Here is a 57,671-nt window from a genome sequence, read left to right as displayed (position 1 = left end):
GGCCCTGCGAGGACGTGTCCAGCACCAGGAAATGCGCCTTCGGGTCGATCCACACCCACATCGAGCCCTGCTTGGTGAAGGCCATGGGCAGCAGGTCGAGCTTGGCTTCTTCCTTCAGCTCCTTCGATTCCTTCTTGCCGGGCTTGCGGCCGGTCTCCTGCTCGATGCGGGCAGCCTTGTCCTTCACCTTGCGCGCCAGCACCGAGCCGGGCAGCACCTTGGTCTCCACCATGAAGCGCAGCACCCAGTGCCCGCCGACCGATTCGGCCATGGGGCCGTGCGCCTCGCCGCGCGGCGGCACCCAGCCGATGGACTTTTCCTGCGTGGCGCCGCATTCGGCGAAGGGCAGCTTGGCGAGCGCCTCGTCCACCTGCGTCAGTTCCGCCTGCCATTCGGGGGCAATGCGGTACACGATCATGTTCTTGAACACGGATTCAAACCCTTTTCAGCGATATCGACTTCAACGGCCGCCATTGTCGGCGCTGGCGGGCGGCGGCCACGCCGTGCTACGCCCGGTTACCGGCTTCCGCCGCCCGCGCATGCATCGAAATCAATAGCACCCGGCGCCCACCCCACGGGCGCCGGGGGGCAATGGGGCTCCCCTCCAGGCTTGGGTCGAGGCCGGTCCGCCATGTCGCGCTACCGGACCTTGGCACAACTTTACACAGCCACACCATCCCGGCACGCCGGCGATACATGCGGAGCAGACACTGGCTTCCAGGCGCCGGAAACCACATCCCACCACCGGCGCTGGAACGCTCCCCCCAGTCGAAGACCACCGCGAAAGGACCATCACCATGGCAACCACCATCTTCCAACGACGCATCGCATCCACCTCGCTGGCCACGGCCCTGCTGGCCGCCCTGGCGGCGCCCGCCTTCGCCCAGCCTGCGCCGCCCGCCGCCCCGGCGCCCATGACCGCACCGACCGCCGCCGCGCCGGCCGACGCCGCCAAGCCCGCGCCCCGCGCGCAGGAGCGGCGTGCCCCGTCGCCCGAGGAGCGCAAGGACCGCATGGCCCGGCGCGCCGCCGCGCTCAAGCAGAAGCTGCAGCTCACGGCCGCGCAGGAATCGGCCTGGACGAGCTACACCGCCGCCATGCAGCCGCCCGCCGCCGGTCCCGACCGCCCGGCACCCGGCAGCCTGGACAAGCTGACCACCCCCGAGCGCATCGACCGCATGAAGGCCCTGCGCGCCCAGCACGCGGCCGAAGCCGACCGCCGCGGCGATGCCACCAAGGCGTTCTACGCCACGCTGACGCCCGCCCAGCAGAAGGTGTTCGACACCGAAACCGCCCGCCACCACATGGGCGGCCCGATGGACGGCAGGGGCCACGGCCCCGACGGACGGGGCGACCCACGCCACGGCCCCCGCCATGGCAAGCCGACGACGGGCGCACCCACCGCCCCCGGCGCGCCCACCGCCACCCCCGCGCCGCAGTAAGCGGTGCACACGCAGGCCGCCCGTGCAGGGCGGTCTGCGCGCTTGCGACTCCCACCTACATCCGGCTTTCCGGTGCGGCACTACAGTGGGTTACACATTTATGTAACTTCTTGTACACCGCACCATGCCCATCTCCCTTTGCCGCCTGCCGGTCCTGCGTCTCGCCCCCGTCCTGGCAGTGCTGGCCCTGACCGTTCCGCTGCATGCCGCGGCGCAGACGGCCGCAACCACCGACGCCGTCCACCTTCCCTCCGTCTATGTGCAAGGCAACTGGGGCGAACACGGCACCGACGCCGCCACGCTCGGCGCCACCCTGCCGTGGACGACATGGCGCACCGATCTCTGGGGCAGCGAAGTGCGCGGCCATTGGGACGTGTATGCCAGCCGCTGGTCGTTCGACGGTGAACCCGGCCGCTACAGCCATTCCTACCTGCTGGGCGTCACACCCACGTTGCGCCTGCGGCCAGACCAGGGCCGCTCGGCCTGGTTCTTCGAAGGCGGCATCGGCGCCACGGTGGCGAACAAGCGCTTCGTCACCGAGCGCAAGGAATTCAGCACCCGCTTCAATTTCGCCTCGCACATCGGCGTGGGCGTGAACTTCGGCGAACAGCGGCGGCACGAGGTGTCGTTGCGCGTGCAGCACCTGTCCAACGCCGGCATCAAGCACCCCAACCCGGGCGAGAACCTGGTGCAGCTGCGCTACGGCTACCACTTCTGACAGGGCGCCGGCGGCCGCGAGGCCGCCACCGCCCCCCCTTCGAAAGGCTCCGCAAGGAGCCTTTTTTTCGTTCCGGCCTGTCATGGCCGTGCGCGCTGGTGGACGACTTGTGGACAAACCTGGGGATGCCGGAGGAACAACCAGGCACTTATCCACAGCGGATGGCGATCGGCCGAAGTTGTTGTGTTTTGGCGCGCCCGCAGTCCGGGGTCGCAGCCACAGGGTTGGCGGCGGCGCAACTGCCTGTCGCCATTGGATAAAAGCGGTTTGTCCACAAAAAACGGCCGCCTCTACTACTACTGCTATGTATTGATAAAGCCTTTAGAAGAACAACCGAAAAGCCAGGCCGCGCCGGATTCGAGGGTCGGGTGAACGGCACGGGCCGCCTCGCCTGCGCGGCCAGACTGGTGACGTGGCGCCCGTCCCACAGGCGGGCAAGGCCCGCTGAAGCTATTTTTTTGATAGCGTCAGGTGCACGCAGATCAAGCGCTAGAGCCTGAAAATGCTTAGAAAACAGGGTGCGGAGGCGAACGAGCAGCGCCGCGATGACCCTAGCGGTGGCGCCAGGGCGGGGCGGGCCGAGGCCATGGGCGACGCCCGCAGGCGGCCCAAAACGCCGGCAAGAGGCTCCTGCGCATGCGACACCCGCTCGATCCGCCCAAAACCGCCGCGCTCGGGCGGAAAAGCGGACAAGGCTGGGGACAGTTTTCGAACAACCGGGCGGTTATCCACAGAAACGTCGAACGCTTGCGCGTTATCCCCGTTTGCGGTACGCCGGCAAGGCCTGCCCGCCCACAGCGTTGTGGCGCGCCCAACTCCCAGTGGCGGTTGGACAAAACCGGGTTATCCACAGAAGCGGCCGGCCCCTACTACTACCACTATGGATTTATAGAAAGAAAAGAAGCAATACCAGGGAAAAGTCCGGCAGACCCGGGCGGCGGCGCAGCGCTGCGCGCGCACAGTGGCGCCGCAAGGGGTTCGAGGATCGCAAAGGGCCCGCCCAAGGCCCTCCAGAGGCCCCACAAGGGCGTCAAAGGCCGAGGTCAGGGTGGAGGAGCCGATCCAGCGCATCGGCCGCCAGGGGCCGGCTGAAGAAGTAGCCCTGGTAGAACCGGCAGCCGGCCTGGGCCAGGCGGTCGCGCTGCGCGCGCGTTTCCACGCCTTCCGCGATCACCTGCAGGCCCAGGCTGCGCGAGAGCGCGATGATGGTGTCCACGATGGCCGCATCGTTCGGATCGGTCAGCAGGTCGGCCACGAAGCTGCGGTCGATCTTCAACTGGTCCAGCGGCATGCGCTTGAGGTAGCTCAGAGACGAATAGCCGGTGCCGAAGTCGTCCAGCGAGAAGCGCACCCCGTAGCTGCGCAGCGCCGACATGGTGGCGATGGTGGTTTCCATGTCTTCCACCAGCAGGGTCTCGGTGAGCTCCAGCTTCAGCTGGGCGGAGGGCGCGCCGGTGATCGCCAGCACCCGGGCCACGTCGTCCACGAAGCCGGCGTGGCGGAACTGGCGCGAACTCACGTTCACCGCCATGGTCAGGTGCGCCAGGTCGGGCTCGTCCCGCCAGCTCGCCAGCATCTTGCAGGCGGTGTGCAGCACCCACCGGCCCAGCGGCAGGATCAGTCCGGTCTCCTCCGCCAGCGGAATGAATTCATGGGGCGGCACCATGCCGCGCGCGGGCTGCCCCCAGCGCAGCAGCGCCTCCACGCCCACCACGTGGCCGTGGTGGTCCACCTGGGGCTGGTAGTGCAGCAGGAATTCCTCCTGCGCGAGCGCGGTGCGCAGGTCGGCCTCCAGCGCGGCGCGGGCGCTGACCACGGCCTGCATGCCCGGGTCGAAGAAACGCAGCGTGTTGCGCCCGGCCGTCTTGGCCTGGTACATCGCCAGATCGGCCTGCTTGAGCAACTCGCCCACGCTGGTGTGCGCGGCGGTGAAGGGGGCGATGCCGATGCTCGGCGTGCTGCTGTACTGGTAGCCCGCCAGCGGATAGGGCGCGGCCAGCACCGACAGCACCTTCTCGCCCACCTGGCGTGCGTGGCGCGCCAGCTCATCGGGGTCGGCGCTCAGCTCTTCCACCATCACCACGAACTCGTCGCCGCCCAGGCGCGCCACCGTGTCCACGCTACGCACACAGGTGGTGAGCCGCTGCGCGACCTGCTGCAGCAGCAGATCGCCCTTGTCATGCCCCAGCGAGTCGTTCAGCGTCTTGAAGTTGTCCAGGTCGATGAACAGCACCGCCCCGGCCGTGTGCCGGCGCTGCGCGGTCGCCAGGGCCTGGCCGATGCGGTCCATCAGCAGCATGCGGTTGGGCAGGCCGGTGAGCGGGTCGTAGAACGCCAGGCGCTGGATCTCGCGCTCGGTGGCCTTGCGCTGGCGGATGTCGCTGTTGATGGCCAGCACCGATTCGGGCGCGCCCTGCTCGTCGCGCACCAGCGTCCAGCGGCCCTCCACCTCCAGCGCGGTGCCGCTGCGGTCGTACTGCACGATCTCGCCCGTCCACTCGCCCTCCTGCAGCGTCGCCTGCGTGGCGCGGCGGAATTCCTGCGTGTCCTGGTAGAGCAGGGACTCGATGGAGCGGCCCAGCGCCTCCTGCTGGGTCCAGCCGTACATCCGCTCGGCGCCCTGGTTCCAGAACATGATGCGGTGGTTCAAATCGCGCACGATGATTGCGTCGCGCGCCTTGTCAAGCAGCGACGCCTGCTGGCGGATGCGCACGTCGGAGCTCTGCCGCTCGATCTCGGCCGCCGCGCGCGCCGCGAAGATCTGCAGCGTGTGCAGCGCGAAGTCGGCCCGCGTGAGCGGCTCGCGGAAGGTGACGAACACCAGCCCGGCCACCTGGCCGGCGCTGTCGGTCAGCTGGTAGCCCACGTAGCTCTGCGCGCCTAGCGCGGCGAACGCCGGCACCGCCGCGTAGCGCTGCGCGGCCTGCGCCGGCACGATGTGGTGGCGCTGCGTGAGCAGCGGCTCGCACGGCGAGCCGGCGAGCGGGTATTCGAACACCGGCTGCACGGCCCCGTCCTGCACCAGCGCCAGCGTGCGCGCGCGCGGCGGCTCGCCCGGGGCCGCCGGCAGCAGGCGGGACACGCAGGCGACCTGCGCGCCCAGCACGTCGGCCATGTTGTGCGCCAGCTGCTGGAAGAACTGCTCGCCGGTGCCGGCCGACACGGCCGACGCCACCTTGAGCACCATGGCCTGCAGATGCTGCTGCTCGCTGCGCGCGCGCAGGCTGGTGATGCCGAAGGCCACGTCGTTGGCCAGCGACTCCAGCAGCTGCGTCTCCTCCGCGCCCAGGTAGAGCACTTCCGGGGCGTAGAGGTACAGCACGCCGAAGGTGCGCTGCGCGTCGCTGAGCGGCAGGCACACCACGGCATGGAAGCCGTGCGCCTGCATGCGGTCGAACCAGCCGGTGAAGATGGGCGCCTTGCGCACGTCGCGCACGATCACCGTGCGGCCGCTGCGGATGCACACGCCCGCCGGGCCGAAGCCGCCCGGCGTCTCGCCGTTCCAGCTCAGGTCCAGCTGCTCGACGAACTGGTCGTTGTGGCCGGCGTGAGTCACGATCTCGATCGACTGGGCGGCATCGTCGCGCGCCATGCCCACCCACCCCATGCGGTAGCCGCCGATGTCCACCGCCACGCGGCAGACGGCCTGCAGCAGCTCCGATTCGGCGGTGGCGCGCACCAGGGTTTCGTTGACGGCGCTCAGCAGCCGCTGGGCCCGGCCCACCCGGGCGAGCTCGCGTTCGGCGAGCAGCCGCGCCGTGATGTCGTTGCCGAGCACCTGGCGGGCCGGCCGGCCGGCAAAGTGCGTGCCGCCCGCATACACCTCCATGTCGATCGGCGTGCCGTCGCGGCGCACGTGGCGGCGGTGCGCGGCGAAGGTGCGGGCGTCGGGCGCGATGCCGCGCAGCAGGGCCGCCATTTCCTCCCGCTGTGCCGGCTCGGCTAGATCCAGCATGGTCATCGACAGCAGTTCGGCCTCGGCGTAGCCGTAGTGCCGCACCATGGCGTGGTTGGCGGCGAGGATGCGCAGCGTGCCGCATTCGTACACCCACATCGGCTGCGGGTGGTCGGCGAAGAGCGCGCGGTACTGCTGTTCGGACGCGCGCAGCCGGGCCTCCACGTCGCGCAGCTGCAGCGTGCCGGCCAGCGAATCGGCGAGCGTCTGCAGCAGCTCGGCATGGCGCGCCGTGAACGCGCCGTCGCGAAGGGCCAGCACCTGCAGGCGGCCCGGCACCATCCCGCCCGCCCGCAACGGCACGGCCAGGAAGCGCGCGCCACTGGCGGCCTCGGCCGCCAGTGGCAACGTATCGCCCAGCGCCGGCCCGAGGCCGGGCGCGCTGCCCCGGGCGCGCACACAGGCGCGCAGGCGCTCGCCATCGCGCAGGTCGACCACGGCGGCATCGGCCTGCGCCAGCTCTTTCGCGGCGTCCGCCGTGATCTGCAGCACCTCGGAGGTGGACAGCTCCAGCGACGCGATCCGCTGCTGCACCCGCACCAGCTCCGCATGGGCGCGGGTTTCCTGCTGCGCCTGCAGCGCAGCCTGCCGCTGCGCGCTGACGTCGGACATGCCGCCCACCATGCGCACGGCGCGCTGCTCGTCGCCCTCGCGGATGACGAAGCCCCGGTCGGTGACCCAGGCATAGCTGCCGTCGAAGCGGCGAAACCGGTATTCGTCGGCCCAGGCGTTGCCGCTGCCGGCCTGCACCGCATGGATGCGCTCCAGCACCCCCGGCGCGTCGTCCGGATGCAGCCGGTCCGTCCAGGAGGTGCTGTCGGGCGCCAGCAGGTGGCGCGGCACGCCGAACAGGGTCTCGATGCCCTCGTTCCACCACACCGCATCGGTCAGCAGGTCCCAGTCCCACACCGTGTCGGTGGTGGCCCGCGCCACCAGGCGAAAACGCTCGTCGCTGGCGGCGCGGGCGGCCTCGGCGGCGTGGCTGTCGCTCACGTCGATGAAGGTGCCCTGCACCTGGGCGATGCCGCCCCGCGCGTCGCGCACCGCATGGGCCACCAGCCGCACGCGGTAGCTTCGCCCGTTGGGCATGGTCACGGGCAGCTGCAGGTCGATGGGCGTGCCGTCGCGGGCGCACGCCTCGAAGGCGGATCGCACCGTGGGCCGCGCTTCCTCCGGGTAGATGGCGAGGCTGGCTTCCAGCGGCGCCCGCGCCATAGGCAGCTCGTAGGCGGCCGCCAGCTCGGCCGACCAGGACAGCACCTGGCTGCCCACGTCCACCTGCCAGCCGCCCACCCGGGCCACCTGGCCCACGTTGCGCAGCACCTCGCCCTGCCGGTGCAGCTGCGCCAGCAGCCGCTCGCGTTCCCGCACGTGGCGGGCCTCGGCGTGGTGGGCGCGGCGCAGCTCCAGCAGCAGCGCCAGCTGGTCGGCCACCGCCCGCAGCGACTCGCGCTGCGGGGCCTGCAGGCCCCGCTCCAGCGTGTCCATCACCACCAGCGCGCCCACCACGCCCGCGGCATCGTCGGACCAGAGGGGCGCGCAGGCCACGGCGCGCACCTGCCAGGGCGCCCGGGCGATGGCGTGGCCCGCCAGGCGCGGATCGGCGCGCGCGTTCTTCACCACGGCAATGCCCGCGGACGGCGGATCGCCGTGGTCCGAGGCGCCGCAGGCCAGTTGCCAGAGCGCCGCCGGGCCTTCCAGCGCCGTGCGCGGCAGGCCGTGGGCGGACTTGCACCATTCGCTGCCGTCTTCGCGCCGCTCGCCCGGCGCCGGTGGCCGGTGGAAGACGATGGCCGCCATCGGCATGCCGCACAGGCGTGCCGCCAGCCGGGCCAGCTGGTCGAAGGCGGGGTCGTCGAGCGTGTCCGGAATGCCGTGATCGACCGGCCGCTCGGGCCACGCAGGCTGCGTGGAAACGGGCGGCATGCGCATGGTCAGCGACTCGGCGAGACGGCGCCAGTCCCGGCCGGCGTCATGCGGGGCGGCGGAACGAGCGGGGAGACGGACAGAAAACCAGGCTGGAGCAGGGTGCGCATGACGAAAAATACAATCGGTTACTCCATGCTACACCGCTGCCCGGTGCGGGCGGGTCCGTCCAAACCCAGAACTTGCAACGTTTTTTTACAAAATGCTGTAGGCTGCCACCGCAAGCCGTCACCGGGAAGGGCCGCCGCGTCGCGCGCGCACGGCGGTGGCCAGGCCCTGCAGCACCGGCACGGTCTGCGCCATGCTGATGCAGGCGTCGGTCACCGACACGCCGGGCGCCAGCGGCTGGCCGGGCACGATGTCTTGGCGGCCTTCCTGCAGGTGGCTTTCGATCATCAGGCCGGTGATGCGCGCATCGCCCGCCGCGATCTGCGCGGCCACTTCCGCCGCCACGTCGATCTGGCGGCGGTGCTGCTTGCTGCTGTTGGCATGCGACACGTCGATCATCACCTGCTCGCGCAGGCCGGCGGCCTGCAGCAGGGCGCAGGCCGCCTGCACGTCGGCCGCGCCATAGTTGGGCTGCTTGCCGCCGCGCAGGATGACGTGGCAGTCGTTGTTGCCGCGCGTCTCGAAGATCGCCGCCTGGCCCATCTTGGTCATGCCCATGAAGGCATGCGGCGCCTGCGCCGCGAGGATGGCGTCGCTCGCCACCTTCACGCCGCCATCGGTGCCGTTCTTGAAGCCCACCGGGCACGACAGGCCGCTGGCCAGCTGCCGGTGGCTCTGGCTCTCCGTGGTGCGCGCGCCGATGGCGCCCCAGCTCACCAGGTCGCTGATGAACTGCGGCGAGAGGAGGTCGAGGAATTCGGTGCCCACCGGCAGGCCCAGCGCCAGCACGTCCAGCAGCAGGGCGCGGGCCATCTCCAGCCCTTCGTTGATGGCGAAGCTGCCGTCCATGCGCGGGTCGTTGATGTAGCCCTTCCAGCCCACCGTGGTGCGGGGCTTCTCGAAATAGACGCGCATCACGACCAGCAGGTCGGCCTGCAGCGCATCGGCCTGCACCTTGAGCTGGCGTGCGTAGTCCATGGCCTGGCCATGGTCGTGGATGGAGCAGGGTCCGACCACCACGATCAGCCGGTCGTCCTCGCCGTGCAGCACGCGTGAAATGGCGGCGCGGCTGGACTCCACCAACGCCAGCGCGGCGTCGGGCGTGGGCAGCCATTCCTGCAGCAGCGCGGGCGTGAGCAGCGGGCGCACGGCGCCGATGCGCGTGTCGTCGATGCGGGTCGTGTCGTGGGTGGAGAGGGGCGTGGCGGTGCGGTGGGCGTGGGTCGTCATAGCCCACGATTGTCGCGTGCCGGGCGCGCGCGGCGCCTTGCCGTGGGTCAGGGCCGGCGGAAGGCGGTGGGCTGGCGCGACCAGTAGCCCGAGGTGATGCGGTCCAGCCGCACCGTGCCGCCGCTGGAGGGCGCATGCACGAAGCGGCCCTCGCCCACGTAGATGCCGGCATGGGTGGGCCGGCCCGCGCCGAACACCACCAGGTCGCCGGTGCGCAGCTCGTCCGCGTCCACCCTCTCGCCGAAGTCGCTCAGTTGCGCCACCGTGCGCGGCGGCGCCACGCCGGCGCGGCGGGTGTACACGTAGCCGATCAGCCCGCTGCAGTCGAAGCCGCCCTCGGGCGTGTTGCCGCCGTAGCGGTAGGGCGTGCCGACCAGGCCCAGCGCGTGGATGGCGATGTCGCTCGACTGCTCAGGCGTGAGGCGCGAATAGGTGATGGTGCGCGGCGTGCGCCGCGCCGGCGCGGAGCCGCAGCCCGCCAGCAGCAGCGCGGGCGGCACGGCCAGCAACAGCAGGCCGGCGCGAAGAAGGGCGACACGGCGGGAGGCGGCGACGGCGGCGTCATGCATGGTCCGCGAGGGTAACGGATGCGCCGCGCCCCGGCCGCCGCAGGGGCACTGGCGCAGCGGGTGGCTGCGCCAGCGCGGGCTTTCTCACACCATCCCGCGCCGGCTCACACCGTGGCGGACGAGGTGCTGGCCTGGCCCTGCCGCGCGATCAGCCGGTTCGCGGCGCTCACCACCGCCTGGATCGACGATGTGACGATGTTGTGGTGCAGGCCGACGCCGAAGGTCGCGCCGGGCTGGCCGTCCAAGCCCGCTTCGACCAGTGCCAGCGCCTGGGCGTTCGCGCCGGCGCCGGTGGCGCGCTCTTCATAGCCGTGCACGCGCAGCGGCAGGCCGAGCGCATCCACCGCCGCGTCGATCGGGCCGTTGCCCTGGCCCTGCAGCGTTTGCCGCGTGCCATCGATGGTCACGTCGATCTCGATGCTCTGGCCGTCGCCCGCCAACCGGTGGGCGTGGTAATGCATGGCGCCCGGCGCCTGCTCGGGCGTGCGCAGATACGTGGCCTGGAACAGGTCCCAGAGCGCCGCGCCGGTCATCTCGCCGTCGCTGGTGTCGGTGTGGCGCTGCACCACCGCGCTGAACTCCACCTGCATGCGGCGCGGCATCACCACGCCGCGCTCGCGCTCCAGCAGGAAGGCGATGCCGCCCTTGCCCGACTGGCTGTTCACGCGGATCACGCTGTCGTAGGTGCGGCCCAGGTCGGCCGGGTCGATGGGCAGGTAGGGCACCTGCCAGAGTTCCTGCTGCTCCTGCGCGGCGAAGCCCTTCTTGATCGCATCCTGGTGCGAGCCGGAGAACGAGGTGAACACCAGGTCGCCCGCGTAGGGGTGGCGGGGGTGGATCGGCAGGGCCGTGCATTCCTCGGCCACGCGGGCGATGGCGTTGATGTCGGAGAAGTCCAGGCCCGGGTGGATGCCCTGCGTGTAGAGGTTGAGCGCCACCGTCACCACGTCGAGGTTGCCGCAGCGCTCGCCGTTGCCGAAGAGGCAGCCTTCCACGCGCTGCGCACCGGCCATCATGGCCAGCTCGGCGGCGGCCACGCCGGTGCCTCGGTCGTTGTGCGGGTGCACCGAGAGGATGACGTGCTCGCGCGGGCTCAGGTGCCGGTGCATCCACTCGATCTGGTCGGCGAACACGTTGGGCGTGGCGTTTTCCACCGTGGTCGGCAGGTTGATGATGATCTGGCGCCCCGGGCCCGTGCCCCAGGCGGCGATGGCGGTCTGGCAGGCCTGCAGCGACACCTCGAGTTCGGTGGCGCTGAAGCACTCGGGCGAATACTGCAGCGTCCACTGCGTGCCGGGCTGCGCGTCGGTCAGGCGCTTGAGGTGCGAGACGTGCTCGGTAATGAAGGCCATCACCTGCGGCACGTCCATGCCGAAGACCACGCGGCGCCAGACCGGCGCCGTGGCGTTGTAGAGATGCACGATGGCGCGCGGCGCGCCCTTGACGGCTTCGACCGTGCGCTCGATGAGGTCGGCGCGCGACTGCGTCATCACCATCAGCGTCACGTCGTCCGGCACCAGGTTCTCGTCGATCAGGCGGCGCACGAAGTCGTAGTCGGTCTGCGACGCGGCGGGAAAGCCCACCTCGATCTCCTTGAAGCCGATGCGCACCAGCTCGTTGAAGAGCTTCATCTTGCGCTCGCCATTCATCGGCTCGAAGAGCGCCTGGTTGCCGTCACGCAGGTCGGTCGAAAGCCAGATCGGCGCGCGGGTGAGGGTGTTGGACGGCCAGGTGCGGTCGTTCAACGCGATGGGGGCAAAGGCCTGGTACTTGGTGGAAGGCTGGGCGATCATGGAAGGCTCCGCGAAACGGGCGCCGGCGGCGTTGGGTGCCGCAAGGCGCAGGGTGGAAAACGGGAAGACAGAACAATGGCCGACCGTCTCCCTGCAGCCCTTCACGTTCGGTGAAGGCTGGTTCGCGGGCCGGGGTCAGGGGAGAAGTCGGTGTTGCGCTGGAATCAGGCAACGAAAGCGGCGAACGCAGGCAGACCCCGGCCGAGCACTAGTAGGCTTAGCGTTGGTTGGGGGCGGCGCAGGGTGCGTTGCATGGGAAAGATCGTAGCACAGGGGGCTGAAGTGCGAGCAACAGGGGGTGGTCAGGCCGTCGCCCCGTGCGCGGAGAACGTCTGCCCCATGCGGCGATAGACCACGCACCAGACGAAGAGGTACAGCACCACCCCCGCCGCGGCCGCGGCCAGCGCCGGGCTCTCGGGCGCCTGGAAGGCGAAGCGCCAGGCCCAGTACAGCTCGGCAAACCCCATGAAGACCAGCGTGCCCAGGCCCGCCCACAGGCCCTCGGCGCGCCAGGCGGCCAGGGCCACGCTGGCATGGCAGGCCAGCGCCATCACGCTCAGCACGAAATGCGCCATCAGCGCCATGGCGGGCGTGACGAAGCGGCGCGGCGGCGCCTGCGGCAGCGGCGGGCGCGACGGCCGGTGGGACAGCTGCGTCGCCATGGCGGCGAAGGCGTGGGCGGGACGTGTCGGCGCGGCAGCGGTAGTGGCAGCGGGCGCAGCAGGGCCCTCCAGCGCCAGCGCCGTGAGCGGCGGCAGCACCACGATGCGCGGCGCGGCGTCGGCCACGGCCTGCGCTGCGGCAGGCTCGGCGGCGGATTCGTGAGGCTGGACGCGCGCTGCAGGCTCCTGCGTCGCCGGCCCGGCGACGCGCGCGGCCCTCTCATCGCGCAAGGCCTGGGCGGCGCGCAGCGCGGCCAGGCTGGGTGCGGCCATCAGCCACAGTTCCCACCAGGCGTCCTCGACGCGGGCCGGATCGGCGTCATCGCCCGCCGGCGGCGTGCTGCGCCGGGCGTAGAGGGATATCCACAGCCGGGGCGTGCCGTGCGGCGGGGCGGCGCCGGCTTCACCGCCTGCCACCGCCTGCGCCAGCGGCACGGCCCAGGCCAGCAGATCGTCGCCCTGGCAGGCTTGCGGCGCGGCATGGTCGGGCTGCTGCTCGGGCGTGCCGTGGCGCTGGCCCAGGTGCTGCGCCAGCACGCGGCGGCCTTCCCGCAGCATGCGCTCGCGTTCGGGCGCCAGAAAGTTGTAGGTGGCCTGGTGCGCCGCACCCAGCGTGGTGCGCAGCACGCGGCGCACCGCGGTGGTCGCGCAGCGGTCGGCTTCCTCGCGGTCCTGCGCGGCGGCTGGCGCGGCGCAGGGCGGCGCGGCGTCTTCTTCCGCCGCCTGGCCTGCCGCCAGGGCATGCAGGCGCCGCTCGGCGCTGGCGGCCAGCGTCACGGCCAGCGTGGCGATCTGGTCCACGCCGGCCAGCCCCTGCAGCAGATCGACCAGCGGCGCGTGGAAGAACGGCCGGGGCGGCCAGCACTGCTCGCGCGGGGCGCTGTGCCACAGCAGCCGGCCCTGCGCGTCCAGCAGGGCGGCCTGCTGGCCGTCGTAGTGCGCCCGCCAGGCGATCGCTCCGTCGCGGTCCATCCAGGCGAGCTGCCCGTCGTTGGTGTGGAAGACCACCAGCGCCGTATCGGGCGCGGGCTGCGGCAGCCAGCCGTCGGCGCGGGTCAGCGGTTCCAGCAGGCCCGCGGGCGCGGGCACAAAGCGGCCGTCGGCATGCAGCAGGCCCCACGCGCCCGGGCCGGCGCCCTGCGTCGCCAGGCCCATGCCGCGCTCGCTTTCTTCCAGCAGCGGCTGCGACGCGCGGCGCACCACGGCCAGGCAGCCGGCGGCGCGAAAGGTGCTGCCGTAGCTCCAGTGGGTGCCGGCGTGCGGATCGTGCTGGCCCGCATCGTCCGGCCCGGGCGCGCCGGCCGCCTGGCGATAGCGCGTGCCTTCGTCGTCGCTGCGGTCGGCCGCCAGGCCGCAAACCACCTGACGCGACAGATGCACGCCGCCGCGCAGCACGACCCGGCCCTGCGTGTCCAGAAAGCCGTGGCCCTGCGTCCAGGCGTCGGCTTCGGCGAAGAACGCCAGGCCCTCTTCGCCGAAGGCCTCCAGGCGCGGATAGCGGGGCTGCAGCACCCAGTGGCCCGTGGCGTCGATCAGGCCCCAGGCGTGGCCGTCGGCCGAAGCGGGCACGACGCGCTGCTCTTCGAAGTCGCGCCCGGCCCGCAGCCGCGGCGCGATGGCCCACTGCCCTTGGTCGTTCACATAGCCCGTGGCGCCCTGGTACGTCGCGCGTGCCAGGCCCGGCGCGCCGAAGGCGCCCAGGTCTTCGAAGGCGGCGTCGCAGGCGAAGCCGCCGTTCTGGCGCAACACGCGCCAGGCGCCGTCATCGGTCTGCACGGCCGCCAGGCCCGCGCGCATGGGCCGGGCGCCGGCGAAGCGCGGCGCCACCACCACGCGGGCGGCGGTGTCCAGGTATCCCCAGCAGCCCTGCGCGTCGCAGAACCGGGCGATGCCGTCACGCGAGAAGCTGCGGGCGTCGCGCAGGGTCGGCGTCACACGCCAGGCCCCTTCGCCGTCCAGGTAGCCCCAGCGCCCGTCGCCGGCCTGGGCGGCGGCGATCCAGCCGCCCGAGGCGCTGGGCACGAAGCGCAGCACCTCGCACAGCCCGCCGGGCGGCTCGATGGCCCGATCGTCCTGCACGATGAGCAGTGCATGCGCCTGGTCGTCGGCCTGCAGCGGTATGCGCGCGAGCCGGGGTGGCGCATGCGGTTGGTCATTCATGTAGCTCGTGTTCCTCTGCGGGAATCCTAGTCACGGGCTTGCCGCGGGGCGGTAACCATTTGCACCCCGGGCCGGGTGTGGCGCGCGCCCGACGGCCGCGCGCGGCTTGCAGGGCGCGGACTGTGCGGCTCGCTCACGGGGACGGGTTCATGGGGGGCGGACACCGGCGCGCAGGCGTGCCGATGCGTCAGGTAGCAGGCGGCCCGGCGCACAGATTGCAGCAATTTCAAGGCAAAACAGGGCCCCGGCGCTTGTTACTGCAGCGCCATGCGCTATGAAAATAATAGCTGGCGACCGACCCTGGCGGACAGGCGGGTTCAGGCCGGTCAGGCCGGCAGCGGGCTGGTGGCATACCCGGCCAGCAGCGCGCCCACCTTGGGGCGGGCGCAGCGCTGCAGGGTGCTCAGCAGGGCGTGGCAGGGCTCGCGCACCTGCCAGCGGTGGCGCAGGTCGTGCTGCATGCGGGCCAGCAGGGCGGCGGCCATCTCGGCGTCGGCCAGTGCCCGGTGGGCGCGGCCGGCACGCGGCAGGCCCAGGTGGTCCACGATGGAGCCGAGCTTGTGGCTGGGCGATTCCGGGTAGAGCCGGCGCGACAGCAGCACGGTGCAGGCAAAGGCATGCGGCGCGGGCAGGTCGGCGCGTGCCAGCTCGGCGCTCCAGAACCTGCTGTCGAACGACGCGTTGTGCGCCACCATGGGCGCCTGCCCCACGAAGCGCGCCGCATCGCGCATCACGCCCTCGGCGTCGGGGGCCGCGGCCACCATGGCGTTGGTGATGCCGGTCAGTTGGGTGATGAAGGACGGGATCCACACCCCCGTGCGCATCAGGCTCTGGAAGCGGTCCACCACCTGGCCGCCCTCCAGCAGCACGATGGCGATCTCGGTGGCGCGCGCGCCCTGGGCGGGCGTCATGCCGGTGGTTTCGAAGTCGATGACGGCGATGAGGGGAGACTGCGACATGGTGCGGGATTGTCCTCGCCCCGCTGCCGCACCGCCGCCGCACGCGTCAAAGACCCCGCCCCACCGGCGCCTGGAGGACGCGCCGATGGGGCGGGGTCTTGCGTGCATGATCAATCGGGGTGGAGCCCGCAGGCGCGGCGCCGGTGGCAGTTGCGATGCCCGTCGCGCGCCTATCGGGGACCTACCTTAGCCCGCTCCGCGTCCCCCACCGCCGGTAGACGGGCCGCCGCCGCCCTGGCGCGACTGCACCTGGTTGCCGCTGCCGATGTGCGCATCGCGGTCATGACGGCTCTCGGGCGTGCGGCGCGCTTCGTTCTTCTGCGTCGCGTCCTGGTCGCCCTGGCGGTTGTGATCGTTTTCGACCTTGCCTGCTCCGGGTTCCTGCTTGTCGTGGTCGGCCATGCATGTCTCCTTGGAAGTGAAAGCGATGAAGCAATGAACGGGCGCATGGGCGCCCTCGCGGCGGGCGTCAGCCCAGCGACAGTTCCTTGTGCTCGCCCATGCCGGTGGGCGGCTTGCCGGTGATGGCGGCGGTGGCCATCTTGAACAGCTGCAGCATCTTGTTTTCCTTCACGTCCCAGTACTCGGCGTGGTCGATGTGCACGGCCATCAGGGCCAGGTTGGGGTCGGTCACGCCTTCGGGGAACCAGGCCTTGGCCATGGGCGACCACAGCGCTTCCTTCTTGGCCATGTCTTCGATGAAGCCGGCCTTGCCCGAGAGCGACACATAGCTGTCCTCGCCGGGGTCGGCGTAGTTCACGTTGACCTGGTTGTCCCGCTGTACGCGGCTGTAGATCTCTCCATCCTTCGGGATGAAGAAGTACAGCTGCGACTGCTCGTCGATGTCCTTGTTCTGCGTCGTCAGCGGGTGCGCATGCAGCTGGCCGTTGTCATGGCGGTGCGTGAACATGCCGAAGCGAATGTCCTTGATCAGCTTCCACAGCGTGGCGTGGGGCGTGTCCTTGTTGTCGCTCATGTGCGCAGTCTCCCGTGAGTGGATGAATGAATGAATCGTGTGGATCGATGGGCACCTGAGCGTTGACTCATCGAGCGCATCGGTTCATTCAATGTAGGCCGCACGCCGCGGCTCGGGGGTCGGTGGGCGGCCCCGCAGGCTGTGGGGCGCGTCCGACAGGTTCCATGCGCGGGCCGTGGCTCAAGCTTTTTTCAGGAACTCGGATTTCAGCAGCAGGCTACCCAGGTCGGTCCTGCAGTCCACGTTGTGGCCGTCGGCGCCATCCACCAGGCGGATGCCCTTGATCTTGGTGCCCTTCTTCACCGTGGCGCCCGCGCCCTTGACCTTCAGGTCCTTCACCAGGATCACCGCGTCGCCATCGGCCAGCGGGTTGCCGTTCGCGTCGCGCACCGTGCGCTCGCCATCGCCTGCCGCATCGTCGGCCAGCGCCGTGCCACCGGCCTGCGGCCATTCATGCGCGCAGTCCGGGCAGAGGTAGAGGTCGTCGTCGGGATAGGTGTTTTCCAGTCCGCATCGGGGGCAGGCGGGGGTGGTGTGGGGCATGGTTGTCGAAGCCTTCGCGGTCGCAAAAAGCGGGGGAGTATGCGCCTGCCGCGCCGCTCCCCGGGCTCCGTCAGGCCGACACCCGCCGCTCCAGCGTGAAGGGCGGCAGCCCCTTGAGCAGCCGCTGGCCGTACGCGGTGCGCACCAGCCGCTTGTCGTAGCAGTAGACGTGGGCGCGGTCTTCCTCGGTGCGAATCGCGCGGCCCACCCATTGCGCCAGGCGGATGGCGGTGGCCGGCACCACCAGTTCGCTGAACGGGTCGCGGCCGGCGGCGCGCAGCCATTCGGCGCGCGCCTCGCCCACCGGGTCGTCGGGCGGGGCGAAAGGCAGCTTGGTGATGAAGAGCGACTCGCACAGCGCGCCCGGCAGGTCCAGCCCTTCGCCGAACGACTGCATGCCGAAGATGATGGACGGCTCGCCGTTGGCCACGCGCTCGCGGTGCCGGGCCAGCAGCTGCGGCCGGGGCAGGGCGGTCTGCACCAGCACGCTGGCGCGCATGGCGGTGGGCAGCGCGTCGACGGCCTGGCGCATCTGGTCGCGCGAGGTGAACAGCACCAGCGCGCCGGCTTCGACCATGGCCAGGTCGCTCAGCAGCGCATCGACCATCTCGGCCGTGAAGGCCTGCGCCTCGCGGGGGTCGGCCGTGGTCTCGGTGGCTACCAGCGTGCCCTGCAGCGCGTAGTCGAAGGGGCTGGGCACTTCCAGCGTGGTCACGGCCTCGTCGCCGAAGAGGCCGGCTTCGCGCAGGAAAAAGTCGAACTGCCCGCAGCTGGTGAGCGTGGCCGAGGTCAACACCGCGCCGCGCACCGCCGACCAGAGGTTGTGGCGCAGCGTGTTGCCCGGCAGCACCGGGCTGGCATGCGCCTTGACGACGATGTAGTCGCCATCGACCTGCAGCGTGAACCACTTGGCCGCGGGCACGGCGCCCTCGGGGGCGTCCTGCAGCAGCAGCTGGGCGGTCTCGTGCACCGCTTCCAGCCGGGGGGCCAGCGCGCCCAGCTGCGCATACAGCGTGGACAGGCGCCGCGCTTCGTCGGGCTTGTCGCGGATCTCGGCGCGCAGGGCCTTGGAGATGGCGCGCAGCGCGTCCAGAAAGCCTTCCGCGTGGTGCGCGGCCTGGGCCAGCGGCTCGACCAACTCGGGCGGCAGCGCGCCGCCCGCCACCCGTGCGCGGGTCGGAACGCCGGGCGCCGGCGTGCGGGCACGGCCGCCCCAGGCCGGGCGCGGGGCGCGCAGCTCGTCGCCGTAGACCTCCATGGCCAGCCGGGCTGCGTCCTGCAGCGCGGCGCGCATGCGCGCGGCATGGGCCGGCACGTCGGCGATCTCTTCCACCTCGACCAGCGCGCCGATGCGCAGGGCACGGCTGGCGAGCTTGTCGATCCAGTTCAGGCGGCTCAGGTCGGCTTCGCAGGCGAACTGCTGCAGCGCGGTGGCGGGCAGGTGGTGGGCCTCGTCCAGCACCAGCAGGCAGTTGTCCAGCTCGGGCAGCAGCCGCGCGCCGATGGACGACAGCAGCAGGTCGTGGTTGGCGACGATGACCTGCGCCGCGACCAGCGCCTTGCGCCGGTCGTAGTAGGTGCATTGGCTGAACACCGGGCAGTGCTTGCCGGTGCAGGAGCTGGACTCGGCCGCCACCGGGCTCCAGACCTCGGGCTCGGGCGGCGCCTGCAGCGTGTCGCGGTCGCCGTCCCATTCGCTGGTGGAAAGCGCATCGGCCATGCTGGCGTAGAACTGCATGCGCGCCTCCGACTCCTGGCGCGGGCGGCGGGCGTTGGCCTCGGCCTCCTCTTCGGCGAAGAGGTCGTCGTCCTGCCCATCGGCGCCGTCGCCGCCCGCCGCGCCGCCACCGGCCAGGCGCTCCAGCTTGAGCTTGCACACGTAGCGGCCACGCCCCTTGGCCAGAGCGAAGCGAAAGGGTTGCTCCATGCGCTCGGCCAGCGCGGGCAGGTCCTTGTTGACCAGCTGTTCCTGCAGCGCCACGGTGGCGGTGGAGATCAGCACCCGCGTGCCGCGCTCCAGCGCCATGGCGATGGCGGGCACGCTGTAGGCGAGCGACTTGCCCACGCCCGTGCCCGCCTGCACCACCGCAATGGCGCGGGCCGGCGCGGGCGGCGGGGCGGCCGCGTCGCCATCGGCATCTTCCACCTTGCCCAGCTGCGCGTGCGAGAACGTGTGCGCCACCTGCTCGGCCATGCGGCGCTGCCCCGCGCGACTGCGAAACCCCCCGGTGGCCGACACCACCGCATCGAAAGACTGCAGGGCCTTGGCGGCCCACTCCTGTTGAGACATACAGTAGTGTGACATGGACCAGGCGAATTGCGGCACGGCTCTCGCCGGGCAACCGGCCTGCGCGCTTGCCTACACCCCGTGCGGTAAGGCGTGCCTACGATCGTGCATGCCCACTGGAAAGGCCCACGCAATGAACCATCCCGACACCTCCACCCGCCGCCCCACCGACCAGGATCCGGAGTCGAAGACCCCGCCCGATGCCACCGGCACGTCGGTGCAGCGGTCGGTGGACACCACCCGCAAGGACGTCCCGCCCGATGCCTCCACCCAGGGCGAGGACGGCTCCGCACCGCTGATGCCGCACGAGCGCGACCAGTCCGTCGGCATGACCGACGGCGCACCGGACGAGAACGTGCAGCAGGCCTACCGCGACGTGGAGCGCGGCCTGCAGGACACGGACCGGGGCAAGCCGGCCCATGAGGCGTATCAGAAGCAGAAGTAAACGCCAGCCATCGGCCCGCAGAAGTCTTCGGGCCATTCGCAGAACAGGCCGCTGCCGCCCCCGGGGCTGCAGCGGCTTGGTTGCATTCAGGGGGCGGTCGCCGTGCCGCACTGACCATGGCACTGGTCAGCTATACAAATGATAGCTACAGGCGCTTGCAGAATGGGCGCAGGAGCCTATTTTCATGCCCAAACCATGGGCATGGCACCTCGTCAGGACTGCAGCGTCGCCGTCAGCGTCACTTCCGGCACGCCCGCCAGCGCCTTGGACAGCGGGCAGTTGGCCTTGGCATCGGCCGCGATCTTCTGGAACTGCGCCTCGTCGATGCCCGGCACCTTTGCGTTCAGCGTGAGGGCGATGCGGTCGATCTTGAAGCCCTCGCCGTCCTTGGCCAGGCGTACCTTGGCGGTGGTGTCCAGCGTCTCGGTGGAGATGCCGGCCTTTTCGCAGGCGAACGCGAACGCCATGGTGAAGCAGGCCGCATGGGCCGCGCCCACGATCTCTTCCGGGTTGCTGTTCTTCGTGTCGTCGCCGAAGCGGCTGGCGAAGCCGTAGGGCACCTGCTTGAGCGCGCCGGTCTCGGTGCTGATCTGGCCCACGCCGGCCTTGCCGGCGCCTTCCCAATGCACGGATGCGGATTTTTCTGCGGCCATAGGATCGTTTCTCCTTCGGAAAAGTCGGGTTGATGAATGGGGTTCAGGGAACCACGAAGCGTGTGCCGAGCGCGGCCAGCGCGCTCGGTTCCGCATCACACCATCCGCGCGCCGCGCAGGCTGTGGGACGCTGCCGCGCCGACGCGTCGCGCTGGTACGCTCTTTCGCCGCGATCCGGTCGACCTATGGAACCTCTGCACGAATCACCGCGCCGTGTGCATCTGCGGATTCGGGCAGTCTGGGGCGTTGCCAATCCTCGCCATAGCTTCGCTAAAAGCTGCGGTTGGCGCCTTGCAGCCCCTCCCGATCCGCAGCGCCCACTTGCCGCTCGATTCGTGCAGAGCTTCCTAGCCATCGCAACACATGTGTGTGAAAGGAAATCCTGAATGCGCCTGAATCTCCAACGCCGAGCCCTGTTGGCCATGGCCAGTCTGCCGCTGGGGCTGCTGCTGCGCCCGTCCGCGTGGGCTGCGCGCCCCGGCAGGGTGCCGGTCTACAACGTGGAGCTGTCGCACCCCGGCAATGAATACTCGGTCACGCCGCTCGGGGGCGACCTCCCCACGCTGGAGGGGCCGCCGGTCATCCTCCCGTACGGCAGCACCTCGGGCACCTGGGGCGAATCGGGCAAATGGTGGTCCGAGCAGCGCGGCACGCCCATCGGCGCGAACATCGTCTACTACTCGCGCTACGAAGATGTCTTCTACCGGCTGAAGGCCGGGTTCCCGGTCGAGCGCGTGAAGGAACTGGTCGGGCGGGCCTATGCGGATTCCGACTCCGAGTCGTCCACGAAGCCGCTGCAGCCCTACATCGAGACGGCGGCCCACCCCGGCTACCAGGCCGAATACAACCGGTTCGGGCCCAGCTACCGGCCGCTGTCGCAGGTGGTGTTCGGCTTCGCGCCCGAGGGCATGGTGGTCGTGTGGTTCCGCTTCGGCTTCACGTCCATCCAGATCGGGGAGTTCCGCGCCGAGCGCATCCAGGACGACGCGGAATACGCACGCAGGTTCTTCGCCGGCATTTCCGTGACCCGGGAAGAAATGCGCGCGCGCAATCTCGACCCCCGCGCCTCCGCGCGCACCTGGCAGAACTACCAGATGCGCTACCGCTGGGCGCCGCGCATCGTGCTGCCCACCGACGACAAGAAGCTCTACCAGGCGACGATCGCTTACTTCAACGGCGAGAAGGAAATGCTGCTGCGCCCCTGGATCGCCCAGCCGGCGCTGGCAGAGCGGGCCGTGCCGCAGGAATTCAACATCTTCTGGCGCTCCTCGCGCCGCATCGGCCTCGTGACCCGCGTGGTGCTGGACTGGAAGACCGCCCAAGACGTGTTTGCTGCAGCCGCCCCCGGCGCCACGCTGCACATGGGGCTGTCCGAGGTGGACGACACCATCGACCTGCGGCTGGACGGCCGCCGCATCGAGCCGGTGCTGGTCGATGGCCGGCGCAGCGGGTTCACCTTCGCCGATCCGGATTGAAGGCAGGGGCTGGCAGGCAGGTCCATCGCCTCGTCCGGCTGCCGATGCCATGCCGTGCGGGGCCGACGCGGCATGACGCATGGGCGGCGATGCAACTCATCCGTGGCGAAAGCAGGTGTTTCGCACGCCCCGGCGGGTGAACAAGTGCTTACCCGAGGGCGATGGTTTCCTACCGCGGTGTCGGACAGCGCCTACCCGGAGCGTTTTTGAGTGCCCGGCAATGTGGCGGTGCGCACGGTGATCGCCGTGTGTTTTCTCCCTTCCTTGTCCTTCATTCAGGAGTCATCACATGCCCAGCAACAATCCCCAAGGCCACAACCAGCACACCTCCAACCAGGGTGGCAGCCAAGGCAGCAGCAACAGCAGCGACAACGGCAACCAAAGCGGCCAGTCGTCCGGCCGCGGCTTCGCCTCGATGGACCCGCAGCGCCAGCGCGAGATCGCCGCCGAAGGCGGCCGCGCGGCCCATGCCTCGGGCAACGCACACGAATTCAATTCGCAGGAAGCCCGCGCAGCCGGCTCCAGGAGCCACAGCGGCCAGGGCAACGCCTCCAGCGGCGGCAGCAACAGCAGCGGCGGCAACACCGGCTCGTCAGGCACCCGGGGCGGCAGCAGCGAGCAGCACGCCCGCGCCGGCAGCCAGAGCCACAAGAACGACCGTTGAGACAACGGGCCGCCGTGCGCAGCGGAAGTCGCTGCCCGCGCAGGGCAGCCACTTCGCCCTGCGTATGGGTGGGCCCGGGCTTCGACGAAATCAGCCCGGGCGGTGGATGGCCTGCGGAGCGCTCCCACCGCCGCGCCGCGTGTTCAGTGCCGGGCACCCACTCCCATGGTGGCTGCCCCGTAGGCGCAAAACCCCGGCTTCGGGCTCTTCGTGCGCGGGTGCAGCCGGCAGGTCTCGGGGCGCTGTTCGTACACCGTGCAGCGCCGCGTTTTCGCGTCCAGAAACTGGCAGTCGCCACTGGCCCGCCGGGCCATCGTGAAGACCACGTTCTTGTGGTTGAAGTGGTCGATCAGCCGCGCCTTTTCCAGCCGCCTGGCAATGCGACGGGGCTCCTCGTGCTCGGCCTCGAAGGCATCCACCAGGCCCAGCTGCACCAGGTCGGGCAGTTGCACCTCCAGCGGCATGGTGCAGCAGTTGGCCGCGCAGCTGTCGCACAGCCCCGCCCGGTAGCGCGTCCAGGTGGCGGGGTTGTCGACATCAACGATGGAAATGGGTGATCGCATGGCCGGGCGATTGTGCCCGCAGGGCGCGGCCGGGTGCCAGCTGCTTGCCTCGACCGGCGGCCCCAAGCGCGCTTGGCCTACGCCCAGCCCGGCCCCACATGCGCACCATGGGCTGGCAGTGAATGCACCCCTCCGTTTCACTTTCAACCCATCCGAGGAGCACAGCATGACCCATCCCACCCAAGACCGCAGCACCGCCGAGTCCGTCACCGACGCGGCCAAGGCCCATCCCATCGGCACCGGCGTCGGCGTCGCCGGCGGCGCCGTCACCGGTGCGGCCGCAGGCTCCATCGGCGGGCCGGTCGGCACGGCCGTGGGCGCCGTGGTGGGCGCGGTCGTCGGCGGCCTGGCCGGCAACGGCGCGGCCGAGGCCGTCAACCCCACCGCCGAAGACGCCTACTGGCGCGACGCCCACGCCCGCGAGCCCTACTACACCGACGCCTACAGCTACGACGACTACGCCCCCGCCTACCGCTCGGGCTACCAGAACGTCATCGACGGCGGCCGCGACTGGAACGAAGCCCGCGCCGATCTGGAACGCCGCTGGGACACCGACCACCGCGAATCCAGCCGCCTGAACTGGAAGGACGCCGAACCTGCCGCCAAGGCCGCATGGGAGCGCGCCGACCGCATCTGGAAGCAGACCAAGCAGGAGTAACCAGCCCGGGCGCAAGCGTCCCCGCCTGCGGGCCGCCTCGAACCGCCACCGGCGCTCGCGGCAGAACGCGTCGGTCCCAAGCGCCGTTTTGAAACGGCGCGCCCACTGCCCATGCGGCCATTGGGCCGCCGCACGATGGGCGGCTTTCGCCAAGGCTTTGCCCTCCCATCGGACCACTCTCAGACGTTCCCACGCTTCCATGTCCGCCAGCCCTGCCGTCGCCGCCACCCTCTACCAGGACCTGCACGCCAAGGCCATGGCCTGGTGCCGCGACTTCGCGCAGTACAAGGAGGCGTGCAAGGTATTCGGCGAGCAGCTGCGGGTGGACTACCTCACCTACCTGGGCGCCCGCTCCACCGACCTCGAGTTCCACGTGCTCGACGAACGCCTGGAGCGCGTGCCGTCGGAAGGCACGACGCTGTCGCCCCGGCTGCAGGTCGGCGACGACGGCTTCCTGTACTTCGGCCTGACCCTTTTCTTCAAGGAAACCGGCCACTGCCTGGACGAGCACATCCGCGTGGGCGTGCAGCGCAGCCGCAACCAGTGGAAGGTGCGCTGGGGCCGCGTCGAGGCGCTCTACGCCATCAACGGCTCCCACACCGCCTTCTTCGACCGCGTGACCACGCCGCTGGTGGAGAAGTTCGCGACCCCCTTCCACAAGGTGCGCGGGCAATTGGGGTTCGTGCCGTATGTGAGCAACGACGAGCACCTGGTGCTGGCGCCGGTGGGGGAGGCGCGGATCGTGGCGGAGAAGGGGGATCCACCAGCGGCGTGACTGCATTCCGCCGGGGCCGGGGTTTCGTCGAATGGCTGCTTTTATGGTGCCTCGAGCGGGAAGCTCTGTAAGGCGTGGGTGAAGCGGCTCGGGTTCCCTCCGAATTCGGCGACCGCGCGGCGAGCCTTGTCGAGCAGGGCTCTCACTGCTGACTGCATCGCTCCCGCTTGCCCCAGCCGAGACAAGGGGCCGGACACCGTGAGCGCCCCTTTCATCTCGCCCAGCGCGCCGAAGACCGGAACCGATGCCGAAGCGGTTTCTGGATCCCGCTCACCGTATGACGTGGCCCACAACTGCCGCCGGATGGTGGGGTCCCCCTCAGGCTCCGTGAACGCCAGAAGCACCTTGCCCGAGGCGCCTTTGCCCACATCGAATTCCTCACCCACCCGAATCGATACCCGCACCGCACGGGCCGGCTCCACCCGGGACACCACCAGGCGCCTTGTGCCGGCACGCACGTAAAACGAGGCGGTCTCGCCCAACTCGGCACTCAATTCCGCCAGTAACGGCTCGATCACCGAATCCACGCGGAACGACCGTTGATAGATCGCCGCCAGGCGCATGGGTTGCGGCCCGATGGCGTATTGACCGTCATCCAGCTTGCGCATGAAGCCGCCATGCTCCAGCGCCCCCAGCAATCGCAGCACGGTGCTTTTGTACAGCCCGGTACGGCGCGAAAGCTCGGTGAGCGTCAGTCGCTCATCGGTCGGCTGGAATGCGGCCAGCAACGCAAATGCACGGTCCAAGACCGCAACCCCGCTGGAGCTGTCGGCAGCGCGGTCTGTGGTCTCCAAGGGAGGCGTTTGCTCTTCGGTCATCGTGAGTGGCCCGTTCTGTCCAGTAGAACAAGATACCACTGCGTTGGCTCACATAGGGCATTCCCTATAGAGCAATCCAAATTGCAGCTCTATAGTTCTTTCAGATAGAACAATGATCTATCAGATAGAACTTTAGCGGGTTGCAAGGGGTCGCTCTCAGTAGCCCTGGAGGCAAACGCAGTGCACGGAGTCATGTCGCTCGCTCTTGAACACCCATACGGCAAGGCCATCGGATGCACAGGTTTCCTCGCCGACTGTCCAACGCGTCTGGGTGCCCTCATCCATCGCTACGAGTTCGCCGGTGCTGCCCGGTTCGGCCGCGGTGCACCCGGAACCGCAACCGTTCATTGGCATCGCTTTCCCGATGGGGATGCAAAGGCATGAGCAGCAACTACCTGAGCGTGCGACCCGACTGGCTCGCGCAGTCCCTGGAGCCTGCGCTGGAGCCTGAACTGACCATCGTGGATGCGCACCACCATTTCTACGACCGGGCAGGCTGGACCTATCTGCAAGGCGACTATCTGTCCGACGCCACTGCGGGGCACGCAGTGCAAGCCTCGGTGTACATGCAGGCGCTCACGCGCTACCGGGCTGAGGGCCCCGAACACCTGAAGCCGGTGGGTGAAACGGAGTTCGTCGTGCGGTCCACGGCGCCGCAGTCCGGCGCACCCACGGTCGCGAAGGGTATCGTGGGATATGCCGACCTGCGCAGGGGTGCGGCCGTGCGCGAAGTCCTGGAGGCGCACGAGGTGGCCGCCGAAGGGCGATTTCGAGGCGTTCGACATCTGGCGACGTGGGACGCGGACGGAACCCTGGCCAATCCGCTCACGGCTGCTCCGCAGGGCTTGCTGGCCGACCCAGGCTATCGGGAGGGCCTGGCCGCGCTGGCCGCGCATGGATTGAGCTACGACGCCTGGGTGTTCTGGCCGCAACTGGGCGAGCTTTGCGAGGTCGCCGATGCGCTGCCAGACCTGCCCGTCATCATCGACCACTGCGGCGGCATCGTGCGCATCGGGGCCTACGCCGGGCGGGACGACGAGGTGTTCTCGCGGTGGCGCGCAGGCATGCGCGAGCTGGCCCGCAGACCCAACGTGTTTGTGAAGTTGGGCGGCTTGGGAATGCGGATCAATGGATTCGGTTTTGAGCACGGCCAGCAACCGCCGTCGTCCGAACGTCTGGCCCACGTATGGGAGCCCTGGATGCTTACCTGCGTCGAAGGATTCGGGCCTGAGCGCTGCATGTTCGAGAGCAATTTCCCGGTCGACAAGGGTTCCTACAGCTTCGTGAATGGCTGGAACGCATTCAAGCGGCTGACACATGGTTTCTCGACCGACGAGCGACAAGCGCTTTTCCAAGGCACAGCGCGCCGCGTGTACCGGCTCGCCTGATACGCCCTTTTCCCGTGCACGCTTCTTCCAGGAAAAATATGTCCTTGTTCCACCGCCTTGCCGGCGCTTGCGCCTTCGCTTTCGCCGTCGTCGCCCAGGCGCAATCGGCCTATCCCAGCCAGCCGATCAAGGTCATCGTGCCGTTCCCGCCAGGGGGCGGCACGGACATCGTGACCCGCATGGTGCTCGACAAGATCCGCATCGGTACGCAATGGACGCTGATCGTGGAGAACCGGGCGGGTGCCGGCGGCAACATCGGCATGGACGCGGTGGCCAAGGCGGCACCGGACGGCTACACGCTGGGCATGGGACAGACGGCCAACCTGGCGATCAACCCCACCCTGTATGCCAAGATGCCCTACGACGCCGCGAAGGCTTTCACGCCGATCGCCACAGTGGCCGGCCAGGCCGTCGTGCTGGTGGTCAAAGAAGAGTCACCGTACAAGACGCTCAAGGAGCTGGTGAGCGCGGCCAAGGCCAAGCCTGAGTCGTTGACCATGGCATCGGCCGGCAACGGCACCGTGGGCCATCTGACCGGCGAGGTCTTCACCAAGCAGGCCGGCATCGTCACGCGGCACATCCCCTACAAGGGCGCCGGCCCGGCTGCCAACGATCTGCTGGGCGGCCAGGTGGACTACTACTTCGCCACCCCGCAGACGGTCATCCCATTCATCAAGGCCGGGAAGCTGCGCGCCCTCGCGGTGAGTTCGGCGAAGCGTATGCCCGCGCTGCCGGATGTGCCGACCGTGGCCGAGAGCGGCTATGCGGGCTTCGATACCAGCGACTGGAAAATGCTGGTAGCTCCTGCGGGCACGCCGCCGGCCATCGTGGCGCGGCTGCAGGCCGAAGTAGCCAAGGCCCTGGCCCGCACCGACACGATCGCCACACTGCTTGCCGAAGGCAGCGCGCCCGTGGGCGGCACCTCCCAAGACGCTGCTGCTCTCTTGAAAGCCGAGCAACAGCGTTGGGGCACCGTGGTGCGCGCCGGCAACATCAAGCTCGACTGAAACCTTTGCTACGGAGCCCGACCGTGAACATCGCACGCATCCTGTCCCTCGCCACCTTTGCTCTGACCGCTGTCGCAGCCTCTGGTGCCTTCGCACAGAACTACCCCGCGCGTCCCATCACCATCGTCGTGCCCTATGCGGTCGGCGGCACGACCGACATCGTGGCGCGCCTGGCGGCCAACCAGATCGCCAACGGCCTGGGCCAACCCTTGGTCGTGGACAACAAGGTCGGCGGTGGTGGCTTGGTCGGCTGGGGCAACGTGGCTCGCGCGACGCCGGACGGCTACACGTTGCTGACTACCGAGATGTCCTTCACCATCGCACCGGGTCTGCTGCCCAAGATGCCGTTCGATGCGCAGAAGGGATTCACACACATCATCACGGCTGCCTCGGCCCCGCACGTGCTCGTGGTCACCCCGGGCCTGCCGGCCAAGACGGTGCAGGAGTTCATCGCATTGGCCAAGGCCAAGCCGGGCACCATGAACTACGGTTCGGGCGGCAACGGCACCAACACGCACCTGGGCGGCGAGCTGTTCAAGAGCGCTGCCGGTGTGGATCTGATGCATGTCCCCTACAAGGGGGCCGGCGCGGTCCTGACCGACCTGATGGCCGGGCAGGTGCAGGCGCTGGTCACGTCGCTGCCGACCGCTCTGCCGCACATCCAGTCGGGCAAGCTGCGCGCGCTGGTGGTCACGAGTGACAAGCGCTCGCCGCTGCTGCCCGACGTGCCCTCCGCGAAGGAAGCGAACCTGCCTAGCTTCGTGATGGACTTCTGGGTCGGTTTCGCCGCGCCCTCAGGCACGCCGCAGCAGGTCATCGACAAGCTGAACCAGGCTTTCGCGACTGCTCTGAACTCCGAGGATGGCAAGCGGCGCCTGGCCGACCAGGGGCTGACCCCCGTTGCCAACACGCCAGCACAGGCCACGCAGCAGGCCGCCGCAGAAATGAAGCGCTGGGCCGCTGTCGTCAAGGCGGGAAACATCAAGCCCGAGTAAGGAGAACAACATGGCCATCAAACCCCTGCACGGCATCCGCGTGCTGGACCTGACCAACGTGCTGGCAGGGCCGTTCGCGTGCCACCAGCTGGCCCACATGGGAGCCGACGTCATCAAGGTCGAAGCGCGCAACACAGGCGACCTTGCACGCCAGTTGGGCGCCGACCACCAGCTGAACCAGGCCATGATGGGCGTGTCCTTTCTGGCGCAGAACCCGGGCAAGCGGTCCATCACGCTGGACCTCAAACACCCCAAGGGCAAGGAGGCCCTGCGCCGCCTCGTGCGCACAGCCGATGTGCTGGTGGAGAACTACCGCCCCGGCGTCATGAAGCGCCTGGGCGTGGGCTACGAGGACTTGCTGAAAGAGAACGCCAAGCTCATCTACTGCGCGATCTCCGGATTCGGCCAGGACGGCCCGCTGCGCGACCTGCCGGCGTACGATCAGATCATTCAGGGCATGTCCGGCGTCATGAGCATCACGGGAGCGCCGGAGAACGCACCGTACCGCGTGGGCTATCCGGTGGCCGACACCATCGGCGGTATCACCGCGGCCTTCGCGGTCGCATCGGCCTTGGCCGACCGCAGTCGCACTGCCGGCGTGTTCATCGACGTGTCGATGCTGGAGGCGGTCATGGCGACCATGGGCTGGGCCGTGTCCAACCACCTGATCGCCGGCCGCGAACCCAAGCCGCTGGGCAACGACAACGTGACGGCCAGCCCGTCAGGCACCTTCCGCACGGGCGACGGCCTGTTGAACATCGCCGCGAACAAACAAGAGCAATTCGAAGCGATGTGCGACGTGCTGGGCTATCCCGATTGGAAGACCGACCCGCGTTTCATTGAACGGCAAGGCCGGCTGCAGCACCGCGCAGAACTCAAGGCGCTGGTCGAACAGGGTCTGGCCACGAAGTCCGCGGACGAGTGGTGGCAGTTGTTCAACGAAGTTGGCGTACCGGCCGGGCCGGTGTACACGGTGCCGCAGGCGTTGGAGCACCCGCAGATCGCCACTCGCGGCATGGTCGGCACGTTCGGGAACGTGCCAGGCGTGGGCGCGGACATCCGTGTCGTACGGACCGGATTCAAGCTGAACGGCGAGGCGCCCACGGTCGATACCCCGCCGCCGCAGCTCGGCGAGCACACGGCGTCCATCCTGGCCGAGCTGGGCTATTCGGAGCAGGAGATCTCCCAACACATGGAGGAGAAGGTTGTATGAGCACCAGCGATCCCCGCGTCCCTGACTGGTGGCGCACCTCGATCATCGACATGAAGCCCGGCATGATCCGCTACAGCGGCTATGCCATCGAAGACTTGATCGGCCGCACGAGCTTCGCGCAGATGATCTGGCTCATGATGCGCGGCGAGCTGCCCAGCGAAGGCCAGGGCCGGCTGCTGGATGCCGCGTTGATGGCCGCCGTCGACCATGGTCCGCAGGCGCCCAGTATCGCCATCGCACGCATGGCTTCGACTTGCGGCGTGGGCCTGAACAACGCGATGGCTTCGGCCGTCAATGTGCTGGGGGACGTGCACGGCGGGGCAGGTGAGCAGGCCGTGGGTATGTACCTGGACATCGCGGCACGCCAGGACGCAGGAGCCCCGCTGGCCGACGCCGTGCGCGCCGGGCTGGACGCCGCCATCGCCGAGCACGGCAAGTTCGTGTCGGGCTTCGGGCACCGCTTCCATCCGGTGGATCCGCGCTCGGCTCCGCTGCTGGCCCTGGTCGATGCGGCAGCACGCGATGGCATCGTCAGCGGACGCTTCGCCACCATCGCCCGAGGCGTGGAAGACGAACTCGCCGCGCGCAAGGGCGGCCGGCGTATCCCGATGAACATCGACGGCGCGACGGCCGTGATCTATGCCGAGTTGGGCTTCCCTGCGCCCCTGGCGCGCGGCCTGTTCTGCCTGTCGCGCTCGGTCGGCATTCTTTCGCATGCCTGGGAGCAGAGCAGGCAGGGGGGGCGCAACAAGGGACCGATCCCGCGGGAATACCTGTGGACCTACGACGGCCCGGCGGCACGCGATGTGCCCGGCCCCACCTGAGCGCCAACCACCGACCCGAGGAGCTCACCATGCAATGTTCCATCTTCCGTCGCGGGCTCGTGTTCGCCGGCCTTGCCGCTTCCATGAGCGGCGCTTTTGCACAGACCGCCCACTGGCCGACAAAGGCCGTCAAGATCGTGGTTCCGTACGCGGCTGGCGGCCCGGCCGACATCACGGCGCGCGAGATCGCGCAAAAGCTGTCCACCCTCACCGGCCAGCCTTTCGTCATCGAGAACCAGGGCGGTGCCATGGGCATACCGTCCCTGATGGCGGTCAGCCGGTCCGATCCAGACGGACACACGATGTGGATGCCTGCGCTCGGCAACGCCGTGCTGCAACCGTTGTTGAGCAAGCAAGGGGGCGCGGAGCACCTGGCCAAGCTGCGTCCCGTGGGTATGGTGACCACCAGCGCGCACGTGCTCGTCGTGTCGTCGAAGCTGCCCGTCAGCAACGTCAAGGAACTCATCGAATACGCCCAGGCCCATCCTGGCCAGCTGGCCTTCGCGTCCGCGGGGGTTGGAGGCACCGCGCATCTCGGGGCGGAACTGTTCAAATCGTTGTCGAGGACGGACGTGGTGCATGTCCCCTACAAAGGCACGGCGCCAGCCATTTCCGATCTGGCTTCAGGCCGCGTGGGCGCCATGTTCAGCAGCCTGCCATCGCTGCAAGGGGCCATCGACAAAGGGCTGGTCCGCCTCCTGGCGGCGACCTCCGCCAGCAAGTCGCCAGCCACGAAATCCCTGCCTCTGATGTCTGCGGCGCTGCCAGGTTTCGACTACACCTCCTGGTATGCGATGTACGTACCGCTCAAGACGCCATCGGCAGTGGTGGCGCGCATCAACGCGCTGATGCAGCAGACCCTCAAGGACCCCGGGTTGGCTGGAAGGATCGAAGCGCATGGCATGGAGCCGCTGCCGACCGGGCCCGAAGAGGTCGATGTGTGGGTGAAGCGGGACCAGGAGAAGTGGGGCGCAGTGATCCGTACCGCGAAGATCACGCTGGATTGACTGGCCAATGACTTGAGCGACCCCCTGGATGGTGGGGTGTGAGTGCACCGCCAAACCCGGGGGCGAGATGTTCGGCGGGGCAGGGTGCCCAAAGCCTCGCATCCGCTGGATCGGGTGGTCGAGGAAAACCGGTTCCTACCGGTCTCAGCCTTCTAACCTGCCGTCCGATTCTTCGCGCGAGCTGGCCGTCGTTTCCGCGACCGATCCGCCACCGCCAGCGATACCGTCATGTCGCTGCATGACTCGCCTACTGTTTCGCCAACCCGGGCCGGCAGTTTGGAACCGCTCGACACGGGCTCTACGGCGCCTGGCAGGCGGTCGCCGCTTTGTTGAGCAACCCATAAGGTGCAAAACCGAACTGTTGTGGATCAATGATCTGCGCACTGGCTACAGGCATAAAGCGAGAAATCTGCAGGCATAAGCTGAGAAATCGCTGGTGGGCAAAGAACCAACATGGCACTGCCGTTGCTTTTGGGGATCGTTCTATCCCGAATCATCACGCAGTGCTGCGAGATGCTGTCTGATGCGTGGGACTATTTATAACGCGAAACAGACACTATTTCCAAGGAGTTTTCCGCCCGCGTGCGCATGAGGTGGGACTTTACCGAGCCGTCTCTTGCGTTGGTAGAAGGCTACGATTACTGCTCGGATTCGCCGCTCTGTTTCGAGCTTGGACAAATGACCCCTCAGGGCGGCCTATGAAGATTGAGGTGACGAGTTTGAGTGACTCGATATCGCATGTTGTGGATCAACGAGTGGCGGGTTGCTCTTCCGCAGGAGAGGTCGTTGACGGTGAACAGAGTAGACCGTTGGCGAAAGAAGTCGCCCGGGTCTGGGCTGCGTTGCTTTCTTTGCCGCTGGACGTGTTTGCCGCGTGCGAGGGCCAGTCGGTCCAGAGTTTTCTTTCCGATATCACCGGACTGTCACCTGCCCACTTGAGCACTCGTGGTCTGGCTGTCAAGAGCTCCAAACGATTAGACCGAGTTGCAAAGCATGTTCGGGATCACGCACGCCAGAGCCTCGAAGCTAAGGGCTATCTAGAAGGTGATGTAGACCAGCTCTTGGAGGAGTGCCCGCAAACTCCTCTCGCCGGTTTGGTTCATCGACTTGGTCAAGCGTTGCCGAAGCCTCTTGAGCTAGCGATGGAGGTTGGCTCTCGTATCGACAAGCTTGCTTTCGATGCGATGCGGGCGGCGGAGGGCAATGCACTGGAGGTGTACCGGGAGCTGTTGCTCCAGTATTTGGACGAGGAGCTGCCCTTCTATAGCGACGATGCGTACAGAGCCGAGATACTTGAGTTGCGGCGCGAAATGTCGATGGCTGTTAACTGGTCAGACCTGCAAAGCCCTTCGGATTCTGTTGCTCAGTACACGCTGTTGGCCACGCTTTCAGCGGTCGATGCTGAGTGGTGCGCGCATTACTTCAGACGTCTGGCACCAACGCCGACATTTCCGTGGCTCTTTCCGCGGTTCCATGCTGACTTTGATGCCAGCAACTCGAAAGGACTGAAACGCAACATCGTCGACAGGCCAGTTGGGCGGGTTCTTGATCTGCTTTGGACTATCGCGAAACGGGGTACAAACAAGCAGCAGGTGTGGCCGGACGCGCCCCCGGGTGCGTCGTTGCTGGCTCGGGATATCGCGCACGAGATGATCGGCGATGGTGACATCCGAAAGTGGTCATGTGGCGCCAGGCCGCTCCTGCTGGATCAGATGGTCGAGCTTTGGGCGAGCCTTACACAAAACTTGTCTAACGGAAACTGCATTGACTTGCCGATACCGTGGATGGCTGTTGCCTTGTGGATGGAGCGAGCGCACGTGCGTCGCCGGCCCAAATCCAGCAAGCCCGAAACGGTGATCGTTCTTTCAGACACCTCGTACAGGGCAATTTGGTTGAGCCAACGTATGCGCTGGAAGGATCAGCTCCCGGAACCAGGCGATCTCCCCTGGCCCGGTTGGCTGTTGGCTCAATCGTCCGGCCCTGATTGGCTGCGGTCCATCCAGTCATCAGGCCTCCCGTCCTCGCCGCGCGACTGCCAGTAGGCGTCGTGGTTGGGATTCAACTGGTTTGCTCGGTTGTCGGCGTCGTGCTGGTTGGCTGGCGCAGGGCCACAGTTGCGAGAGCCCGACATTTCACCGTCCTCCTTTCCCAAGCACCCTAGCCGACACACTTTCGATTCGGCGCACATGTGCAGGTGGTGGTGTGCTCCCACCATGTTTCTTGGCAAAACCAGACTTCATTCGTGCAACGTCGGCAACGGTTGGGGGTTGCTGTTGTTTTACAGGATTCTTGTTCATGTTCAGTCTCAAATGGCGCGATCCAATCGACCGCCAGGAGACTTTGCCTATCCCAACCTCGGCCGTTGTTCCGGTTTTGTTCAAATGAGACGCCTGCTCGCGTGGCCTCTGTCGATGCTGGGTGTCCCCGTGTCAAAGCAGTTTGCGCGTGACTGGATAGCGCATGGCACCGTAGTGAGTGTGATGCTGTCGCGAAGGTGTGGTCGCCAGGAAATTCGTTTGAAGAACGACGCAAATCTAACAATGAGCGGTCAAAAACGCATGCAAATGTGAGGCACGACCTTACTTCCGGCGAGAATTTTGAGCTTCAACGCAAATCGCCCTTCCGCCCAGACGCTCTGAGCGGTGAACCAGAAAGAGAAGTCATGAGCGAGCAATACATCGTTTGGTTGGCTATCGTTGCAGTCGTCGTTGTAAGTGTGCTGTTCACCAGACGGAGCAAGTCGGCCTCGACAATTGCGCCTGTAGTTCCTTCTGCGCAGTGGACGGAAGTCGCACTGGCGGATGGCAAGCTCATTCAGTCCGAGCAACTGTTGCCGCATGCCATCGTGCTGGGCACGGACGCCGAGCGCCCCGGCGTTCGCATTGCGCCGCTTTCAGATGCCGAACGTTTTCGCATGGCCAAGACGCTCCCAGTGAGTTCGGACCTGGGCACCAGGCTCAGCGCGGGGCTACAAGCAGTGCCATCGTTACTTGTGGCCGAAGGCCATCGCGGTAAACAGCTGATGGAGGTGGTCATCAACGGAGACTTGGTGCGTGCGGCCGACGGCATGGGCATGCGTGCCTGGGCGGTAGGGGCAAACAACAAAATCGTAGAGCAGGCAAAACTCTTCGACACCAACCAGCTGCAGTCCATGGCCGGCGCTGCTGCTGTCTGGCAAGTCGCGTCTGTGGTGGTTGCACAGAAGCACTTGGCAGACATCTCGGCCAAACTGGAAGAAATCCGCGAAGGCGTCCAAGACCTCTCGCACTTTCTTGGGGAAGAGCGGCGAGCTAAGGTCACAGGAACCTACGATTACCTAGCAACGGTGGCTTCTGCCATTTCTAAGGGCGAACTTTCGCAGGCGGTCCGTACGGAGCTTGAAAGCTGCGACCGTGAGCTCGTGCAGGCCCAACACCATCTTCAAAGCGAGCTTGAGCGTCGTTGTGCGAAGGCCGTCGAACATAAGGAGTTCGCCGGTACCGGCGACTTGGAGAAGGATTCGGTGGCCAAGTATGACGAGCTTGCAGGCTTGGTCAATGACATGCGCTTGACGTTGAAAACCCGCGCACTAGCCTGGCATGTGCTGTCCTTGTTCCCTGGTGAGCCAGGACTCAAGGAGTCCAAGCTGGAGTCGGTTCTTCGCAGCGCCGAAGAGATTGACCTCCGCTTGAAGACCATTGAGGAAAACGCCGAGACCGATGGCCGCAAGTTCTCGTCCTTCTGGAACACAGAGGAGACGCTTGCCGCACGCAGGAAAGTCGTGAAGGTCGCAGCACAGAAGTTAATGGAGAAATTGCGCGACGGCACCGTGGAAGCCAAGCAGAACGTCCAGAATTCCCAGGCGCTGCTTTTAACGCACGACCAGCCGACTTCCCTGGTGTTCGAAGTTGAGGACGGCAGGATTGGCCAACTTCGGATGATGGAAATGGCCTCGGTAGCTACCTGAATCGCCAGACGCGCGGTTTTCAAGTGCAGACGACCTGCGGGGCAAACAGGCTCAGCGCCAAGTAGCCCGCAACGTCGGTTTGCTCCTGTCAGATGTAAGCACCTCTCGGCCAGCTTCCTTGAAGCTGGTGACTTTTAGCGACAGGCCCGCACTACCCCACCCGACGTCATCGCCGAATGACCGCTTCCCGCAGCATATAGCGATTGCAAGCCTAGAGCCATCACCCTAGTGAAGCTCGCAAAGCAGTAATTCAGGAGGTGGGAGGTCCAAGCTTGCTATAGTGTTTTGGCGAATATGCACACGGAGCCGCCCATGGTTACTCGCATGAATCTGTCGCAGTTCAAAAGCAAGCTTCGCCAACTCGAGTCGGAGCGGCGTCAAGCGATAAATCGCTATAACCAGCAGGTACGTCAGTACAACCAACGAGTTGCCAATCAGGTTCGCGACGTCAATGCGGCGATTTCCAGATACAACCAAGAGGTACGGACTCATAACAATCGCCAGAGAGCGAATCAGCAGCGGTTGCGCACTGAAGTCGCTCGGCTGCAGGCCGAGGCCAACACTCGACATACGACCTTCCGCGAATCGGTTGTTCGTGTAAGCACATCGTACGAGCGCCTCGACGAGCGCTTTGCTCATACGCCGCTTACTCCGCAGGAAAACTACTTCTTCGATCTGTCGGAGCGTGAGGCTGCCAACACTGTTAGCCTGTTTAATGCCCTTGCCTCAGACCAGTCCGAGGCGCAGCCTGAGGATGAAGCGCAAGACCTGCAGCAAACGAATATCGTTGACGAGATCGCTGTCGTGTCTGAAGAGCTCGATAGCCGCTGGCGTGGAGCCCTCTTCGCACTTCATCCGCGCAATCCAGAGGCCGCGAGGCATTTCTGCACAAGTGTCAGGGAAATTTTCACCGAGGTACTTGAGTTGAAAGCTCCTGACAACGCAGTATTTGCTGCAATGCCGGGATGCACCAAGACACCGAGAGGGAATGCGACCCGGCGCAGCAAAATTGCTTACCTCCTATCACTCAAAGGAATCCAAAATCCAGAGCTTGCGGACTTCGCTGGAGAAGACGTAGACAACGTGATCGAACTGTTCGATGTTCTAAATGGTGCCACCCACGGAGCTTCCGGCCGCTTGGACATCCCGACGCTTCGCCAAGTCAAGAGAAGAGTCGAGGATGGCCTATTTTTCATCTGCCGGCTTGCGGTCTAATTCAATAGTATTGCGAAAAGCCCGCTTAAGCTTCGTCCGCAACTCGACCTGCACACGCGGGTTGGACAGCCCTGTCTCGCCATCGCACGCCACCAGATTGTCGAGCGCCCACTCTGGCCAGTCCTCGGCGTCGTCGTCCAGCGCGAGCCATGCTTGCGGCTTGCGTCGCAGGGCGTCTGCGCAAATCTGCTGTCCACGAGACATTGCCTTGAACGCTGACTTCGACCAGGGGTCCGCTCCATGGATGCGCTTGTGATATGTACCGCCGATGAACCGGTCGCGCAATGAAGGAGGAAACCGCTTGAGCGTCTTGCCAAATCCAGGCCAGACACACCAACTGCTGCTGAGCACGAGTCCGACCTGCGGAAACGGCGCAAGCGCTTCTTCCAGGCACGGAATCCACTCGAACAACGTTCGATCTGGTCCGGCATCAGGAGACATGTAGACCCCGCGTCTGGCTTGCCACATCACGGCATGGTGTTGAACGACTCCGTCGAGGTCCAAGTAGAGCACCACGTCTGCTGTGCGGCGATGGCGCGACGGTGAAGGCGCATCAGGAGCCATCGTTTCGCCTCCACGTCCTGCCCGCCCGACCATCCCGCAGGCCGAGCGCGCCCACGTTGGCGGCCTTGACCGCCATCTCTGCGACATCAGACATCCTGATGAGCGCGCCTCGTTGCCAGCCGCGCCCATTGACCTTCCCGGGAATGATCCCGATGGGCGTGATGCGCTTGGTCAAATTCCAGGCCTTCGCGCCGACCAGCTTGGCAAGATCGTTGATCGCCATGTAGGTCCGGTTGAATTCCAGCAGCTGAGCCGGCATCACGACGCGGCAAGGTTGACCGCGCAGCACGATGGAATACGACTGGAGCAGACCCTGCTCTATCCAGTGGTCGATGCTCTCGTGCTTCCAGCCCGTGAGCTTGGTCAGTTGATTGATCGACAGACCGGCCTCCAGCAACGGTGTGCCGAAGAATCGGCGCACGTCGGCCAGGAGGTACTGCAATTGCCCAACGGCAGCAGCAGGCTCCTGCGCCTGAACTTCGCCGGCGTGGATGGCACGCATCAGGGTTTGGATGGCTGTGTTGTCGCCCAGGCGCCGGCTGGTCAGGTCCTGGAAGGCAATGCGCTCACCGCCGGACGGGGATGTCGCCACGTTCGCCATTAGCGTTGTCTGCGCGCGGTCAACCGCGCTGATGCGGAACGGCCCGCCCTTCAGCACATCCTTCGCCCAGTCGTAGTCCGCTTCCACCAGGCCGGCCGCGGCCATGTTGGTCAGGACCTTTGGCGGTACATCCAACGCCTTGCCGGCGGCCGACTCCGTCATCCAGCCACGGCGCAACTCCACGATCCGATCCAGGTCCGTCCTAAGCACCTCGTACACCTTACCTTTGGTGCCCAGCCGTCGGGTGCGGTGCTCTACCTGGCTTGCAGCAATGGCACGACGCAGTGTGGGTACCGTCATCTGGCCGTGGTGGGCTGCATCGCCCAAGCGCACGTAGCGCAAGTCTTCCCAGCTGTCGACGTCCTCCAATCCGACCACGCCATCGAACTCGGTTGCGGCGATGCGCTGCACTGGCGCGAGAAACACGTGCAGAGGCCCGTCCGCCGCGACCTCCCGCAACTGTTGATACCAGAGGCCGAGCAACGCCCTAAGCGTGCGGGCGTTATCTGGGCCGGCCGCCATTCGGGAGCGCACGTAAGCTTCGTAGGCCTGCGGCCAGGGGCACAACAGCGACTGCAGTGGTGCGAGGAATTCCACTGCTTCGGCAACCGATTTTGGCCCGGCGGCATTGCGACGCGGCGGAGCTCCATGCGCATTAGCGCGCTGGCACAGTGTCTTTACCAGCAGGGTGACGGCTTGGGGATCAGCGCCGGTCACGTTAGGCGCGATGCCCGTGGCGGCGGTGGCATCGACATGTGTGAGCAGGCCAGACAGCCACAGTTCTGCGTCGGAAGCGGGCTGACAGGCCAGGTGAACCAGTTCCTGGCCGCAGCCACACTGCCCGATTTTTCCCCGCTGAAGGTCCAGAGGCGCATCGCATGCAGAACAGCGGTCTACAAGCCGCCCCCCGTGTTGGGTGCAGGCTGTGACATAGACATGCTCCCAGCCTATCCGCAGATACATCTCTTGCGCCAGGCATTGTGGGCAGACGGCATCCCTGCTGGACCGGTGCAATGACCGCAGCGTACGCAACCCCTGCTCCTGCTGCGCGAGGCGATCTGTCCATTCGCGCGGCATGCCAAGCATGGTGGCGATGTGATCCGGGGTTCCCAGCAGGCCAGTGCGAGAGGGAGACACCTCGGCCATGACCGCGAGCTCCTTCCATCCGGTCAGCGCATTGACCGCCGAAAGGCGGCGGTAGTAGCCCAGGGGTGATTCATCGGCCTTAGGCTCGAACAGGTAGGTCAGTTCCACAGTATTTCTCTCTGACGTCGTGGGATCAGCGCTTGCGAAGCGAAGGCATGTCGTAGGTCTCGAGCACATGGCCATAGGCCTGGTTCAGCTCGGCGAGAGACACCAACTCGGATGAGAACGGCCGGTGCAGCGGATGACCCGTGCCCTCGGTCCGGTCGGCGGCCACCTTGCAGTCTTCCAACGTCAACGGCCGTGGCTGCTCGTCTCGCTTGCGAATGGACAGCTCACGCATGAACGCGCTCAGCACACCGATGAGCCCGCCGCAATGGAAGTAGCAGTGCTTCACCAGAGCGGGGAACTCCACGGCAATGGGCCAGCCGTGTTCAGCAAAGAGCTCTGCATAGGTCCTGACGCACTGTGCGAAGTCCTTGCGGTGCTCTGGCTCAGCGAAGTCGTAGGGGACAAAGTCCCTGCGGACCGTCGCACGCAGGCGCAGTTGTTCGTTGCTCTGGAAGAGGCGCTGAAGGTGCGGGATGCCCGACGCGATGATGCTCAGGTTCGCGTCGTCCGACAGCGCCTTGACCATGTCGGCGGCAGCGCGAGGAGGCACCCGCGAGCCTGGCTCGACGAAGTGGCTGGCTTCGTCCAGTAAAAGTACCCGTGTGCCGGCTAGCTGAAACTGCTCACGCACCCGGCCGAGCAGTTCGCCGGAGGTTCTGACGCGGGCTGGAATTGGCACCTTCAGTGCCTTCAATAGCTCCGCGGGAAACAGCTTGGGCGAGATGGCCGGAGGCAGCTTGACCTTCAATACTGGGACTGTCCGCACGCCGTTGACGCGGCTCGGCGGGTAGGCTTGTTCCAAGGCGTCCAGAACCATGGATTTGCCGGCGCGCGAAGGCCCGATGAGACCTTCGATGCGTGGGCTGCAGCCGTCAAGCGCATCGTCGATGCGCGCCTTGAACCACTGAAAGTGCTCCTCGTAGATGCTGTGGTAGAGCCTGCAGGTCTCTATGCTGCGGCGCAGTTCTGATGCGCTGTTCATGGGCGGACCTCTCCGGTGCGGCGGTCAAAAACCTTCAGCGCGGCGACGTTAGCCCAGTCGTCTTCTTCGCTTCCAAGCGGCGGGTGACCCAAATGGGGAACGGTCGGCGGCAGCGGGTTCTCGGCACTCCGCCTGACGGCTTCGTGTCGCCGGGCCTGTTTGGTGGTTTCTTTGGAGATTGCTGCTTTGCTGCCCGGCGCAGAAGCTCCGCTACGCGTCTTCTGGGCCCTGGAAACGCGTTCCACGGACCGTTCCAGAACATCGCGCCGCAGCGCCTGCGATGCCACGTTCACGCCTTCTTCGTTAGCCTCTTTCAAAAGTGCGGCGGCCTCGTCATAGCTGTAGGCGGGTGTGAATTCTGACGTGCTGTCGTTGACAAGAGGAACCAGGGTGCGCCCATCCCTGTCCACCACATACACCCAGCGGAAGTCGTCCGGGTCGACCAGCACCTTGACCTCCGTCTCGCCGAACTGGCTGACAAGGTGCATGAGCCGGTCGCCCTTGAAGTGGTAGTTGCTGAAACTGATGCCCGTCTTGCGTGACAGCGTCCGAAAGTGCTGCTCATAGATGGTCGAGCGCCAGGCGTCCACACTGGGCGGTAGCGGAATGGGGCAGCCTCGCTGTTCGGTGAGGACCTTGTAGCGCTTGAGCGGTGTATTGCCCATGTCTTCGTTGTCCACGAACACCGACTCGGCCAAGCGGTTCAAAGGATTGTTGACCCAATGCTCGAAGTAAAAGCGCACGATCCAGCGTTCCATCTCCGCCAAAGTCATGACGGGATCGCCCAGAGCCGAAGGATCGCGTTGGCCATCTTTGCCATCAACGCGCGTACAACCCGGCAGTGTCTCCAGGTAGCTCTTCAGCGACCCATTGAGCCGCTCGATAAAGGGCTTCTGATGCGGGTGCCTCGCCTTTAACCGGTTGATTGAGATAGACAGGCGGGTTAGACGCAGAATGCGGTCACTCTTGTTCTCTGGCCCGTTGTCGACGACGACCAGGGATGGAGTCCCGTAGACGTCGAAGTCGTAGCCAAGGCCTAGCGCACCCCAGCGGCGCTTCTTGGGAAAGAGAACGGTTTCAATGCACTTCAGCGTATCGGGCACCCGAGGCGCACCAATGACCAGACTCCACCCCAGGGGAAACGAAGTGCAGCAATCGATGGCGTGGACCAGATAGACGTTGCTCGAATCGCCATACGGTGTCCGAATCAGCCACGGTAGATGCAGTGCATCCTGTTCGATCCGTTCGAGTAGGCTGCTGACACGAATCTTTTTTCGTGCGATGGCCTTCGCAGCAATCGCGTCGTGGGGATGCATACGTCGATGCGACGGGTCGGCGTGCAGTTGGGTAAGGATGACCCGCTGCACGAAGCATCGGCTGACCCTTTTGTCGCTGGCCAGCAGTCCAGAGTCGTGGAGCTGGCGATTCGTCTCCTCCGTTAACGTGCGTACCGTCCATCTGGATTGGGTTTGCAGGTAGTGCTGTTGGGCAAGGTCCTTCGCCACCTTGTAGATTTCCGGCCGGTACCGGGGTGTTCTGTTTCCCTTCGCCGCATGTCCAAGGTGCAGGGGAATGCCGCCCCGCTCACGCTTCCATAGTCGGTATGCCTGTGAGAGCGACAGCGGTGTTGACTCTTGTTCGCCGCGCTCCTGCAGAACCTGCTCGACAAGGATGACGTATGCACGCCGGAAACTGACGCCGTATCTGCTTTTCAGTTGGAGTAGTTCCTGCAAAAACTTCAAAGCGGCTTGATGCGCACGGTCCTCCGCTTCAGTGCGGTTATGCAGTGAGCCGACTGGGCGTACACCGTTGCGGAGGACTTCTATTTCACCGGACGCCACCTTTGGCCGCAGCTCCGACTCGTCCAAGAATTTCTCTTCACGAAGCTCTAGGTCGAGCACCTTCACCCGCTGAATGCGGGGAAGAACGTTCTCTACGACATAGAGCGATTTACCCGACGCTGCGTGGACCAGCTCGTCGCCAGGAAGGAATCCTTGGGTCACTGAAGCAGCCTTTCCATGAGCGCGAGATGATCCAGGTCGCCATACGCCGGTCTCATGGGGTTGCGGCCCTCAATGTGGTGCGCGACGAGGTCGATGGAGAGCACTCCGAAGACGATGAGGGACGGAATGACATTGACGGAGAGCTCCAGGCCCCTTGCATAGTCAAACAGCGTGCGCGCTCCGCCGTCGGCAAGCTCGGATGTGCGATCAATGACGCGCTCGCTAGGAAACAAGTCGGGCCGCTGCGCTGCTGCGTGAAGCAAGCCGATGTTGTTGCGCAGTGGGTGATGGGTAACGTTGGGCAAGACCAGCCGGACGACCTCATGTCCATAGTTGGCCAGCACCCTGGTGGCTTGCTCCAACCGATCATGGTCAGCGTCGCTGCCGATGAATTCGCCGAACTTGACCTCGATCACGATCTGCTTGCCGTCCGCCCGCTCCACGTAAAAGTCTGGTGTGTAGATAGACGCGCCCTTGCGCTTTGCGTACTTGCGTCGCGCGGCAGTGCGTTGTTCTTGCGTACGCAGAAGCAGCCCATCCACCAAGTCGACGGCGAAGGGTTGGCCTTGAATGCGGCGCACCCTTGGGTCGAAGCCGAGCATGTGTGCGACCAAGCGCTCACTGTCGGTTTCAAAGACCATCGTGTTGCCGCCCTTCTCGACGAATGTCATGAAGGCTTCTCTGCCGTACGTCGAGGCGACCTTTCGTGCTCCGATGTCGATCTGCTTCAAGCCGGGACGGCTGTTGTATTTCCTCATTGCCTTCACTCCCAAATCACGACGCGCGTTGATCCATTCACGAGCGCGTCAGGGCTTCGCAAACGGTCTAGGGGTCAGGCATGACAGGAGACATCTAAAGGCGCTGATCCCAGTCCAGAACGCCAATCTATGGCTGGGAGAACGCGCTGGTCAAAACCTTTTTTTTGGTGCTTGGCACATTGCAAATTCAGCGATATAGCAAAAGCCTGAAGTAGTTGCTGCTGAACAACAGGGCGCGCATACGGACTGTTTTTGCCTGTTGGCTTTGTCTACGAACGACGAGGTTTGCACTTGTGTAGAGAGCGTTTTGTCCGTCAGACCAGGGGCTTTCGCTCAGTGGTTTGGCTCGCGCCAAAGTCGAGACGCAGGCCGCGAGGATCGAGGGGCTAAACCTTGGTGATGATTGCAGCAGGTAGTCAACTGAATAGAGAGGCCTCCCGTGGCACTGGACTAGACCAGTTCGCCGAACGCCGCGCTCTCGAGCACCTTGTGCCGCAACCGCCAGTCAGGCATCTGCTGCGCGACCAAGGCCCAGAACGCACGGGTATGGCTTTTCTCCACCGTATGGCACAGCTCATGCACGACGACGTAGTCCTGCACGCTGGCCGGCAGCTCCATCACCCGCGGGTGGAACTCCAGCACGTTCTGCGCATTGCAGCTGGCCCAGCGGCTCTGGAAGTGGCGAATGCGAGCACCCCGAGCCTGCAGGCCTGAGAGGCGTTCCCAGTGCCTCACGCGCGTCAGCAACTTCTCGTGCGCCTTCTCCCGGTAGAACGCATTGAGCAGCGGCGCCAGCGCGTCCGAGCTGATGCTGCGCCCGGCCGGGTTCTCGATGACGAAACGTGACGCGGTGAAGTGCAGCGTGGCGTGCGCCAGCTTCGGCGCGTGGCGCACCTCGGTGAAGTAGGTGCGCCCGCAGTAGCGCAGCCGGCTGCCAGTGACGATCTGCTCGTCCGCCGCCGGCGCTTCGACCAGCGCGCGCTTCTCGCGAATCCAGCGGGCGCGCTGCCGCACCAGGGCCTCCTGCTCTTCAAGCCCGACCGCCGGCCCGCGCAGCAGCACCGGCCGGCCACGCTCCACGGTCACGTAGTGCCGCTTGAGCGTGGCATCGGCCTTGAAGCGCCACTCGATGGTGGTCTGACCGTACTGCAAGCGAGGCATGGCTCAGTTCTTCAGCAGGATGTCCAGGATGCGGGCAGCATGCTCTCGCGCCACTCCGCGCTCCCAGCCGGCCAGCGGCATCAGCAGCTTGCGCAGCAGGTCGCGCATCTCGGGGTGAAGGTCCAGCATCTGCTTCCAGTTGCTGGCCGCCAGCGTTTGACTGAGCGACGGGTCTTCAAAGAGCTTGGTCGTTGCCGCGCGCGCTGTGTCCTCACCCAGCAGGGCGGCCAGGTAGCGGTACACCGCCGAGTGCGCTGGCGTCTCGAAGCCCGTCTTGTCTTTGTCCGCCACGCGCTGGCCAAACAGCTCCAACTGCTCCAGGAACTGCGCTTGGCTGATGCGGCCGGCCTTCTCCTCCTCCAGCAGCTTCTCCAGTTCCTCGGCCAGCTTGTCGAAAAAGGCCGGGTCCTTGTCGCGGCCGGTGACGATGGTGTGCTTGAGCTGGTTCTTCATCACCAGCGCCTGGCTGCCCGGGCTGGCCAGCTGCTTCAGCCGCGCCATGTCGCTGGCGTCCAGGATGGACACCTCGCGCCCGAGCAGGCTCTTGGCCGGGCTGGCGGCGATGTACTCGTCCAGCAGGCGCTGCAGCAACGCAGACTCCAGCTGGGTGATGCGCTCGCGGTAGGTGGCGTCCGGCAGCTTGTCGCGCAGCATCAGCCGGATTTCGGCAAACAGCGTGAAGTAAGGCTTGAAGGGCAGTCCCCGCACATCGGGCAGGATGATGTCGATGCTGCGGTTGAACTGTTTGGCCAGCGCCAGGAAGTCCTCCACCGCATCCAGGCGGTTGGCCGGGTCCAGGAAGCGCTCGGCATCGTCTTTGTAGGCCTCGCGCTCGTTGACCGGGTCGTGCTGCTTGGGCAGCAGCTTCAGCAGCCGCTCCAGCGTGCTCTGCAGCTTAGGCAACTCGGTCTCCACGCCCTGCCACACCTGCGCGGGCTGCACCTCGCCACCGTAGAGCTTGAGCGCCTGGTCCAGGTGCTCCACCACGCCGTGGTAGTCCACGATGTAGCCCGCGTTCTTGCCCGGCAGCGTGCGGTTCACCCGCGCAATCGCCTGCAACAGCGTGTGCTCCTTCAGCGGCTTGTCCAGGTACATGGTGCCGACGATGGGCGCATCCCAGCCCGTCAGCAGCATGTCGGACACGATGATGAGCCCCACGTTGTTGGCCTGCGGCTGGCCGTCCTGGCCCTTGCTCTCGTCGCCATAGGGCAGCGGGAACAGCTTGCTGACGAAATGGCTGATCTGCTCGGCCGGCAGCGCCACCGGCCGCTTGCCCGCCTTCAGCTCATCGCGGACGCGCTCCTCGATGCTCTGCACCTTGGTGACCGGCAGCTTGTACTCGGCCGCCTCTTCCTCCACCGTGGCGCCGGTGCGCGCGCCGGTGATGCCCGCCAGGGAGATGACCACCTGGCTCTGGAAGGTCGGCAGCCCCTGCGCAGCGCGCTGGGTCATCAACTCGTCCAGCAGGTCCTTGTAGCGCACGGCCATGTCGCGGCCGTTGCACACGAGCATGGCCTTCAGGCCCTTGGCCTGAACGTGGCTGACGAAGTGCTCCACCAAGTGCGCGGCCACCTGCTCCATGCGGTCGCCCGCCTGGCGCCAGCGGGCCAGCAGCGCCTTCTTCAGGGCCAGCTGGTGCGCCTCGGGCGCCTGGGCGAACTGTTCGTTGAAGGCTTCGTCCAGCTTGGCATCGGCCGCCAGCTTGACCCAGGCGTCCTGGTACTTGATAGGCAACGTCGCCCCATCGGCCACCGCTTCGTGCAGGCGGTACTCGTCGATGTAGGTCTCGCCCCCAAACTCGGCCAGCGTGTGCTTGTCGTCGTTCAGCAGCGGCGTGCCGGTGAAGGCGATGAACTTGGCGTTCGGCAGGCTGGCGCGCATGAAGGCGGCCAGGAAGTCGTACTGGCTGCGGTGCGCCTCGTCCACCAGCACGTAGAAGTTGGGCTTGGCGCTCAGCACGCGGAAGCTGATCTTCTCGCGCTTCAGCTCCACCCATTTCGGGTCCAGCAGCACGCCATCGGCGTCATGCCGGCGGAAGCTCTCGTTGCGCTCCTCCAGCATGAAGAAGTCCTTGCCCACACGCACGCGGCGGTGCCGGGTGGCCTGCAAGACCTCATCTGCCTCCTCGGGCTCAACGTCGGCGCCGTCTTCAGCGGGGGCGGCGGGCTCGTCCCCCTCTTGGAACTTCTGCACCGTGCTCGTGAACACGCTGCCGTAGTCATTGCCCAGCATCCTCACCAGCCCCGCCACCGACACTGCCTGGATGGCGCGGATGCCCACCGCGTGGAAGGTGTCGAAGATTTGCTTGTCCAGGTCCCGCCGGTCAGTCAGCACCAGCACCGTGGGATTGGCCAGCCCGGTGCTGTCGGCGCGCAGCAGGCGGGCCAACAGCGCCATGGTCAGCGACTTGCCACTGCCCTGGGTATGCCAGATCACCCCGCCCAGCGGCGTAGCGCCGGTCAGCCGCCGCACCGTCTTGCGCACGGCGCGCCACTGCTGGTAGCGCGGCAGCTTCTTCACCGTTTTGCCGTTGCGAGTCTCGAACAGCACGAAGTGCGCCACCAGCTCCAGGAATCGGCTGGGCTCGAACAGCGCCCACAACAGCTGCTCCTGCTCCCCAGGCTCGCTGCCAAGAAGCTCCGCCACCTCGGCCAGCTCGGGGGCTGCCGGCCGGTAACGGGCATAGAACGCTGGCTTGGTGAGGATGGCGCCGTACAGGCCCTGGCGGCGGTTCAGGCCCACGCACACCTGGTTGAACACGAACTGCGCCGCAAAGCTGCGTTGGTAGCCGTCCAGCTGCGCCAGCGCTTCGTCCAGCCGGTGGTGGCTGGCTTTGCATTCGATGATGGCCAGCGGCAGGCCGTTGATGAACAGCAGCAGGTCGGGGCGGAACAGCTCGCCATCCGCATTACGGCCCACGTACTGGTCCACCACATGGAAGTCGTTGTGGCTGGCGTCGGTGGCATCCAGGAAGCGCACGCTGCGCGGCTGGCCCGCCAGGTCCTTCACCTGGATGTCCGAGCGGTGCAGCACCTGTCGCCACACCGCTTGGTTGGCCGCCAGCAGCTCGTCGTTGGCGCGCTTGCGCAGCTCGATCAGCGCTGCATCCACCCCGCCGGGCGCCTCAGCCAGCCAGGGGTTCAGCGCGAGCAGCCGCGGGCGCAGCACGTCTTCCAGCACCGGTGCCAGGTGGCGATGCTCCACCTTGACCGCGGCACCAGGCAGGTGCGTGTACCCGAGCCTCACGAGCCAGTCCAGCGCCGGCGTTTCCACGCCGGTTTTCTCGGGGGCCTGGCTCATGCGTGCGCTCCACGGGCCAAGGCGGTCAGCCTGTTGTTCATGTTTGATCCTCCCTGCGGCTACGGTAGCAAACCACCGTGCCGGTTGTCGTTGTCGTGCCAGCGCCTGTGTTGGGCGCCGGGGCCGGCTTCTTCATGACCTCGAACTCGCCGCTCTCATGCAGCACCTGCCGCCAACTGCTGCAGCCGTATCGTTTTGGCGTCTGGTCTGGGTGTTGCCGGTTGATCCAGGCGATGGCGGCGTTCAGCTCGACCCAGTGTGCCTGGCTGCGTAAGGGTGCCAGCGCCTGCTCCGCCTCGCGCAGGCTGCTAACGACGCCGCTGACAGGCCAGTTCACCTGACCGTCTGGCGCAATGCCGTCGATCAACATGTCCTTGAAGGCATCGCTGTTCATGAAGGTCGCAGCCAGGGCTCTGACGTTGTCCATATGCTCGGCCCAGGTGCGCAGCGTCTGGTAGTGCCTGTCGATGGTGGCCCGGCTGGCGTCCAGGTAGGCGACGGCCGCCTCACAGCGGTCGAGCTGCCCCAGGTCAAAGCGCTCCAGAAGGTGGTGCACCAGCTCGTTGCGCAGGTCCACGAGTTCCTTCAGCTCGGTCGTGATGGCCTCATGGCGCTCGGCGCTCCTCGCCATGCGTTGCTGGAAGCTGAACCAGAGCTTGTCGCCTGGAGACTTGTCGTCGGTCTCTTGCGCCGGGGCGCACTCGTCCTCCGCGCGCAGGTAGCCACCCGTGAACAGGCTCACCAACCCGCCCAGCGTGGTCTTGTGGACGCTCGCCACCCGGGCATCGCGCACAGCCTTCAGCTGTGCCGGCTCGCCCGCCAGATCGGTGTTCGCCACCATGGCCTTCAGCAGCCGCTCGTACTGCTGCAGACGCCAGATGCAGCCGCCCAGCTTGTGCTGCACCGCGCGCTGCAGCTCGGCCAGGCGGGTGCTGTCTGGGGCTGACGAGGCGGCGGCGTCCATGGTGGATCAGGCGGCCATTTCGGCGTCGACCTTGACGCGCCATTCGCCGGTCAGGAGCTTCTGCATCAGGCCGCGTTTGAGGGCGTTGTAGCGCTTGTGTTTTAGACGGAGCGAGACAATCTTCTCAGCCACAGTCTCCAGCAAAGAGCCGATTCGTACTTGCTCATCTAGCGGGGGGACGGCGAAGCGCAATTGATTCAGCGCTTGTTGTGTGATCTTCGGTTGAGCCGTTCCGCTCGCAAGCGTCGAGTAGTCCAGCGATTCAAGCAGTTCGACCAAGAACTGAATGTCGTACCCGGCCTTGGGGCGAAACACATGCGCGTGGTTGTTCACCCAAATCTTCCCGGTTGCCCTAAACGCCAAAGGAAGTTTTCTAGATAAGACGTTCTCGCCGTCTTCTCCGAGGAGTATGAAATCCCCGTCGAAGATGAAGTCATCTATCCAATCAATGACCCCCGATGCCCCGTAGTACGGAACCATGCCCTGACGTTGCGCGCGGTCTGCTTGCTTAAGCGGAACTCGCTGTCGATCAAGGTTATCAACGACATCATTCAGCGAGCGAACTTCCCAGGTTGCTGGAATTTCACCCTTCTCACTATCCTTGAACTCCGTATGCGGCACCCAACGGCCACCGGCATCTTGGGTGCCGGCGCCCCGGGTGAACAGCGTCTGCATCAGGCCCTGCTTGAGGGTCTGGGTGGCTTCAATCTGGCGCGCAATCACGTCCAGCTTGCCGTCCACGGCCGTCAGGATGGCGGCGATCTTTTGCTGCTCGTGGAGCGGCGGAAATACCACTGGCTCTTTGTGCACAACGTTTCTATTCAGAGTTGGCACGCCAGTACCAGTCGAGAAGCGCTCAAGACCAACAGCGTCAAGCTTGTAGTAGACGAACTTGGGCAAATTGCCCTTGAAGTCCCTCACATACAGCGATGTGTTGAGGGGCCAATACAGGCTTTCCGAATAGAACACTTTCCCAATTGTTCCGGACCTCCCAGTAATGACACCGGGCCCATCCGAAACACCAACATCGTGAGAACCAAGCAGTCCGTTGGAGCCAAAGATCGGCACGGTGCCGTCCCTTCGGTCTTGCACAGGAAGGTCTACACCCCGCTGAAGTTCTAGGAAGTCAAGCAATTCGCCAGATTGCCAATTGCTTGGGAGTCGCACCTCAACCGCGGGCACTGGGTTGAGTTCCGTCAGTTGATTCATTCTGAGTCGACCTCAAGTAGCCCCAGTTCTGCCAAGTAACCGGTCAGACGCGCATCAATCTGCGTCTCTTCCTCGGCCAGCGCCGCCAGTTGCACCAGGGTGGCCGCCACATCCACGGTCTCCTCGGTCTCCCCGTTGTCGATGTACCGCGCAATGTTGAGGTTGCCGTCATTGCCGCGAATCTCGTCCAGCGAGACCACACGGCAGTAGTTCTCCACCTCCGTCTGCTGCTCGAAAGCGGCCTTGTGCGTGCGTGCGATGCGCTCGATGTCCTCGGGGCGCAGGCTGTTCTGCGCCTTGCCTTCCAGGTAGTCGCGGCTGGCGTCGATGATGATGACCTTGCCCTGTAGCGCGGCCGGCTTGCGTTTGTTCAGCACCAACACGCAGGCCGGGATGCCGGTGTTGTAGAACAGCGCGGGCGGCAGGCCGACGATGGCCTCGATGAGGTCGCCCGGCTGTCCTCCGCTGGCGGCATCGGTGCCGAAGAGCAAGCCCTCTCGAATCTTGCCCTCCTCGCCGCTGCGGAACAGCACACCGTGCGGCAGGATGATGCCCATGCGACCGTCGGCCTTCAGGCTGGCCAGCATGTGCTGGGCAAAGGCCAGGTCTGCATAGCCGCGCGGCGGCACGCCGTAGCTGAAGCGGCCGAAGGGGTCGCTCACGCCTTTGTAGCTGGGCGTCTTGGGCTTCTTGTTGCTGCTGCCGGCGCCGCCTTCGCTGTCTTGCGCGGCTTCGGCTTCCAGCTCCAGCGGCGTCCACCAGGCCTTGGCGGAGAAGGGCGGGTTGGCGATGACGCGGTCGAAGGTTTTGAGGTAGCCGCCGTCCAGGTGCTTGGGCTCCACCAGGGTGTCGCCGCGCTCAATCTCGGCCCGCATGTTGTGCAGGTACAGATTGAGCTTGGCGATGGCCCAGGTGCCCAGGTTCTTCTCCTGTCCGTAGAGCAGGGCGTTGGGGCGGTCGCCCATCAGCGTGCCGCCGGGCAGCTTGGCGATGTGGTGGGCGCTTTCCACCAGCATGCCGCCGCTGCCGCAGGTGGGGTCGTACACGCTGTGGCCGGGCTGTGGGTCGATGAGTTCCACCACCAGCTGCACGACGGCCTTGGGCGTGTAGAACTCGCCGCCCTTCTTGCCGGCATCGTCGGCAAACTGCTTGATGAGGTACTCGTAGGCATCGCCCAGCATGTCGGCCTTGTAGAGGTCGGCATTGCCCAGGCGGTACTGGTTGAAGTGGCGCAGCAGACGCTGCAGCGTGGCGTCGGAGAGCACGCGCTTGTCGCCGTACTGCGTGGCGGTCAGCACATGCTGCAGCTCGGTGTTGTTGGCCTCGATGTCCGCGAAGGCCTTGTCCAGCGCCTCGCCGATGTTCTCGGTGCGCGCGATCAGACTGGGCCAGCGGGCGTCGAGCGGGAAGACGCCCCACTTGGCCTGCACCTCCACGGCAGCTTCCTTCTCGCTGAGCTTCTCGTCCTGTTCCAGCTGCCGGACTCGCTCCTCGAACACGTCGTTGAAGCGCTTGAGGAACAGCAGGCCGAAGATGTAGTTCTTGAAGTCCGACGAGTCGATGGAGCCGCGCAGGATGTTGGCGGACTCCCAGAGCCAGGATTCGAGGGATTCGAGGGTAAGTGCCATGAGGTGACAATGTTCTTGTAGGTCTGTTCAAGGAAACGGGCGGTTTTGGCGGTATGCATCCAAAGCTGCTGGGGTGAGCAGTGCCACGCAACGCGAGTGTGTGGGACACTGCCGATAAAACCATGCGAGAGTGGGCGACAGCCAGTGAAGCAACTCGATCAGGCGGTCGTCGATCAGGCGAAGGCGATCCAAAGACTCTTGTGGAGTCCTTGTGGGGCCATCAACGATATTCACCTGGCGTCCAGGCCGGTTGCGGGCTTCCTCCCTGAGGGGCCCCAGTTTCCAGATGGGCTCCAGGTGCGCGATCCTGTTTCGCAGGTCATTGCACAGGTCTAACCTTGCAAAGAAGGCATCTTGATGAGCTTGGGGCCGCCAGTACGTTTCGACCCGTTGACGATGGCCAGGAAGGACGTCCGGAATAATGTGATTCCAAGGAACCGCAACCTGATTGGTGTCCGTCGAGACATCCAAGAGCCTTGGCCAAAAGCCAAACGTGAGGTTCGAGACCACGTCATCCGGGGTGCGGGCCGGCTGGCGTGGTCGCCAGTTTCCTCTATTGTTTACATGAGTGATGTCGCGCACCTTTTCAAACGACTTCTGGGGAAGACGCAGGTGGGCATACCAATCGCGCGATCCGGCGCTGCCCAACTGGCCATATCGCTGACTTAGAGCTGCGTGGAACTTGTTGCGCAAGACGACCTCGATCAGGTCCGTGGTGCGAGCAAAGGCCTCGCGCAAGTCCTCGTTCCATTGATACAGCCCTAGCGCCTCCAAGTCGGTGCCTGCCTGAAAGAAGCGCCTATAGCTCCCCAGCCGAACGTGAGAAATGGCCTGAATCACCTCCTGCACGTTCTGGGCGGACATATTGTTGTAGTCAAGCACTCGTGTTATCCTTGAGATGTAGGCGCTTGGGTACCATGGCTTGACAAGTCTCTCTTCGGACGGACGTCAGGTTCCAAGACGCAATAGAGGAGGCGGCCGCGTAAGCGGCCGTTTTCCTTTGTGTTACGCACGATGCACCTCCTGGATGAGGCTAGCAAACCGGCTCTCCAGACCTTCCAACTCTGCTCGGAGCTGTGCACGCTCCAACCGAAGGGCCTGCAGGTCCACCTGCTGGAGCTGCTCCACGGCACCCACATAGCGAACTACATTGAGATTGCATTCGTTCTGAAGAATGATGTTCTCTAACGACACCAAGCTGGCGTAGCCTTCAACATCCGCCCTGGCTGCATAGGTGGACACGATCCGCGCCAGATCCTCATCGCATAGCTGGTTTTGGGTTTTCCCGTGCTTGAACTGGCGGCTGGCGTCAATGAAGAGCACTTGCCCGTCGCTCTTGTCCTTACGCAACACCAGCAGTGCAATCGGCAGGGACGTGTATGGAAGCAGCTTGGCTGGCAATGCGATCACTGTGTCCACGAGGCATTCCTCCAGCAGCTGCCTGCGAATCTGGAGCTCCGCACCGCTCCGGAAGAGGACACCATGGGAAACCACGACTGCCATGCGGCCGTGACCAGGCTTGAGCGTCTTCACCATGTGGCTGATGAACGCGTAGTCAGCCGAAGCGCGGGGCGGAACTCCGCGTTGGTAGCGCCCGTAGGGATCGGTCGCTGCGGCTTCTTGTCCCCAATCCTTCACATTGAAGGGCGGGCTTGAAACCACCACGTCGAACGTCTGCAGTTGGTTTCCAGCCACCAAGAGCGGGTCTTTGAGGGTGTCTCCCCATGCCAACTGCGCGGCGAGCTCTCCATGCAAAAACATGTTGATTTTTGCGAGGGCCCAGGTGCTGCCGTTCTTCTCTTGGCCAAACAGCTGACAGCCCTCACCGCCAGAGTGAGCACGTGCGAAGCCACTGCAGGTCAACAACAACGTGCCAGAACCGCAGCACGGATCGCCAACGCTTTCCCTACCTTCGGGCTGGAGGATTTCAGCGATCAGCCGGGAAACCCCGGGCGGGGTGAAGAACTCGGCGCCTCGCTTGCCGGCAACGGCTGCGGCCTCGCTTATGAGCGTTTCGCAGGCAAAGCCAGCCGCTTCGGCACTTGCGCCTCCTCGAAAGTTGAACTCTGGCAAACCGAAGCAGCCCAGCAGATCAGCGATGAGGTGTTGCCTTTGCTTGGGTTCACCCAGCAAGGAGGAGTCGAAGCGGACGCTGTGAAAGGCGCCTTGCAGCAGCGGGTGCTGGTTCTCCAAGTCCGCCAGTGCCCGGTCAATACGCCGCCCGATATCGGGCATGTGCTTGGCGTTGAGCAGTTGCTCAAAGGATGGCACCGATTCGGCATCCGCGTCGAGCGCAACCGCATGGCTAGCTTCGTCGGCAGTACGGTCAGAGGCGTACTTGAATACCAGCAACGCCAGGAGGTAATCACGAACCTCTCCAACATCGGCCACGCCACGAACTGAATCGAAACAGCGCACGAGTGCATGACGGATTGCGTGCTCGGCCTCAGCATCAAGCATGTGCGCCCCCACTGTGCGAAAAGGGGTCGGCCATATGAGCTACCTCAATGGTGTCTAGTTCTGTCAACCGATGCCGGATGGCAGCGATCCGCCCCGCCAGTTCAACAATCTCCGCGATACGGTGTTGGAGTCCCATGTCGGGGAGGTCCACCTCTAGCGTCTGAAGAGCCGTCTTGGTCAACGCTTTGATACTGGTGCCTGTCAGCATTTGCTTGAGCTTGACGTGGGTAGTCGGCAGGTTGAGAAACCACACCAAGTAACCCGCATCTAACGCGGCGGCCGGTCGGATCACATTCAACTGACCCACCGGCAGAACTGGCACGTCTGCCCCGGTAAAAAGCGATGCCCTGTAGTAGTCGCCCCGTGAAGGGATGACCACATCACCCGCTTGCAGGCAGTTCGCGCGGTACTTCTCGGCCACAACAACCCGCGGCAGTTCGCTCCAGCTAACTGGCGTCGCAGCCAAAACGTCCCGGATGGCCAACGCACGCACGTTGCCTTCAGGATGCTCTTGCGGTGCTTGATCCCGGAAGACCACTGCTGTGTGGACTTCCGCCAAGTCGTTAAGGGTACGAATGGAATTCATCGAATAACTCTACTGCTGGCGCAGTGTAGCGCCGCCTGCGTTCGGGTGCAAGCAGTAGAGTTATTTGTTTTTGATGGACTTGTTGTGTTCTGGACGTCTGGCGGTGAAGTCGAGCCAATGAAGAGCAAGAACCCCAGAACTTTCGCAGCTTATGGGGGCCCGTTTCGCACCTTATGTGGTGCTCTACACGCTTCAAACGTCGATGTTCCCCGCCCGCAGTGCATTCGTCTCAATGAAGTCCCTGCGCGGCTCCACCTCGTCCCCCATCAGCATCGTGAACACCCGATCCGCCTCGATCGCATCGTCGATCTGCACGCGCAGCAGGCGGCGCACTTCGGGGTCCATCGTGGTTTCCCAGAGCTGCTCGGGGTTCATCTCGCCCAGGCCCTTGTAGCGCTGGCGGGCGGTGGTGCGTTCGGCCTCGGAGATGAGCCAGGCCATGGCCTGGCGGAAGTCGCCGATCTTTTCTTCCTTCTGCTTCTCGCCCTCGCCACGCAGCGCTTTGGCGCCTTCGCCGATGAGGCCGCGGAAGGTGTTGGCGGCCTCGGCCAGGGCGGCGTAGTCGGCGCCGTGCACGAAGTCCTGCGTGATGATGCTGCTCTTGACGTTGCCGTGGTGGCGGCGGCTGATGCGCAGGATGGGTTTGTCGGTGCGTGCGTCGAATTCGCTGGCCACTTCGGCGGGGATGCCGTTGGTGGACAGCTCGCGCAGTTTGGCCTGCAGCGCCACGGCGCTGGCTTCGGCGTTTTCGACGGTGTCCAGGTTCAGGCTCACGCTGTCGGCAATCGCGCGCAGGGCTTCCTGGTCCATGAAGGCCGAGAGGCGGTCGATGACGTGTTCGGCCAGCTGGTGTTTGCGCGCCAGTTCGGCCAGGGTGTCGCCCGACAGGGTCTGCGGCTGGGCGCCGCCGGTGGTCACGCTGGCGTCGCGCAGGGCTACGCGCAGCAGGAAGGTGTCGAGCGCCGGGGCGTCCTTCAGGTACAGCTCTTCCTTGCCGTTCTTCACCTTGTAGAGCGGCGGCTGCGCGATGTAGATGTGGCCGCGCTCGACCAGCTCGGGCATCTGGCGGTAGAAGAACGTCAGCAGCAGTGTGCGGATGTGCGCGCCGTCCACGTCGGCGTCGGTCATGATGATGATGCGGTGGTAGCGCAGCTTGTCGACGTTGAAGTCGTCGGCGCCGCTCTTGCCGTCCACCGCGCCGCCGGCTTTGCCGATGCCGGTGCCCAGCGCCGTGATGAGCGTCAGGATTTCGTTGGAGGTGAGCAGCTTCTCGTAGCGCGCCTTCTCCACGTTCAGGATCTTGCCGCGCAGCGGCAGGATGGCCTGGAACTTCCGGTCGCGGCCCTGCTTGGCGGAGCCGCCGGCGGAGTCACCCTCGACGATGTAGATCTCGCACAGCGACGGGTCTTTCTCCTGGCAGTCGGCCAGCTTGCCGGGCAGGCCCATGCCGTCCAGCACGCCCTTGCGGCGCGTCATCTCGCGGGCCTTGCGCGCGGCTTCGCGGGCGCGGGCGGCTTCGATGATCTTGCCGCACAGGATCTTCGCGTCGTTCGGGCGCTCTTCCAGGTAGTCGGTCAGCGTCTTGGCGACGATGTCTTCCACCGGCGCGCGCACTTCGCTCGACACCAGCTTGTCCTTGGTCTGGCTGCTGAACTTGGGCTCGGGCACCTTCACGCTCAGCACGCAACAGAGCCCTTCGCGCATGTCGTCGCCGCTGACCTCGACCTTGGCCTTCTTGGCCAGTTCCTGCTGTTCGATGTACTTGCCGATGACCCGCGTCATGGCGGCGCGCAGCCCGGTCAGGTGGGTGCCGCCGTCGCGCTGCGGGATGTTGTTGGTGAAGCAGAGCACCTGCTCGCTGTAGCCGTCGTTCCACTGCATGGCGACTTCGACGCCGATCTCGGTGCCGGGGATGCCGCCATAGCTTTCAGCCGGGCGCGCGCCCGTGGCGTGGAACGCGGTGGGGTGCAGCACCTTCTTGCTGGCGTTGATGAAATCGACGAAGCCCTTCACGCCGCCGGCGCCAGAAAAGTCATCCTCCTTGCCGGTGCGCTCGTCCTTCAGACGAATGCGCACGCCGTTGTTCAGGAAGGAAAGCTCGCGCAGGCGCTTGGCCAGGATCTCGTAGTGGAAGTCGTTGTTTTCCTTGAAGATCTCGGTGTCGGGCAGGAAGTGCACTTCGGTGCCGCGCTTGTCGGTCTCGCCGGTCACGCGCATGGGCGAGACCTCGACGCCGTTCACCGTCTCCAGGATGCGGTTCTGCACGAAGCCCTGGCTGAATTCGAGCACGTGCACCTTACCGTCGCGGCGCACCGTCAGGCGCAGCATCTTGCTGAGCGCGTTCACGCAGCTCACACCCACGCCGTGCAGGCCGCCCGAGACCTTGTAGCTGTTCTGGTTGAACTTGCCTCCCGCGTGCAGCTCGGTCAGGGCGATCTCGGCCGCCGAGCGCTTGGGCTCGTGCTTGTCGTCCATCTTCACGCCGGTCGGAATGCCCCGGCCGTTGTCGGTCACGCTGATGGAGTTGTCGGAATGGATGGTGACGACGATGTCGTCGCAGTGGCCCGCCAGGGCTTCGTCGATGGAGTTGTCCACCACCTCGAACACCAGGTGGTGCAGGCCGGTGCCGTCCGACGTGTCGCCGATGTACATGCCGGGGCGCTTGCGCACGGCCTCCAGGCCTTCCAGGATCTGGATCGCGCCTTCGCCGTAGCCTTCGCTCGCACCGGCTTGCTGGGTGTCGATCTTGGGCGTGGTCACGGGCGTGGGCTGCGCGTCGTCGCCCGCGCCGTTCTCGGAAGGTGCGGGCAGATGGTTCTCAGCGGTCATGGATGGCTAGCCTTGGGGTCCGTGGAAACGCAGGGTTTCCCATTGTCGATTCGATATCAAAAAGGGCTCCAGCGCTTGATCCATCAAGGCCTGTAGCTATCAAAATAGTAGCAAAGGCGATGGAGGGCACCGGAACCCGTCCGCAGTGCGTCAGATGCGCATCGGCATCACCACGTACTTGAAGCTCTCGTTCTCGGGGATGGTGATCAGCGCCGAGCTGTTGCCGTCGGCCAGCTCCACCTTCACCATGTCCTGCCCCATGTTGGCCAGGGCATCGATGAGGTAGGTGACGTTGAAGCCGATCTCGATCGTGTCGCCGCCGTAGTCGATGTCCAGCTCGTCCACCGCCTCTTCCTGCTCGGCGTTGTTCGAGGCGACCCGCAGCGTGCCGGGCTCGA

At 65.9% G+C, this 57,671-nt stretch carries 45 protein-coding genes (2 of these 45 only partly in view); 16 read left to right on the top strand and 29 right to left on the bottom strand.

The features are described 5' to 3' along the window. A protein-coding gene (locus ABWV53_RS05870) for a recombination-associated protein RdgC (protein ID WP_353363897.1) crosses the window boundary here: on the bottom strand, nucleotides 1–430 show its 5' end (the start). It extends 551 nt beyond the left edge of the window; only the first 430 of its 981 coding nucleotides appear in the window; the start codon lies at nucleotides 428–430; the stop codon falls past the left edge of the window. A gap of 367 nt (nucleotides 431–797) precedes the next feature. Here ABWV53_RS05870 and ABWV53_RS05865 point away from each other — a divergent pair, with 367 nt between their 5' ends. Together ABWV53_RS05865 and ABWV53_RS05860 are read left to right on the top strand one after the other, a co-directional pair. After that, nucleotides 798–1,442, top strand: coding sequence for a Spy/CpxP family protein refolding chaperone (locus ABWV53_RS05865; protein WP_353363895.1), 645 nt, complete (start codon nucleotides 798–800; stop codon nucleotides 1,440–1,442). 124 nt (nucleotides 1,443–1,566) lie between these two features. Continuing rightward, entirely contained in the window at nucleotides 1,567–2,160 is a 594-nt protein-coding gene (locus ABWV53_RS05860) for an acyloxyacyl hydrolase (RefSeq protein ID WP_353363893.1), read from the top strand. A gap of 1,030 nt (nucleotides 2,161–3,190) precedes the next feature. Here ABWV53_RS05860 and ABWV53_RS05855 read toward each other — a convergent pair. The 10 genes from ABWV53_RS05855 to dinG form a co-directional block, all read right to left on the bottom strand. Then, nucleotides 3,191–8,047 (bottom strand): EAL domain-containing protein, encoded by a 4,857-nt coding sequence (locus ABWV53_RS05855; protein WP_353363891.1) that lies wholly within the window; start codon nucleotides 8,045–8,047, stop codon nucleotides 3,191–3,193. 222 nt (nucleotides 8,048–8,269) lie between these two features. Continuing rightward, nucleotides 8,270–9,379, bottom strand: coding sequence for a 3-deoxy-7-phosphoheptulonate synthase (locus ABWV53_RS05850; RefSeq protein ID WP_353363889.1), 1,110 nt, complete (start codon nucleotides 9,377–9,379; stop codon nucleotides 8,270–8,272). 47 nt (nucleotides 9,380–9,426) lie between these two features. Then, entirely contained in the window at nucleotides 9,427–9,948 is a 522-nt protein-coding gene (locus tag ABWV53_RS05845; RefSeq protein WP_353363887.1) for a C40 family peptidase, read from the bottom strand. 104 nt (nucleotides 9,949–10,052) lie between these two features. Next, nucleotides 10,053–11,741: a 2-isopropylmalate synthase gene (gene leuA, locus ABWV53_RS05840; protein WP_353363885.1), complete on the bottom strand. Its 1,689-nt coding sequence runs from the start codon at nucleotides 11,739–11,741 to the stop codon at nucleotides 10,053–10,055. A 302-nt stretch (nucleotides 11,742–12,043) separates the two neighbouring features. Next, nucleotides 12,044–14,563, bottom strand: coding sequence for a WG repeat-containing protein (locus ABWV53_RS05835; protein ID WP_353363883.1), 2,520 nt, complete (start codon nucleotides 14,561–14,563; stop codon nucleotides 12,044–12,046). Nucleotides 14,564–14,889: 326 nt separating this feature from the next. Then, nucleotides 14,890–15,522, bottom strand: coding sequence for a 3'-5' exonuclease (locus ABWV53_RS05830; RefSeq protein ID WP_353363881.1), 633 nt, complete (start codon nucleotides 15,520–15,522; stop codon nucleotides 14,890–14,892). 186 nt (nucleotides 15,523–15,708) lie between these two features. Continuing rightward, on the bottom strand, nucleotides 15,709–15,924 hold the full coding sequence (locus tag ABWV53_RS05825; RefSeq protein WP_353363879.1) for a hypothetical protein: 216 nt from the start codon (nucleotides 15,922–15,924) through the stop codon (nucleotides 15,709–15,711). A gap of 67 nt (nucleotides 15,925–15,991) precedes the next feature. Beyond that, complete coding sequence (locus tag ABWV53_RS05820) at nucleotides 15,992–16,498, bottom strand: pyridoxamine 5'-phosphate oxidase family protein (protein ID WP_353363877.1); 507 nt, start codon at nucleotides 16,496–16,498, stop codon at nucleotides 15,992–15,994. A gap of 180 nt (nucleotides 16,499–16,678) precedes the next feature. Beyond that, nucleotides 16,679–17,041, bottom strand: a complete 363-nt coding sequence (locus ABWV53_RS05815; RefSeq protein ID WP_353363875.1) for a zinc ribbon domain-containing protein YjdM — start codon at nucleotides 17,039–17,041, stop codon at nucleotides 16,679–16,681. Nucleotides 17,042–17,111: 70 nt separating this feature from the next. Next, the gene (gene dinG / locus ABWV53_RS05810; protein WP_353364304.1) at nucleotides 17,112–19,331 is read right to left on the bottom strand and encodes an ATP-dependent DNA helicase DinG; all 2,220 of its coding nucleotides are present in this window, start codon (nucleotides 19,329–19,331) and stop codon (nucleotides 17,112–17,114) included. Between the two features lie 130 nt (nucleotides 19,332–19,461). Here dinG and ABWV53_RS05805 point away from each other — a divergent pair, with 130 nt between their 5' ends. After that, on the top strand, nucleotides 19,462–19,773 hold the full coding sequence (locus ABWV53_RS05805; protein ID WP_353363873.1) for a hypothetical protein: 312 nt from the start codon (nucleotides 19,462–19,464) through the stop codon (nucleotides 19,771–19,773). Nucleotides 19,774–19,985: 212 nt separating this feature from the next. Here ABWV53_RS05805 and ABWV53_RS05800 read toward each other — a convergent pair whose 3' ends face one another. Next, nucleotides 19,986–20,426 carry an OsmC family protein gene (locus tag ABWV53_RS05800; RefSeq protein ID WP_353363871.1) on the bottom strand — a complete coding sequence of 147 codons (441 nt, stop codon included), beginning with the start codon at nucleotides 20,424–20,426 and terminating at the stop codon, nucleotides 19,986–19,988. A gap of 386 nt (nucleotides 20,427–20,812) precedes the next feature. Between ABWV53_RS05800 and ABWV53_RS05795 the strand changes: the two genes are divergently transcribed. After that, nucleotides 20,813–21,901: a DUF2931 family protein gene (locus ABWV53_RS05795; protein WP_353363869.1), complete on the top strand. Its 1,089-nt coding sequence runs from the start codon at nucleotides 20,813–20,815 to the stop codon at nucleotides 21,899–21,901. Between the two features lie 289 nt (nucleotides 21,902–22,190). Further along, the gene (locus ABWV53_RS05790) at nucleotides 22,191–22,565 is read left to right on the top strand and encodes a KGG domain-containing protein (RefSeq protein ID WP_353363867.1); all 375 of its coding nucleotides are present in this window, start codon (nucleotides 22,191–22,193) and stop codon (nucleotides 22,563–22,565) included. 143 nt (nucleotides 22,566–22,708) lie between these two features. Here the strand turns inward: ABWV53_RS05790 and ABWV53_RS05785 are convergent, their stop codons facing one another. Next, nucleotides 22,709–23,128: a YkgJ family cysteine cluster protein gene (locus ABWV53_RS05785; RefSeq protein ID WP_353363865.1), complete on the bottom strand. Its 420-nt coding sequence runs from the start codon at nucleotides 23,126–23,128 to the stop codon at nucleotides 22,709–22,711. 166 nt (nucleotides 23,129–23,294) lie between these two features. On the opposite strand from ABWV53_RS05785, the gene ABWV53_RS05780 reads away from it, so the two are divergent. Beyond that, nucleotides 23,295–23,786: a hypothetical protein gene (locus ABWV53_RS05780; protein WP_353363863.1), complete on the top strand. Its 492-nt coding sequence runs from the start codon at nucleotides 23,295–23,297 to the stop codon at nucleotides 23,784–23,786. A gap of 199 nt (nucleotides 23,787–23,985) precedes the next feature. Continuing rightward, entirely contained in the window at nucleotides 23,986–24,561 is a 576-nt protein-coding gene (locus tag ABWV53_RS05775; protein ID WP_353363861.1) for a hypothetical protein, read from the top strand. A gap of 41 nt (nucleotides 24,562–24,602) precedes the next feature. On the opposite strand, the gene ABWV53_RS05770 is transcribed toward ABWV53_RS05775, so the two are convergent. After that, nucleotides 24,603–25,379 (bottom strand): IclR family transcriptional regulator, encoded by a 777-nt coding sequence (locus tag ABWV53_RS05770; RefSeq protein WP_353363859.1) that lies wholly within the window; start codon nucleotides 25,377–25,379, stop codon nucleotides 24,603–24,605. A gap of 380 nt (nucleotides 25,380–25,759) precedes the next feature. Between ABWV53_RS05770 and ABWV53_RS05765 the strand changes: the two genes are divergently transcribed. The 9 genes from ABWV53_RS05765 (at nucleotide 25,760) to ABWV53_RS05725 (ending at nucleotide 36,974) form a co-directional block, all read left to right on the top strand. Next, nucleotides 25,760–26,767 (top strand): amidohydrolase family protein, encoded by a 1,008-nt coding sequence (locus ABWV53_RS05765; protein ID WP_353363856.1) that lies wholly within the window; start codon nucleotides 25,760–25,762, stop codon nucleotides 26,765–26,767. Nucleotides 26,768–26,805: 38 nt separating this feature from the next. After that, nucleotides 26,806–27,774, top strand: a complete 969-nt coding sequence (locus ABWV53_RS05760; protein ID WP_353363854.1) for a Bug family tripartite tricarboxylate transporter substrate binding protein — start codon at nucleotides 26,806–26,808, stop codon at nucleotides 27,772–27,774. A 23-nt stretch (nucleotides 27,775–27,797) separates the two neighbouring features. Beyond that, the gene (locus ABWV53_RS05755; RefSeq protein ID WP_353363852.1) at nucleotides 27,798–28,769 is read left to right on the top strand and encodes a Bug family tripartite tricarboxylate transporter substrate binding protein; all 972 of its coding nucleotides are present in this window, start codon (nucleotides 27,798–27,800) and stop codon (nucleotides 28,767–28,769) included. A 10-nt stretch (nucleotides 28,770–28,779) separates the two neighbouring features. Beyond that, the gene (locus tag ABWV53_RS05750; protein WP_353363850.1) at nucleotides 28,780–29,982 is read left to right on the top strand and encodes a CaiB/BaiF CoA transferase family protein; all 1,203 of its coding nucleotides are present in this window, start codon (nucleotides 28,780–28,782) and stop codon (nucleotides 29,980–29,982) included. After that, nucleotides 29,979–30,806, top strand: coding sequence for a citryl-CoA lyase (locus ABWV53_RS05745; RefSeq protein ID WP_353363848.1), 828 nt, complete (start codon nucleotides 29,979–29,981; stop codon nucleotides 30,804–30,806). The genes ABWV53_RS05750 and ABWV53_RS05745 overlap by 4 nt, the downstream gene beginning before the upstream one ends. 29 nt (nucleotides 30,807–30,835) lie before the next feature. Next, nucleotides 30,836–31,813, top strand: a complete 978-nt coding sequence (locus ABWV53_RS05740) for a Bug family tripartite tricarboxylate transporter substrate binding protein (RefSeq protein WP_353363846.1) — start codon at nucleotides 30,836–30,838, stop codon at nucleotides 31,811–31,813. A gap of 809 nt (nucleotides 31,814–32,622) precedes the next feature. Further along, nucleotides 32,623–33,855 carry a hypothetical protein gene (locus ABWV53_RS05735; RefSeq protein WP_353363844.1) on the top strand — a complete coding sequence of 411 codons (1,233 nt, stop codon included), beginning with the start codon at nucleotides 32,623–32,625 and terminating at the stop codon, nucleotides 33,853–33,855. Nucleotides 33,856–34,475: 620 nt separating this feature from the next. Further along, nucleotides 34,476–35,759: a hypothetical protein gene (locus ABWV53_RS05730; protein ID WP_353363842.1), complete on the top strand. Its 1,284-nt coding sequence runs from the start codon at nucleotides 34,476–34,478 to the stop codon at nucleotides 35,757–35,759. A 324-nt stretch (nucleotides 35,760–36,083) separates the two neighbouring features. Next, nucleotides 36,084–36,974, top strand: a complete 891-nt coding sequence (locus tag ABWV53_RS05725; protein WP_353363840.1) for a pPIWI-associating nuclease domain-containing protein — start codon at nucleotides 36,084–36,086, stop codon at nucleotides 36,972–36,974. On the opposite strand, the gene ABWV53_RS05720 is transcribed toward ABWV53_RS05725, so the two are convergent. The 15 genes from ABWV53_RS05720 to dnaN form a co-directional block, all read right to left on the bottom strand. Then, the gene (locus tag ABWV53_RS05720) at nucleotides 36,945–37,538 is read right to left on the bottom strand and encodes an HAD domain-containing protein (protein ID WP_353363838.1); all 594 of its coding nucleotides are present in this window, start codon (nucleotides 37,536–37,538) and stop codon (nucleotides 36,945–36,947) included. The two genes, ABWV53_RS05725 and ABWV53_RS05720, sit on opposite strands and share 30 nt — an antisense overlap. After that, on the bottom strand, nucleotides 37,528–39,393 hold the full coding sequence (locus ABWV53_RS05715; RefSeq protein WP_353363836.1) for a TniQ family protein: 1,866 nt from the start codon (nucleotides 39,391–39,393) through the stop codon (nucleotides 37,528–37,530). The genes ABWV53_RS05720 and ABWV53_RS05715 overlap by 11 nt, the downstream gene beginning before the upstream one ends. Before the next feature lie 25 nt (nucleotides 39,394–39,418). Next, entirely contained in the window at nucleotides 39,419–40,375 is a 957-nt protein-coding gene (locus tag ABWV53_RS05710) for a TniB family NTP-binding protein (protein ID WP_353363834.1), read from the bottom strand. Next, the gene (locus ABWV53_RS05705; protein WP_353363832.1) at nucleotides 40,372–42,378 is read right to left on the bottom strand and encodes a TnsB C-terminal domain-containing protein; all 2,007 of its coding nucleotides are present in this window, start codon (nucleotides 42,376–42,378) and stop codon (nucleotides 40,372–40,374) included. The genes ABWV53_RS05710 and ABWV53_RS05705 overlap by 4 nt, the downstream gene beginning before the upstream one ends. Beyond that, nucleotides 42,375–43,109, bottom strand: coding sequence for a hypothetical protein (locus tag ABWV53_RS05700; protein ID WP_353363830.1), 735 nt, complete (start codon nucleotides 43,107–43,109; stop codon nucleotides 42,375–42,377). Before ABWV53_RS05700 ends, ABWV53_RS05705 begins: the two co-directional genes overlap by 4 nt. A gap of 477 nt (nucleotides 43,110–43,586) precedes the next feature. Beyond that, nucleotides 43,587–44,297 (bottom strand): M48 family metallopeptidase, encoded by a 711-nt coding sequence (locus ABWV53_RS05695; protein ID WP_353363828.1) that lies wholly within the window; start codon nucleotides 44,295–44,297, stop codon nucleotides 43,587–43,589. A gap of 3 nt (nucleotides 44,298–44,300) precedes the next feature. Beyond that, nucleotides 44,301–47,597 (bottom strand): type I restriction endonuclease subunit R, encoded by a 3,297-nt coding sequence (locus tag ABWV53_RS05690; RefSeq protein ID WP_353363826.1) that lies wholly within the window; start codon nucleotides 47,595–47,597, stop codon nucleotides 44,301–44,303. Between the two features lie 37 nt (nucleotides 47,598–47,634). After that, nucleotides 47,635–48,561 carry an OST-HTH/LOTUS domain-containing protein gene (locus tag ABWV53_RS05685; RefSeq protein ID WP_353363824.1) on the bottom strand — a complete coding sequence of 309 codons (927 nt, stop codon included), beginning with the start codon at nucleotides 48,559–48,561 and terminating at the stop codon, nucleotides 47,635–47,637. A gap of 6 nt (nucleotides 48,562–48,567) precedes the next feature. Next, nucleotides 48,568–49,770 carry a restriction endonuclease subunit S gene (locus tag ABWV53_RS05680; RefSeq protein ID WP_353363822.1) on the bottom strand — a complete coding sequence of 401 codons (1,203 nt, stop codon included), beginning with the start codon at nucleotides 49,768–49,770 and terminating at the stop codon, nucleotides 48,568–48,570. Then, nucleotides 49,767–51,398 (bottom strand): type I restriction-modification system subunit M, encoded by a 1,632-nt coding sequence (locus ABWV53_RS05675; RefSeq protein WP_353363820.1) that lies wholly within the window; start codon nucleotides 51,396–51,398, stop codon nucleotides 49,767–49,769. Before ABWV53_RS05675 ends, ABWV53_RS05680 begins: the two co-directional genes overlap by 4 nt. Before the next feature lie 27 nt (nucleotides 51,399–51,425). Further along, nucleotides 51,426–52,280, bottom strand: coding sequence for an Abi family protein (locus ABWV53_RS05670; protein ID WP_353363818.1), 855 nt, complete (start codon nucleotides 52,278–52,280; stop codon nucleotides 51,426–51,428). Nucleotides 52,281–52,403: 123 nt separating this feature from the next. Further along, a complete protein-coding gene (locus ABWV53_RS05665; RefSeq protein WP_353363816.1) occupies nucleotides 52,404–53,858 on the bottom strand; it encodes an N-6 DNA methylase in 1,455 nt (484 codons plus the stop codon). Further along, the gene (locus ABWV53_RS05660) at nucleotides 53,851–54,444 is read right to left on the bottom strand and encodes a restriction endonuclease subunit S (protein ID WP_353363814.1); all 594 of its coding nucleotides are present in this window, start codon (nucleotides 54,442–54,444) and stop codon (nucleotides 53,851–53,853) included. The genes ABWV53_RS05665 and ABWV53_RS05660 overlap by 8 nt, the downstream gene beginning before the upstream one ends. A gap of 192 nt (nucleotides 54,445–54,636) precedes the next feature. After that, on the bottom strand, nucleotides 54,637–57,273 hold the full coding sequence (gyrB, locus tag ABWV53_RS05655; protein ID WP_353363812.1) for a DNA topoisomerase (ATP-hydrolyzing) subunit B: 2,637 nt from the start codon (nucleotides 57,271–57,273) through the stop codon (nucleotides 54,637–54,639). A gap of 150 nt (nucleotides 57,274–57,423) precedes the next feature. Beyond that, nucleotides 57,424–57,671: the 3' portion of a DNA polymerase III subunit beta gene (dnaN, locus tag ABWV53_RS05650; RefSeq protein WP_353363810.1), read on the bottom strand. The gene runs 871 nt beyond the window's last position; the window shows 248 of its 1,119 coding nt (coding positions 872–1,119); its start codon lies beyond the right edge, outside the window — the gene reads right to left on this strand; its stop codon occupies nucleotides 57,424–57,426.

The sequence above is a fragment of the Acidovorax sp. FG27 genome (assembly GCF_040365715.1).
Lineage (GTDB): Bacteria > Pseudomonadota > Gammaproteobacteria > Burkholderiales > Burkholderiaceae_C > Paracidovorax.
The sequence above is the reverse complement of the archived record's forward strand: the minus strand, read 5'-3'. Positions and strand labels throughout refer to the sequence as shown.

Bases quoted from the DNA above. Each gene is read 5' to 3' on its own strand.
- ABWV53_RS05865 (WP_353363895.1), top strand. From the start codon at position 798: ATGGCAACCACCATCTTCCAACGACGCATCGCATCCACCTCGCTGGCC.
- ABWV53_RS05860 (WP_353363893.1), top strand. From the start codon at position 1,567: ATGCCCATCTCCCTTTGCCGCCTGCCGGTCCTGCGTCTCGCCCCCGTC.
- ABWV53_RS05855 (WP_353363891.1), bottom strand. From the start codon at position 8,047: ATGCGCATGCCGCCCGTTTCCACGCAGCCTGCGTGGCCCGAGCGGCCG.
- ABWV53_RS05850 (WP_353363889.1), bottom strand. From the start codon at position 9,379: ATGACGACCCACGCCCACCGCACCGCCACGCCCCTCTCCACCCACGAC.
- ABWV53_RS05845 (WP_353363887.1), bottom strand. From the start codon at position 9,948: ATGCATGACGCCGCCGTCGCCGCCTCCCGCCGTGTCGCCCTTCTTCGC.
- leuA (WP_353363885.1), bottom strand. From the start codon at position 11,741: ATGATCGCCCAGCCTTCCACCAAGTACCAGGCCTTTGCCCCCATCGCG.
- ABWV53_RS05835 (WP_353363883.1), bottom strand. From the start codon at position 14,563: ATGAATGACCAACCGCATGCGCCACCCCGGCTCGCGCGCATACCGCTG.
- ABWV53_RS05830 (WP_353363881.1), bottom strand. From the start codon at position 15,522: ATGTCGCAGTCTCCCCTCATCGCCGTCATCGACTTCGAAACCACCGGC.
- ABWV53_RS05825 (WP_353363879.1), bottom strand. From the start codon at position 15,924: ATGGCCGACCACGACAAGCAGGAACCCGGAGCAGGCAAGGTCGAAAAC.
- ABWV53_RS05820 (WP_353363877.1), bottom strand. From the start codon at position 16,498: ATGAGCGACAACAAGGACACGCCCCACGCCACGCTGTGGAAGCTGATC.
- ABWV53_RS05815 (WP_353363875.1), bottom strand. From the start codon at position 17,041: ATGCCCCACACCACCCCCGCCTGCCCCCGATGCGGACTGGAAAACACC.
- dinG (WP_353364304.1), bottom strand. From the start codon at position 19,331: ATGTCTCAACAGGAGTGGGCCGCCAAGGCCCTGCAGTCTTTCGATGCG.
- ABWV53_RS05805 (WP_353363873.1), top strand. From the start codon at position 19,462: ATGAACCATCCCGACACCTCCACCCGCCGCCCCACCGACCAGGATCCG.
- ABWV53_RS05800 (WP_353363871.1), bottom strand. From the start codon at position 20,426: ATGGCCGCAGAAAAATCCGCATCCGTGCATTGGGAAGGCGCCGGCAAG.
- ABWV53_RS05795 (WP_353363869.1), top strand. From the start codon at position 20,813: ATGCGCCTGAATCTCCAACGCCGAGCCCTGTTGGCCATGGCCAGTCTG.
- ABWV53_RS05790 (WP_353363867.1), top strand. From the start codon at position 22,191: ATGCCCAGCAACAATCCCCAAGGCCACAACCAGCACACCTCCAACCAG.
- ABWV53_RS05785 (WP_353363865.1), bottom strand. From the start codon at position 23,128: ATGCGATCACCCATTTCCATCGTTGATGTCGACAACCCCGCCACCTGG.
- ABWV53_RS05780 (WP_353363863.1), top strand. From the start codon at position 23,295: ATGACCCATCCCACCCAAGACCGCAGCACCGCCGAGTCCGTCACCGAC.
- ABWV53_RS05775 (WP_353363861.1), top strand. From the start codon at position 23,986: ATGTCCGCCAGCCCTGCCGTCGCCGCCACCCTCTACCAGGACCTGCAC.
- ABWV53_RS05770 (WP_353363859.1), bottom strand. From the start codon at position 25,379: ATGACCGAAGAGCAAACGCCTCCCTTGGAGACCACAGACCGCGCTGCC.
- ABWV53_RS05765 (WP_353363856.1), top strand. From the start codon at position 25,760: ATGAGCAGCAACTACCTGAGCGTGCGACCCGACTGGCTCGCGCAGTCC.
- ABWV53_RS05760 (WP_353363854.1), top strand. From the start codon at position 26,806: ATGTCCTTGTTCCACCGCCTTGCCGGCGCTTGCGCCTTCGCTTTCGCC.
- ABWV53_RS05750 (WP_353363850.1), top strand. From the start codon at position 28,780: ATGGCCATCAAACCCCTGCACGGCATCCGCGTGCTGGACCTGACCAAC.
- ABWV53_RS05745 (WP_353363848.1), top strand. From the start codon at position 29,979: ATGAGCACCAGCGATCCCCGCGTCCCTGACTGGTGGCGCACCTCGATC.
- ABWV53_RS05740 (WP_353363846.1), top strand. From the start codon at position 30,836: ATGCAATGTTCCATCTTCCGTCGCGGGCTCGTGTTCGCCGGCCTTGCC.
- ABWV53_RS05730 (WP_353363842.1), top strand. From the start codon at position 34,476: ATGAGCGAGCAATACATCGTTTGGTTGGCTATCGTTGCAGTCGTCGTT.
- ABWV53_RS05725 (WP_353363840.1), top strand. From the start codon at position 36,084: ATGAATCTGTCGCAGTTCAAAAGCAAGCTTCGCCAACTCGAGTCGGAG.
- ABWV53_RS05720 (WP_353363838.1), bottom strand. From the start codon at position 37,538: ATGGCTCCTGATGCGCCTTCACCGTCGCGCCATCGCCGCACAGCAGAC.
- ABWV53_RS05710 (WP_353363834.1), bottom strand. From the start codon at position 40,375: ATGAACAGCGCATCAGAACTGCGCCGCAGCATAGAGACCTGCAGGCTC.
- ABWV53_RS05695 (WP_353363828.1), bottom strand. From the start codon at position 44,297: ATGCCTCGCTTGCAGTACGGTCAGACCACCATCGAGTGGCGCTTCAAG.
- ABWV53_RS05690 (WP_353363826.1), bottom strand. From the start codon at position 47,597: ATGAGCCAGGCCCCCGAGAAAACCGGCGTGGAAACGCCGGCGCTGGAC.
- ABWV53_RS05685 (WP_353363824.1), bottom strand. From the start codon at position 48,561: ATGGACGCCGCCGCCTCGTCAGCCCCAGACAGCACCCGCCTGGCCGAG.
- ABWV53_RS05680 (WP_353363822.1), bottom strand. From the start codon at position 49,770: ATGAATCAACTGACGGAACTCAACCCAGTGCCCGCGGTTGAGGTGCGA.
- ABWV53_RS05675 (WP_353363820.1), bottom strand. From the start codon at position 51,398: ATGGCACTTACCCTCGAATCCCTCGAATCCTGGCTCTGGGAGTCCGCC.
- ABWV53_RS05665 (WP_353363816.1), bottom strand. From the start codon at position 53,858: ATGCTTGATGCTGAGGCCGAGCACGCAATCCGTCATGCACTCGTGCGC.
- ABWV53_RS05660 (WP_353363814.1), bottom strand. From the start codon at position 54,444: ATGAATTCCATTCGTACCCTTAACGACTTGGCGGAAGTCCACACAGCA.
- gyrB (WP_353363812.1), bottom strand. From the start codon at position 57,273: ATGACCGCTGAGAACCATCTGCCCGCACCTTCCGAGAACGGCGCGGGC.